Below are 57671 nucleotides of genomic sequence, written 5' to 3'. Positions count from 1 at the left end.
AATCTGCAAAAAATCGGCGACCTGCTTGGCGACTTCGATCTGGTCGCCCTGCAGGAAGCCGATGGCGGTAGCCTGCGCTCAGGCTACGTCAATCAAGTCGAACACCTGGCCCACCTCGGCGCCTTCCCCTACTGGTATCAACAACTCAATCGCAACCTCGGCCGACTGGCCCAGCACAGCAATGGCGTGCTCAGTCGCCTGAAGCCGTGGGCGATCGAAGATCATCCGCTACCCGGCCCGAAAGGTCGCGGCGCGATCCTGCTGCGCTTCGGCGAAGGTCCGGAGGCGCTGGTGGTGGTGATGATGCACCTGGCCCTCGGCGCCCGGGTGCGCAGCTTGCAACTGGCCTACATTCGCGATCTGATCGGTGGCTACAAGCACCAGATATTGATGGGCGACATGAACACCCATGCCAGTGATCTGCTACAACACTCACCGTTACGCGATCTCGGCCTGCTGGCCCCGCAGATGGAAGCGACGTTCCCCAGCTGGCGGCCGCAGCGTTGCCTGGATCATATTTTGCTCAGCCCGACCCTGACCCTGGAAAAGGTCGAAGTGCTGGCTCAACCCATTTCCGATCACCTGCCGGTCGCGGTAGAGATCCGTCTGCCGGGTTCGCTCACGGCCGATGCATTGCCCGCGATGAGTCCTGCCCCTCGCGGAACCCCTGAATGAGCGACGACGCCCAGCGCTGGAAAGAGAAGTACCTTAAAAGCATCGAACAACAGGACAAGCTCGAACGTCGCTGGGCAGCCCGGCTCGACTTGCTGCGTCGCGGTCTGGTGCGCAGCACGCTGGCCGCTGAAGGCACCGACAAAGTCGTTGATCAGTGCATGAAAGAGATGCGCGACGTGGTGCGCACCGACGACATGGACGCTGGCCTCGCTGCCCTGCTGCCGCGCCTGGAAAAAGCCGTGCTCGACTCCGAGCAGCGTCGCGAGACCCGAATCGATCAGGTCAGCACCGCGCTGACCGCACTGGTCACCCAACTGCAAGCCTTGCCGCTGCCTCGGGAAGTCGCCCAGCCCCTGAAGAAATTCGCCAAGCAACTCGACAGCCGGGTCGGTCAGGCGCGGGAAATGCCGCTGCTGCTGAGCGAACTCAGCGGTTTGCAGGGCAAGGCGTTAAGCCAGCTGGAAACACCGGCCGAGCCGGACCGTCCGGGCTTTCTGCAGCGTTTGTTTGGTAGCCGCGACAGTGAAGAGGCAACAACCGCGCCGCCGGCCCCGGATCAGCCTCAAGCGCCCGCGCCACCCAGCGCGGGACCTGCGCCAGAGCCCGTGCCCGTGCCCGTGCCCGCGCCAGTGCCGACAAAAGCAATCGAACCGGTGCCGGCAGCGCCGCTCACCGCAGAGACCATAGCGCAACCACCGGAGGCTGAGCTTCAGCAAACGCCAGCCGTGCAACCCCAGGCCGAATCGCCCGTGGTTTCATTTGTACCACCCGTGGTTGCGGTCGAGCCGATCAGCGAACCCGCTGCCGCGCCCGCACTGCCGGCAACCGAACCGGAAGTCGCGCGGCCGGCCACCCCGATCACATCACCAGCGCTGGTTGCCGCGATCAACCCCGACGAGTTGATCCACCCTGGTGACAGCCCGACACCGTTGCTGCTCGACAGCCTGCCCCTGCCCGAACCGATCGCCCAGGCCCTGGCCGCTATCGATCCGGAGCAACCCGAGCAAGACATACTGTACGCCCTGCCCGACTCGCCGGAGCCGTCCTACAGCTCGGTGGCCAAACACATTGAAGACACGCTGATCGGGCTGCTCGACGACCTGACCTTGCCCGAGCGTCATCGCCCGCAGGCCGAGGCGATGCGCGACCGTTTGAAAAATGGCCTGAACTGGTACGAACTGCTGCCGATTCTCGACGATCTTGCGACCTTGATGCTGGCCATCACCGACAGCGGCCAGCACGAGTTCGAAGCCTATCTGCAACAACTCAACGAACGCCTCGAAGCGTTCCAGAGCAATTTGCAGGCGGCCAGCGAGGGCCACGCCGACAACAGCTCGGCGGCGCGGGCGATGGACACGCAGATCCGCGAGCAAGTCGACGGCTTGCAGACCAGCATGCAGGAGGCGGCTGATCTGGATGACCTCAAGCAGGTGCTGGAGAACCATCTCGAAGGCCTGCTCGGCACCATGGATCAGCACCAGAAACAACGCGATGCCCGCGAGCAGGAAGTGGCGGCACGTCTCAAGGGTCTGGCCGAGCGCGTGGCGCACATGGAGCAGGAAGCCCTGGGCTTCCGCGAACACCTCGAAGAACAACGGCAGAAAGCCCTGATTGATCCGTTGACCGGCCTGCCCAACCGCGCCGCCTGGAGCGAACGGCTGGAACACGAGATCAAGCAGTGGCAGCAACACGGCAATACCTTGAGTCTGGCGATGCTCGACCTCGATCATTTCAAGCGCATCAACGACAACTACGGCCATCTGGCCGGCGACAAGGTACTGAAGATCATCGCCACCGTACTGCGCAAACGCCTGCGCGGTGCAGATTTCATTGCCCGCTTTGGTGGCGAAGAATTCGTTCTGCTGCTGCCGGCGACCACGCCGGCCGTGGGCGCCAAACTGCTGGAAAGCCTGCGCGCGGCGATCGAAGCCTGCCCGTTTCACTTCAAGGGTGAACGGGTGACGATCACCATTTCCATGGGCCTGGCGTCGTTCAGGACGGGAGAACACAGCGATCTGGTGCTCAAAAGAGCCGATCAGGCGCTGTACCGCGCGAAAAACGGCGGGCGCAATCGGGTCGAACTGGGCTGAGCAATTGTTCCATTTTGTTTAAATCAGCTCGTCGGCCGTCGAGACGCAAGGCAGTACGTTACACTGTTGCATTACTGTCTTGCGTGTACTGTCTTCTGCCATGAAATTTTTTGCCCTCCTCGCGTCGCTGCTCATTCTGGCCGGTTGTGCCAGCGCCCCGCGTTACGACACCAGCCATCCTTCGGCCAATCACGACAGCCGCGTGCAGTTCGTGATCGTGCATTACACCTCTGCATCGCTCGCACGTTCGCTGCAGCTGTTGACCCACGGCGAAGTCAGCAGTCACTACCTGATCGGCGACGACAAAAGCGCCACCATCTACAAACTGATGGATGAAAACCAGCGTGCATGGCATGCCGGGGAAAGTCAGTGGCAGGGCCGCACCTGGCTCAACTCCAGCTCGATCGGCATCGAAATCGTCAATCCGGGCTTCAAGGACACGCCGACCGGGCGCCGCTGGTTCCCGTACAGCGAAGCGCAGATCCAGTCACTGATCGTTCTGCTCAAGGACATCAGCCAACGCCAGGGCATCAGCCCGCGCCATATCATCGGTCACAGCGACATCGCCCCCCTGCGCAAACTCGACCCCGGCCCACTGTTCCCGTGGAAACGTCTGGCTGCCGAAGGCCTGGGCGTATGGCCCAATGAACAAGCGGTGGCCCGCCAGCAGGCGCAGTTCAGCGCCGAACTGCCGAGCATCAGCTGGTTTCAGGAACAGCTGGCGCGCGTCGGTTACGACACTCCGCAAACCGGCGAGCTGGATGTCGCGACCCGTCATGTACTCGCCGCCTTCCAGATGCACTTCCGCCCTTCACGTTTCGACGGTATGCCGGACGCACAAACAGCCGCGTTGTTGCTGGTACTCAACCAGACAAAATAATGACGCCCGCCCGACGGTCAGGGCGAAACCGTAATCAGCAGCTATAACTCATTGGTAATTCTTCGGATATTCCATGATGGTTGCTACCCGAGCGACGCTGCGTAGCTGGTTCTATCGCCCGTGGTTTTTGGCGATGATCGCGGCTGTCCTCAGCGCTGCGCTGCTGATCACTGGTGGAATGTTCTTCGCCATTCACCAGATCGAACAAAACGAGAGCCAGGAGATGAACGCTCAGGGCGAGCGTTTTCTGGCTCGTCTGGAGCAACTGTTCGGGCAATTGCGCGAAAGTCTCGACGACCTCGAGGCGCAGCCGTTACGCAGTTGCGATGACGAAATGATCGCCACCCTGCAACAGGTCACCTTCAACTATCGCTTCGTCTATGAAGCGGCCTACATGGACGGCAAGCGAATCTGCTCCAACCGGCCCCGGCAAGAAGGGTTGTCGGTCGTCCGTGCGCCGGACATCAAAGGCCCGACTTACAGCTACTGGCTCAACACAACCACCGAACCCGATGAAAACCGCGCAGCCCTGATGCTCGGGCGCGGCAATTTCCGCGTGGCCACATCCCGTGGGCATTTGACTGACATGGTCGACTTGCCACCGGACAGCAGCCTGCTGGTGGTGCTCGATCACGGCAAGCGAGCTATTCCGGTACTCGGCAAAGCCCAGGCATGGCCACCGACCGAGGCCTGGCCGCCAAAAAGCCGCGAGGCGCTGCAAGTCACCCAGTCACGGCTGATCTACCGCATGCCAACTAAAAATCCGGAATACCAGTTGGTGCTGATCACGCCACGAACCGGCATGCACATTCCCACCGTCTGGTGGTGGATGGTGCCGGTCTGCCTGCTGCTTGGAGCGTTGTCGGGGTTCCTGGTGTTTCTGCTGGTGCGCCAGCGACAGTCGCTGGACGCCGAGCTTCAGGGCGCGATTCGTCGCGGCGAACTGCAAGTGCTGTATCAGCCGATCTTCGACCTCGACAACCGCAACTGCGTGGGCGCCGAAGCCCTGCTACGCTGGCGCCGGCCGGACGGTACGTTGACCAGTCCCGACCTGTTCATCCCCATGGCGGAAAACACCGGGCAGATTCGCCAGATGACCGATTTCGTCCTGCAACGGCTGCTTGAACAACTGGGACCGGTGCTGCGCGCCAACCCGCAGCTGTACATCTCGGTCAATCTGGCTGCGTGCGACGTGATGGTGCCGCGCATCGGCCAGGTCATGGCCAAGCTGTTGACCCTGCACCGGGTCGCGGCGCGGCAGATTGCCTTTGAGGTCACCGAACGCGGGCTGATCGACGTGGTAGTCGCGCGGGAGAACCTGCAAGCCTTGCGTGATGTCGGCCACCAGGTGCTGATCGATGATTTCGGCACTGGCTATTGCAGCCTCGCCTATCTGCAGACGCTGCCGGTGGATTGCCTGAAAATCGACAAGGCCTTCATCGATGCCCTCGGCCATGACGCCGCCAGCAGTGGCGTTGCTCCGCACATCATTCACATGGCGCAGGCACTGGATCTGAAGGTGATCGCCGAGGGCATCGAGCACGAAGCACAAGCGGTGTTTCTCAGCAGTGAGGGGGTCAAGTTCGGTCAGGGCTGGCTGTTCGCCCAGGCACTGAGCGCGGTGCAGTTCATCGAACTGATCACCCGTGGACGGCGCCTCGCCGGGCGCCGGCTGGACGACGAAGCCTAGACCGCCAGCGCCATGTAGAACTGCGTGCCCTGCCCCGGCCGCGAATACACGCCCATCCGCCCGCCATGCAACTGCACAATTTCCTTGCACAGTGCCAAGCCAAGGCCGGCGCCGCCCTTCTTGCGCCCGACCTGCACGAACGGTTCGAAAATCCGTCCCTGCTGACCGTAGGCAATGCCTTCGCCGTTGTCTTCGACGCTGATGATCACCCGCTCGCCATGCCGACGCGCTTGCAGGCGGATCTGCCCGTCGCGGGCGGTATGACGCAGGGCGTTGTCGATCAGGTTGTCGAGCACCCGTTCAAGTTGCGCCTGATCGGCCTGCAGACGCGGCAACGGCCCCTGCACTTCGACGTTCAAGGCAATGCCCTTGGCCGCCGCCGAATCGGCGAAACGCGATTGCGCCTGCTCCAGCAAATCTTCGATGGAACACGGCGCCAGGGTGAGTTTCTGCAAACCGTTCTGATAGCGCGAGAAGTTGAGCAAGTCGTTGATCAACTGCATCAGGCGCTGCATCTCTTCGTTGACCGTGTCGAGCAGGTCCGCCTCGCGTGACTCCGGGGGAAACTTCGCCCGCTCGCGAAACAGGCCGAACGCCATGTGCATGCCGGTGACCGGCGTGCGCAGCTCATGGGAGGCGCGCAGCACGAACTCACTGCGTACCCGTTCGAAGGCGCGCTGCTCGGTGACGTCGTGCAGCACCATCACCGCGCCAAGAATATGCCCCTGGGTGTGGCTGACCGGAGTCAGGCTATAGGTCAACAAGCGTGATTCGCCATCGACCTCGATGCTCAAATCCTCCGGAGCGCGCTCAAGGGTGCCGCCGCGCAGCACCAGTTGCAGCTGCGCGTCGAGCTCCGGGCGCTCAAGCGCAGTGCCCAGGCCCTGCCCCAAGCGGTCACTGTCCCAGCCCAACTGGCGCTGGGCCACCGGATTGAGGTGCTCCAGATGCCCTTCGCGGTCGATCATCAGCAAGCCGTCGTCGATGCTGTCGAGCACCGCCTGCAAGCGCTGCTGACCGGCCAGCAGCTCGTCGATATTGGTCGCCTGATGCTCGCGCAGCGCCTCGGCCATGAGGCCGAAGCGCTTGGTCAGCTGATTCATTTCCATCGCCGAGGAAATCGGCAGCGTGACTTCGAAATTGCCCTGGCCGATGTTGTCCGCCGCTTGCGCCAGCGCCTCGATCGGCGCGCCGAAGCGCCGGGCAATCGCATGGGCAGTGACAAACCCGATGATCAACACCGCCAGCCCTACCAGTCCGAGCAAGCCTGAGACCAGCAGCGCCCGCTCCCGGGCGTCATGCTGTACCGCGTTGATGTTGTCCAGCGCATGCTTGTGTTCGGCGATCAGACCGTTGCGCAAGGTGTTGAAGCGCTCTCTGAGTTCGCTGTTGCCACTGAGCACGTTGCCGGGGTCACGCGACTGCTCGAACGCCTGGAGAAAACTCAGGTAATCGGCTTTGGCTTGAGTAAACCCGTACTGTCGGCCATCGCCGTCTGCCTCCTGCGAAATGCCTTCATCGAGTAATTGCAGGTAATGCTGCTTTGACGCCTCGAAGGCCGCGGGATCGGGCTTTTCAGCCAGCATCAGTACCAGTTGGTCGCCGAGGGTCTGGCGCAATTTGAGCCCCAGATCCAGGGTCACGAAGTTGCTGCGGATCGTCGCTTCTTGAGTACCGGCCATCTGCATCACGCTGACCAGCCCGAGCAACAGCCCGAGCAAGGCAACCGTAATCAGCGCAGAAATACTCAGGAACAAGCGAGTGCGCAACTTCATCGCCAGCTTCATCGTCGGGCGCTCACAGGTTGTACTGCTTGCGTTTGCGATACAGGGTCGACGCATCGATGCCCAGGGTTTTCGCCGCCTGATCGAGGGTGCCTGCCGTCGCCAGCACCGCGCCGATGTGGGCTTTTTCCAGCTCATCGAGACTCAGCGCCGCGCCGACCCGTGGTGCGTTGTTCGCCGGTTGCTCGGCCATGCCCAGGTGGCTGATTTCCACGCGTTCCTGCGGGCAGATGATGCTCGCCCGCTCCACCACGTTACGCAGCTCCCGGATGTTGCCCGGCCAGCGATAACCCAGCAGCGCCTCCCGCGCCTCGTCACTGAAGCCCCGGGCCGGACGCGCGTACTCTTTGACGAAGCGCGCGAGGAAACGGTCAGCCAGGGTCAGAATGTCTTCGGCACGCTCGCGCAGTGGCGGCAGATGCAGGGTGATCACGTTGAGGCGATAGAGCAGGTCTTCACGGAAGCGCCCGTCGCGCACCATGTCCTCGAGGTTGAGGTTGGTCGCCGCGAGAATCCGCACATCGGCGCGGCGGGTCACCGGATCCCCTACCCGCTCGTATTCCTTGTCCTGAATAAAACGCAGCAATTTGGGTTGCAATGTCAGCGGAAAATCGCCGATCTCGTCGAGAAACAGCGTACCGCCGTCAGCCTGATTGACTCGACCAAGCGTGCTTTCGCTGGCGCCGGTAAACGCACCGCGACTGTGACCGAACAGCTCGCTTTCCATCAGCTCGGCAGTCAACGACGGGCAGTTGATGGTCACGCAGGATTTCTTTTCGCGCTTGCTCCAGCCGTGAATGGCCCGGGCCAGTTCGCCCTTACCCGTGCCGGATTCGCCGAGGATAAGGATGTTGGCGTCGGTACCGGCGACCTGACGTGCTGTTTCCAGCACGACTTTCATCGCCGGGCTGTGGGAGTCGAGGCCGTCCTTGGGTTTGCGGATCTCGCCTTCGAGCGCTTCCAGGCGCGCCGAGAGCTGGCGCACCTCCAGCTGCTTGGCGGTGGCCAGACGCAACTGGTCGGGGCTGCACGGTTTGACCAGATAGTCGGCGGCGCCCGCCTGGATCGCGTCCACGGCGGTATCGACTGCCGAGTGCGCGGTGACGATCACCACCCGCATCCACGGCGCCTGAACGCGCATCTGCGCCAGTACATCGAGACCGTTGTCTTCACCCAGACGCAAATCAAGGAAGCACAGGTCGAACACCTGACGTTGCAACAATGCCTCAGCCTGGGCCGCGCTGTTGGCGGTGGCCACCGTATAACCTTCGTCTTCGAGGCAGTAACGAAAGGTTCGCAGGATGGCGGACTCGTCGTCCACCAGCAGAATGCGGCCTTGATGCTCAGTGGCAGATTCCATTTTTCCTACGCTCCATAGTGATTGATCTTGGGTTAGTCCCGGAAAAATCGGGCAAGTTGCATGGTTGATTCTGAACGATGCGAGCCATAGGAGGGTAGCTCTCTCCTGCCTTAACGGCCAATCCATTGATTTTGTTGAGTTTTTAAACAATCACCGATTTGCAGGGGGTTCCCTGCGTACTTTTCTGACATCCGGGACGTGCTCTCAATTCAATAAGAATGAAATCTCCTACGAAATAATCGTGCATTCCGCACGACCGTAGACGACCCATCGTGCAGGATGCGTCCGTCGCTGAATTTTCATCACTTATAACTCATTGATTTTATTGAATATTTTTCAAATAAAAAACTGGCATGCAGCCTGCAATAACTCATTCAGCCCGGGCAGATTCCACTGCCCCCACCGAATAAGAGTGAGGAACCCAGGATGACTCGCCAACGTGCCGCCCAAGTGCGTATCTCGCCACTGCATATTCAGCAAGGCCTGTTTGGCGTACTTGCGCTGTTGATCACACTGATCGCTTGCCAGCAATACCTGAGCTGGGAAAACAGCCAGAAGCCTGAGCCACTGATCTCGATTCAACACAGCACGCAGACGCACTTCAGCGCCGTCAGCAGCAGTCAGGCCGAAAGCGCCTCGATGCGCATGATGGATGTCGATCAGCCACAGCCGCTGGATCAACTGCCACGTGAAGAGCGCTGGGTTTTCTGACGAACCGAAGAATTCGGGCGCATCGCGCCGGAACACGCAATATCCCTAAATAGAGAAGTAAGGAGAATCACCATGTTGAGCTGGGCAATTACATTCTTGATCATTGCCATCATCGCCGCCGTACTGGGCTTCGGTGGTATCGCGGGCACCGCCACGGGTATCGCCAAGATTCTCTTTGTCGTGTTCCTGGTGATGTTCATCGCTTCCTTCTTCTTTGGCCGTCGCGGCCGAGGTTAACGATGATTGCTTTAAAGACACTGGCAGCCGCCCTGCTTCTGGGCGGTAGTGCCATGGCGATGGCGGCCAATGATGGCCAGGCGCGGGTCAACGAGCTGCTCAGCTCCGACCCGCAATACCGCGAAACCTGGCAAGGCGTTGTGAAGCACGAAGAACGCCTGCCGGAATGGGTGATGAACCTGTCCGGCACGCCAGACCAGCAGATGAATGCCGTGACTGAAGATGGCGACAAGTATCTGGTCGGGCCGCTCTGCGAATCCGCAGACAAGTGCCTCAACCACCGCTTGATCGTAGCTTTCAGCTTCGACAAGAAAGATGCGTACGCCATGCTCGTCGATGTGCCCGAAGGATTGCCGGCCGACAAGTCGCCCACGCGACATGCCACCTACCGCTTCCTTGGCAAACCGAATCAGGGCATGCAGAACCTGTTGATGGAAACGCTGAAGAAAGATCCGAACTGGTACTGATTCGAACATGAGGGCAGCGCCCCGCTGCCCTTTATTGCGCCTGCCCGAGGAAGGCCGGCGCATGACCAGGGGGCCGGGACGTTCTGACTGTTACAGGGTCGGAGTGACCTACGGGTACAGGGAGTGCCTGCGTGAGGGCCGGGTCAGGGTAAAAGCTGCGACGCAGGTTCGCCGACCCACAGCGGTTCGACGGACTTGCGCTGAGCTTTGTCCGATGCAAAACATTGATCTAGAGCGTCCTGCTCGTCTTTTAATGCCTCACACTGCGCGCGAAAACATTTCGCGGTGTTTCCTGGCGACCGTATATCGAGAAAGAGTCCCTTTAAACAGTGGGAGATCTAGTCTGCAAATGTAGGCTTTTTCCTAAATTTTCCGACGAATTCACTCGTTCAAAAAATAACCAACCTCGGCTGTAATGGCCGGTTCACGGCACTTATGCCGGCTGAAATGTCGTAATCGAACCGGTTGGGACGCCAGTTTCATTTAAAAAAGCTCATGCCGATTCGGCATAGGGTAGGCGTTTACGGCATTAGACGGCGCAACCTTGCATCGGAATAGTTGCGCCTTTTTTCGCCTGCCGAAGAGCCGTAAACACGCGCTTCGGGGCACCTTATACGGAGGCAGATGCACAGACTTTTCCGCTGAAAGAGCGTTCCAGTTCCTGCATGTGCCTGAGTCAAACGCAAGTAAGGGTAAAGATAATGAAGAAGGCAAAACTCAGCCTCGCCTGGCAGATCCTCATCGGTCTGGTATTAGGGATTGCAATCGGAGCGTTGCTCAACCACTTCAGTGCCGAGAAAGCCTGGTGGATCAGCAACGTCCTGCAACCGGCAGGCGATATCTTTATCCGTCTGATCAAGATGATCGTGATCCCGATCGTCATCTCTTCCCTGATCGTCGGCATTGCTGGCGTGGGCGACGCCAAGAAGCTCGGGCGTATCGGCCTGAAGACCATCATCTACTTCGAAGTCGTCACCACCATCGCGATCATCGTCGGTCTGGTGCTGGCCAACGTGTTCCACCCGGGCGCCGGCATCGACATGAGCACCCTGGGCACAGTGGATATCTCCAAGTACCAGGCGACCGCCGCCGAAGTGCAGCATGAACACGCGTTCATCGAGACCATCCTCAACCTGATCCCGTCGAACATCTTCGCGGCCATGGCCCGCGGCGAGATGCTGCCGATCATCTTCTTCTCCGTGCTGTTCGGTCTCGGTCTGTCGAGTCTGCAGTCGGACCTGCGCGAGCCGCTGGTGAAGATGTTCCAGGGCGTCTCGGAAAGCATGTTCAAAGTCACCCACATGATCATGAACTACGCCCCGATCGGCGTGTTCGCCCTGATCGCAGTGACCGTGGCCAACTTCGGCTTCGCCTCGCTGCTGCCGCTGGCCAAACTGGTGATCCTGGTTTACGTCGCCATCGCTTTCTTCGCCTTCGTGGTGCTGGGCCTGATCGCCAAGCTGTTCGGCTTCTCGGTGATCAAGCTGATGCGCATCTTCAAGGATGAGCTGGTCCTGGCTTACTCCACTGCCTCCTCGGAAACCGTGCTGCCACGCGTCATCGAGAAGATGGAAGCCTACGGCGCACCGAAAGCCATCTGCTCCTTCGTGGTACCGACCGGCTACTCGTTCAACCTCGACGGTTCGACCCTGTACCAGTCGATCGCCGCAATCTTCATTGCCCAGCTGTACGGCATCGACCTGTCGATCAGCCAGCAACTGCTGCTGGTGCTGACCCTGATGGTCACCTCCAAAGGCATCGCCGGCGTACCGGGCGTGTCCTTCGTGGTGCTGCTGGCGACTCTGGGCAGCGTGGGTATCCCACTGGAAGGCCTGGCGTTCATCGCCGGTGTCGACCGCATCATGGACATGGCGCGTACCGCACTGAACGTGATTGGCAACGCCCTGGCAGTCCTGGTTATCGCGCGCTGGGAAGGCATGTACGACGACGCCAAGGGTGAGCGCTACTGGAACTCCCTGCCGCACTGGCGCAGCAAGGAAAAACTGCCGGCTGGCGAGATCTCCAAGCCGTAATGCAAACCCCTGTGGGAGCGAGCTTGCTCGCGAAGAGGCCGGCACATCCAACAATTATGTTGATTGACACACCGCCTTCGCGAGCAAGCTCGCTCCCACAGTGACTGATGCAAGCCTTACCGACAAACCCCGGAGCAATCCGGGGTTTGTCGTTTCTGGCGACCCCGCTATCATTCGCCGCATCTTCCGGGGGATTTGACTGATGCTTAATGGCCTGTGGCTTGGCTTCTTCGTCGTGGCAGCAATATCTGCGCTGGTGCAGTGGCTGGTCGGTGGCAACGCCGGGATTTTCGCGGCGATGGTGGAAAGCATTTTCGCCATGGCCAAACTCTCGGTCGAGGTCATGGTGCTGCTGTTCGGCACGCTGACCCTGTGGCTGGGCTTTCTGCGCATCGCCGAGAAGGCCGGGATCGTCGAATGGCTGGCCAAGGTGCTCGGCCCGCTGTTTCTGCGGCTGATGCCGGAAGTCCCGGCCGGTCATCCGGCACTCGGCCTGATCACCTTGAACTTCGCCGCCAACGGTCTGGGGCTGGACAACGCCGCCACGCCGATCGGCCTCAAGGCGATGAAAGCGCTGCAAGAGCTCAACCCCAGCACGACCATCGCCAGCAACGCGCAGATCCTGTTCCTGGTGCTCAACGCCTCGTCGCTGACCCTGCTGCCGGTGACGATCTTCATGTACCGCGCCCAGCAAGGCGCGCCGGACCCGACCCTGGTGTTTCTGCCGATCCTGCTGGCGACCAGTTGCTCGACCATCGTCGGCTTCCTCTCGGTGGCGTTCATGCAGCGCCTGCGTATCTGGGATCCGGTGGTGCTGGCCTATCTGATTCCCGGCGCACTGATCCTCGGCGGCTTCATGGCGCTGCTGGCGACGATGTCGGCCACGGCGCTGGCCGGACTGTCGTCGATCCTTGGCAACCTGACGCTGTTCGGCCTGATCATGCTGTTCCTGGTGATCGGCGCGTTACGCAAGGTCAAGGTTTACGAGGCGTTCGTCGAGGGCGCGAAGGAGGGCTTCGACGTCGCCAAGAACCTGCTGCCGTATCTGGTGGCGATGCTCTGCGCGATTGGCGTGCTGCGCGCTTCCGGGGCGCTGGACTTCGGCCTCGACGGCATTCGGCATCTGGTGCAGTGGGCCGGTTGGGACACGCGTTTTGTCGATGCGTTACCGACCGCGATGGTCAAACCATTTTCCGGCAGCGCCGCACGGGCGATGCTGATCGAGACCATGAAAACCTCCGGCGTCGACAGCTTCCCGGCACTGGTCGCGGCGACAATTCAGGGCAGCACCGAGACAACCTTCTATGTGCTGGCAGTGTATTTCGGTGCGGTGGGGATTCAGCGGGCGCGGCATGCGGTGGGCTGTGCGTTGCTGGCGGAACTGGCTGGCGTGCTCGGCGCGATTGGCGTCTGCTACTGGTTCTTCGGTTAACCCCAAGAGCTTCGGGCAACCAATTTCTCTGTGGCGAGGGAGCTTGCTCCCGCCGGGGCGCGAAGCGGCCCTGAAAGATGGGGCTGCTACGCAGCCCAGCGGGAGCAAGCTCCCTCGCCACAAAAGCAATTTTGATAGATCAGGGTCTCTGAGGTGCGAGCTTCTGGCCTTGGTCGACGGCCCACGCGACGACCTCAGCCGTCAGCCGATCACTGGCCTGTCCAAACCCCGCCACCACCGCCGGCACCTGCACATCGTTCAACGGCTGACGCTCTTCGAAGCGGCGGCTTGCGAGGATCTTCTGGTCATAGCCGCGCACCAGCAGCGCATCGACGCGCACCACGACGCTGGCCTGATTGCCCTGATACTCGGTCTGAAACGCCTGCAAATTGCCGCCCAGTTCCAGATCCGCGGCGAAGTTGCTGTCATCGGTACTGAGCAGCGTCACCCGACCATCCCGGGCAAAACCATCCAGCAGCCGATTACGCACCAGCACCGGCGCCGGATCGCTCCAGCGCGAGGCCTTGTAGCTGCTGATCACATCACCCTGTGGAATCACCGCGATGTTCGGCCGGTTCAGCGCTTCGCTGGCCTGCAACTTGTTCAGGCGCAGCGACCAGTGCTGGGTCGCCGCTGAGCTGGCCGAGGCGGGCGCTTGCGCGGCGGGCAGGCGATAGACGTCCGAAGGCTCGGCCTTGGGCAGGATCGAGCACGCCGAGAGCAGGGAGAAACTGGCGAGGAGAGCGAAGTGAGTCAGCTTCATGGGGTGAATTCCTTGTTCTTGTCACTGCCCAGCAGGTAGCCGCTGGGGTTGGCCTCAAGGCGTTGCGAAATGCCGCGCAGCGAAGTCAGGGTTTCGCGCAGTTCGCGGATCGCCGGGGCCAGGCCATTGAGGCCCTGCAAGCCGTTGTCGAGGGAGTTCTGGTTCTTGCTGAGCAAGCCGTTGATGGTGGCGCTGCTTTGCTCCAGCGACTTCATCGCCTGCTCGGCACTGCCCAGCGCCTGCTTGCCCTGATCGTTGAGCAGGCCGTTGGCGTTGCGCATCAACGCCGAGGTTTGCTCGAGCATGCTGCCGGCCTGCTTGCCGACGCTTGCCAGTTGCTGCATGGCCTGGCGCAGGTCGCCGCGCTGATCGTTGATCGAACCGGTGGTTTGCTCCAGGTGCGCCAGGGTGTTGCTGACGCGCTCGACGTTCTCCGGGGAAAACATCTGGTTGGCATTGTTCAGCAGGGCGGTGATGCCGGTCATCAGGTCGTTGCTGTCGTTGAGCAGCCGGGAAATGGGCGAGGGCGCCGCGACGATGGTCGGCAATTCGCCATCATGTCCGCGCAGTTTCGGGCTCTCCGGGGTGCCGCCGCTGAGCTGGATGATCGAAGTGCCGGTGATCCCGGCCAGCGCCAGTTTGGCCTGGGTGTCTTCCTTGACCGGGGTGTCCCCGCCCAGACGAATCCGCGCCAGCACCCGGCGCGGGTCTTTCGGGTCGAGACGCAGGCTGACCACGTCACCGACCTTGATCCCGCTGTACTGCACCGGGCTGCCCTTGGACAGGCCGCTGACCGCCTCGTTGAAGACCACTTCGTAATCCTTGAACTCGCTGTCGACGCTGGACTTGGCCAGCCACAGGCCGAAGAGCAGGGCGCCTGCCACGACAATCACTGAGAACAGGCCGATCAACACATGATGGGCTCGGGTTTCCATGTCAGACCTCGTTGAGCAATTTGGCGGCGTCCAGCGCCGAGCGGCCGCGCGGGCCGTGGAAGTATTCGTGAATCCACGCGTCGTTGGTTTCCGAGACCACATCGATCGGGCCGGCCACCAGCACTTTCTTCTGCGCCAGCACTGCCACGCGGTCGGTGATGGTGTAGAGCGTGTCGAGGTCGTGGGTCACCAGAAACACGCTCAGACCCAGCGCATCACGCAGGGTCAGGATCAGTTGATCGAACGCCGCCGCGCCAATCGGGTCGAGGCCGGCGGTGGGTTCGTCGAGAAACAGGATGTCCGGATCCAGCGCCAGAGCCCGGGCCAGCGCGGCGCGCTTGATCATCCCGCCGGACAACGACGCCGGGTATTTGTCCGCCGCCGACAACGGCAGCCCGGCCAGCGCCAGCTTCACCGCCGCCAGGTGCTCGGCGTCGTTGCGGCTCAGGCCGGCGTGTTCGATCAGCGGCAGGGCGACGTTTTCGGTGACGGTCAGCGAGGAGAACAGCGCGCCTTTCTGGAACAGCACGCCGAAACGTCGCTCAACCAGCGAACGCTCATGCTCGGACAGGCTAGGCAGGTTCTGGCCGAACACCTTCACGTTGCCTTCGCTGGGCCGGCGCAAACCGACAATGCTGCGCAGCAGCACCGATTTACCGCTGCCGGAACCGCCAACCACGGCGAGGATTTCGCCTTTGTACAAATCCAGATCAAGGTTCTCGTGCACGCTCTGGCTGCCAAAGCGATTGCACAGGCCACGGACTTCGATCACCGCCTCCGAGGGCGCGCGGGGTAGACGACTCACCAGCCCATCTCCATGAAGAACAGCGCAGCCACCGCATCGAGCACGATCACCACGAAAATCGACTGCACCACGGCAGACGTGGTGTGCGCGCCGACCGATTCGGCGCTGCCGCTGACCTTGAAGCCTTCCAGGCAACCGATCGTGGCGATCAGGAAAGCAAAGATCGGCGCCTTCACCAAGCCGACCAGAAAGTGCTGAATGCCGATGTCGCTTTGCAGCAGCGAGAGGAACATCGCCGGCGAAATCCCCAGTGACACCGCGCACACCACACCACCGCCGATGATCCCGCAGAGCATCGCCAGAAACGTCAGCATCGGCAGCGCCACCAGCATCGCCAATACCCGCGGCACCACCAGCAGCTCCATCGGATCGAGGCCGAGGGTACGGATCGCGTCGATCTCTTCATTGGCCTTCATCGAACCGATCTGCGCGGTGAACGCACTGGCGGTGCGGCCGGCCATCAGGATCGCCGTGAGCAGCACACCGAACTCACGCAGGAAGGAGAAGCCCACCAGATCCACGGTGAATATCGTCGCTCCGAAACTGGCGAGCACCGTGGCGCCGAGAAACGCCACCACCGCACCGACCAGAAAGGTCAGCAGCGCCACGATCGGCGCGGCGTCGAGACCGGTCTGTTCGATGTGGGCGACGACGGGGGTGATGCGCCAACGCTTGGGGCGCAGCAGATTGCGGGCGATGGTTTCGAGGATCAGGCCGATGAAACCCAGCACTTGCAGGGTGTCCTGCCAGACCGTTTCCACCGCGCGCCCGATGCGGGTGAGCAGTTGCACGCTGACGCTGACTTCCGGCTCCTTGATCGGCACGCAGAAATCGGTCAGCGAGCGATACACCGTTTGCAGCAGTGCGCGGTCAGCCTGGGAAATCGTGCAGTCAGGGTGTTCGGCGGATCTGCCGAGGCGTTCGGAACCGAGCAGTTCTACCAGCAGGGATGCGCCAGCGGTGTCGAGGGCGCCGAGGCTGTTGAGGTCGACCACGGTATTGGCGTCGTACTGGCCGCGGAGTTTTTCGGTCAGGTGCTTGAGGTCGGCGTAATGGGCAAGCGTCCAGTCCCCGGAAACCCGCAGACGGGCAGGGCTGATCGAGGTGTCCAGCTGGGCATTACCGCTCATTGAGCTGCTGATCATAAGCTCCGTGCTTGTTCGGCTAAATACGCTGGCATACGTAATAGCACGAACCGGATTACTTTTCTTTGATCGCTGTGCTGTCGGTCACTTCGAAACGCAGCACGCCGATCACCTGACCGTCCTCGGTCAGCACCCGCACCTGCCACTTGCCCGCCGAGTTGCCGGGGAAGTTCTGCTTGTGCGTCCACGCCCGATAGCCTTCCTTGCGCCCGCCGTGGATGTCGAGGGCGATGCGGTCGACTTCCTGACCATTGAACTGCCACACATGGTAGATCCGCTCATCCAGCCCGCGCGGCGCATTGATCGCGGTGTAGGCGTAGAGACCGCCGTTGCGGATCTGCTCGGCGCTGACCTGTTCGAGGCTGTCGCCCGGGGTGCGATCCTGCAACTGAGTGCTGATCGCCACGTCGGTCATCCACAGCGTCGCCGGCGGCACCCACGAGCGCAGGGTCCAGCCGACCGCGCCGATGCCGACGGTAATGCACAGAATGGCCAGCGCGTTGCGCACCGTGCGGATCGGGAAGATCGACGCCAGGCTCGGGAATGACAGCACCACCGCCGTACCCAGCGCCCATTTGAAACTCTGCGCGGTGGTCAGGTGCATGATCACCGGCAGCGCGGTGAGCAGGGCGGCGAACAGGGTCAGGGTGTGCAGCGCGAGAAACGCCCAGCGCCGTGGCGCCAGCCATTTGTAATAGAGCGGATCGACAATCGAGATCAACGCGGCGATGCACAACAGCCCGGTGAAGATCAGTTGGCCGCTGTTCCAGGTGGTGGTGATGAAGAAGAACGGCAGGACGAAAAACAGGCTTTCCTGATGGATCATCTGCGTTGCGTAACGCAGCAGCGGCTGGGGGATTTCCCGCTTGAAGATGCGCGTGAACAGGCCGGTCAGAGTGTTTTCCAGCATCAGCCAGATCCAGCTGAGCAGCATGATGATGGTGATCCAGCTCGCCAGCCCCTGCTGGCGGTCGACCAGAATGAAACTGCCGACCCCGGAGATGAAACCGCCAAGCGCAATCACCCCGGGATAGCGCTTCATCAGCTCGAGAATACGCTGGATCAGGAGGGGGATTTTCTGCATGTGGGCGGTTCACGACTGAATAGGAAAAAACCTCGACAGAGTACCGTCCGCCGGGCGACGTGGCGAGGCTCCCGGTCAGTAAAGCCTCTTATTTCTGTGGCGAGGGAGCTTGCTCCCGCTCGACTGCGCAGCAGTCGCAAAACCTGAGTGCGCGGTGTTCCTGAAACACCTAGTCGTCGGTTTTGGGTCTGCTTCGCAGCCCAGCGGGAGCAAGCTCCCTCGCCACAGGATTTCTTCATCCTTCGGCTTTGTGGTTTTCCCGGCGATGCAAGCGCCAACCAATCAGCACCAGCAAGACCACACCCAGACCACCGGCAATCAGCCACAACACCTGATCATCACTAAGCAACGGCTTCTCGATCCGCAGATATCCCGGTTGCAACAGCAACTCGCGCATGGCCTTGTTTGCCGTTTCCAGGGTCACGCCTTGCAGCTCGCGGGCCGGGTTGGCAAAGCGCCCGTCCTCGTAATCGCCCAGCGCGCTCCAGTAGTAATCCGCCATGGCACTGTTGCCCTGTACCGCCCAGGCCTGATGGGCGATGGCGGCTTGTTTGATCCGGGCGAAGGTGTCCGGGTCGAGGCCGTTTTTCAGCAGATCGGCCTTGAGGTCTTCCAGCACCTGTTGGGCTTCGGCGAGGTCATCGCGATCCACATCGGCGTTGAGGCTCATGAAACCGACCCCGCCAAACACTTCGCGCTCGGCCCACGGCCCGTAGGACAAGCCATGGTTCAGGCGGATCTGCCGGTACAGCGCCCAGTCGAGGTAGTCCTTGAGGATGTCGAAGGTCTCGTCATATTGATCGTCGAGCATCGGCTCCGGCACCAGCCAGTGCAACTTGGCGCCGTCGCCGATGAAGCCGCGGGTGAGGGTGCGTTCATGGGCAGCGCTGGTGCGGATGTCCGGCAGCTCACGGTGCTCCGCCGGATCCACCGCTTCCAGCGCGCCCCAGGTGCGTTCCAGATAGGCTGGCAGCAGTTTGTCGAGCTCGCCGACGACGATCAGGGTCATGTTGTTCGGCGCGTACCAGGTCTTGCGCACCTTCTCCAGTTGCTCCTGGGTCAGATGGCCGACTTCGGCGCGTTGCGGGCATTTCAGGCCCAGTTCCACGGCCAGTTGATTGCTCGCGGTGTGGCCCAGATCCTGGCGGTCGAGGAAGCGCTGCAGGCGCGTGTAATGGCCGCCGTCCTCACGCTCGACCACACGTTTGGCGGCGTTGATCGCGTTGTCGTCGATGCGGGTCTGGGTCAAAAGGTCGAGCAGCAGGTCGAGCACCTTGCGCTGATTCTTTGCCGGGGCTTCGATGACGAACGTGGTGTCGGCGTTGCTGGTGAACGCATTCCACTCACCGCCCAGCGCCTGCATGCGCTCCTCGAGGCCGCCTTCGCCGGTGGCGTCGACGCCGCTGAACAGCAGATGCTCAAGCAGATGCGGCAGCTCTTTTTCATCGCAATCGAAATCGTCGAGACCAACGCCCACCACCAGACGAATCGCCACATGCCCGCGTTCGGTGCCGGGCTTGAGCAACAGCTGCAAACCGTTGGGCAGCGCATAGCCTTCGACCTGAAAGCGATCAACAGCGAAGGAGGGCAGGGAACCGAGCAACAGACAGGCGAACAACAGGCAACGCATAACAGGCTTCCATACGGCTGATTTGGAGATCCGTGTCGCTATTCAGGCCGGCATTCGCGAGCAAGCTCGCTCCCACAGGGGAATGCATTTCAAATGTGGGAGCGAGCTTGCTCGCGAAGGTCTTAAGGCTGAATCAATGTTACTGACTGGCCCGAGCCCCAGACGTTCAAGGCGAATGCGTAATGTCTACCATATCGTCCGACTCCAGCGCCCCGGTGTCCGAGGTTTCCAGCACCACATAAGCACTGCTGCAAAACAGCGAATTCAAGCGTTTCATATCCGCAATCAACTCCAGATGCAGGGAGCTGGTTTCCAGACTCTGCACGATCTTGCGTTGCAAACGGCTGACATGCGCATGGGCCAAACGGCGTTCCTGTGCGCGGAAACGACGTTTCTCGCGTAACAGTTGCCGAGCACTTTCCTTGTCGCCGCTGAGGAACACCGACAGGCCCAGGCGCAGGTTGGCGATCAGTTGCTGATGCAACCCGGCCAGCTCTTCCAGACCGTCCTCGGAGAACGAGCGACGCTGCGAAGTCTTCTGCTGCTGCACCTTGCGCAGCATGCGTTCGATCAGGTCGCTGGCCAGTTTCAGATTGATCGCCAGCTCGATGGTCTCCGCCCAACGCCGACTGTCCTGCTCGCCGAGGTCCTCGCGGGGCATTTGCGCCAGATACAGCTTGATCGCGCTGTACAGCGCTTCGACGTCATCGGTCAGACGGCGCATTTCCTGGGTGATGGCGGTCTGCTTGCCGCGCAGCACATCGAGCATCGCGTCGAGCATGTTGTCGATCAGGTCGCCCATGCGCAGGGTCTCGCGGGCGGCATTGGCCAGCGCCAGGCTCGGGGTGACCAGCGCCGTTGCATCGAGATGCCGCGGCTTGGCGGTGCCGTTGACCTCCGCACGCTCCGGCAGCAGCCAGGCACACAGGCGTGCCATCGGCGAGACGCTGGGCAGCAGGATCAGGCAGCGCGCGGTGTTGTAGAGCAGGTGGAAGCCGATGACCATTTCCTGCGGGCTGAAATCCAGGCCGTCCATCCAGTGCACCAGCGGATCGAGCACCGGGATGATCAGCAGCAGGCCGATCAGCTTGTACAACAGACTGCCCAGCGCCACTTGCCGGCCCGCCGAGTTCTGCATGCTGGTGCTCATGAACGCCAGCACGCCGCTGCCGATGTTGGCGCCGATCACCAGACCAATCGCGACCGGCAGGCTGATCACGCTGGCGCCAGCGAGCGTTGCGGTCAGCAGCACGGCAGCGAGGCTGGAATAGGAAATCATCGCGAACAACGCGCCGACCAGGGCGTCGAGCAGAATGTCGCCGGTCAGCGAGGCAAAAATCACCTTCACCCCTTGGGCATGGGTGATCGGCGCAGCGGCCTCGACGATCAATTGCAGCGCGAGAATGATCAGTCCCAGGCCAATCGCCACCCGGCCCATCTGCCCGAGCCGCGTCTGTTTGCGCGACAGAAAGAAAATCACCCCGAGGAAAATCAGCAGCGGCGACAGCCACGACAGATCGAACGTCAGCACCCGCGCCATCAGCGCGGTACCGACGTCGGCGCCGAGCATGGTCGCCAGCGCCGGGGTCAGCGCCATCAGGCCCTGGCCGACGAAGGAGGTCACGAGCATGGCGGTGGCGTTGCTGCTCTGCACCATCGCGGTCACGACGATGCCGGCCACGAAAGCAAGCCAGCGTTTGGACATGTTCTGGCCGATCACATGGCGCAGATTGGTGCCGTACACCCGCAGGATGCCGGTTCGGACGATGTGCGTGCCCCAGATCAGCAGGGCCACGGCAGAAAGCAAATTGAGCAGGGTGAGCATGCAGACCCCCTGTAATGGCAGCGCCCCAGAGGGGCAAGTTGACGGTACCGCGCGGTTTCTACGTTTTTGATACTTAAGCTGTAGTTGGCTAACGGACTGGGCGCCAGCATTGCACAGCTAAAGTGCGGATTGAAACAAAAGTGTCATGAAAACGGGTTTATTCACCTCATCTGAAATCAACGCGGTCCCCTGTAGGAGTGAGCCTGCTCGCGATAGGTCCATCAACTTCAACATCGTTGTTTACTGACGGACCGGCGATCGCGAGCAGGCTCACTCCTACAGGTATTACGGCTGCCCCGGATTCTTCAGTACCCCTGAACAACTGTGGGAGCGAGCTTGCTCGCGAAAGCGGTGGATCAGCCAACATTGTTGTCGACTGACACTCCGTCTTCGCGAGCAGGCTCGCTCCCTCAGGGGTGTTGCGTGATTCAGGACTTCCGGATTACTGCCCCGGAACGTCCTTGCGCAGTTTCACCGGATCTTGCTGCTGTTTCTTCCTGGCCATCGCGCCGCGCAGTTTGATGTTGATCGCTTCCACCGCCAGCGAGAACGCCATGGCGAAGTAGACGTAGCCTTTCGGTACGTGCACGTCGAACGATTCGGCGATCAGCACGGTACCGACCACCAGCAGGAACGACAGCGCCAGCATCTTCAGCGACGGGTGCTTGTCGATGAACTCGCTGATCTTGCCCGAGGCCGCCATCATCACCAGCACGGCGACGACGATTGCCGCGACCATCACCGGCACATGGGAAACCATGCCGACAGCGGTGATCACCGAGTCCAGCGAGAACACGATGTCGATGATCGCGATCTGGATGATCGTGTAGAGGAAGTTGCCGCCCTTGCCCGAAGGCTCGTCGCCGCTTTCGTCTTCGCCTTCCAGCGCGTGGTACATCTCTTGCGAGCTCTTCCACAGCAGGAACAGGCCACCGAAGAACAGGATCAGGTCACGCCCGGAAATGCCTTGGCCGAACACCACGAACAGGTCGGCGGTGAGGCGCATGACCCAGGTGATCGACAGCAGCAACAGGATCCGCGTGATCATCGCCAGGCCCAGGCCGAAGATGCGCGTGCGCTGCTGCATGTGCTTGGGCATGCGGCTGACCAGGATCGAAATCATGATGATGTTATCGATGCCCAGAACGATTTCCAGGGCGGTCAGGGTAAAGAAGGCAACCCAGATTTCGGGGTTGGTCAGCCAATCCATGTGTATTCCTTTGAGCGAGTGTTAAACCAGAACGCCAGCAAGCAGCTGGCGTCATGGTGAGTGAATGCCGTTACAACGTGCTGAACAGCGGGAAAGTCCCCAGCAGCAAGGCGGCCACCAGTATGCACAGGCACACCAGCACTGCCCACTTCAGGGTGAAACGTTGGTGATCACCGAACTCGATACCGGCCAGCGCCACCAGCAGGTAGGTCGACGGCACCAGCGGGCTGAGCAAGTGGACGGGCTGACCGACGATCGAGGCACGGGCCATTTCCACTGCGGTGATGCCGTAATGGCTGGCCGCTTCGGAGAGCACCGGCAACACGCCGTAGTAGAACGCGTCGTTCGACATGAAGAACGTGAACGGCATGCTCACCAGCGCCGTGATCACCGCCAGGTACGGGCCGAGGAAGTCCGGAATCACTGCCAGCAGACTTTTCGACATGGCGTCGACCATGCCGGTTCCGGACAGGATACCGGTGAAGATACCCGCAGCGAAAATCAGACTGACCACCGACAGCACGCTGCCGGCGTGGGCCGCAACGCGGTCCTTCTGCATTTGCAGGCACGGGTAGTTGACGATCATCGCAATGCTGAACGCCACCATAAACAACACCGGCAGCGGCAGCAGGCCGGCGATCAGGGTGCACATCAGCGCCAGGGTCAGCAGGCCGTTGAACCAGATCAGCTTCGGACGGCGGGCATCGGGGAATTGCGACACGCTGATTTCACTGTGATCGATTTCGTCGCCGATCAGGTGCAGCTCGCCCAGACGCGCACGCTCACGTTTGCCGTAGAAGTAAGCAATGATCAGGATCGCCACCACACCGGCGGCCATGGCCGGGATCATCGGCACGAAGATGTCCGACGGGTCGACATGCAGCGCACTGGCGGCACGCGCGGTCGGGCCACCCCACGGGGTCATGTTCATCACGCCACCGGCGAGGATGATCAGACCGGCCATGATCCGCGGGCTCATGCCGATGCGGCTGTACAGCGGCAGCATGGCGGCCACGCAGATCATGTAAGTGGTCGCGCCGTCACCATCGAGGGAAACGACGAGCGCCAGCACGGCGGTACCGACCGAAACTTTCAGCGGGTCGCCCTTGACCAGTTTGAGGATCTTGCGCACGGCCGGGTCGAACAGGCCGGAGTCGATCATCAGGGCGAAGTACAGAATGGCGAACATCAGCATCACGCCAGTCGGCGCAAGCTTGGTAATACCTTCGAGCATCATCGGGCCGATCTTCGGCGCGAAACCACCGAACAGGGCGAACAGGATCGGGATGATGATCAGGGCGATCAGCGCAGACAGGCGCTTGGTCATGATCAGGAACATGAACGTGATGACCATGGCAAAGCCAAGGAAAGTCAGCATGGGAATACTCCAGGCGTAGCGCGGCTAATTGAGTGAGCGGATCGGAGGGGATCAGCGCAGAACGGGAAGCACGAGACGTACGGGCGGAGTGACAGCGAAGAGGCGGGCTACAGAGGACATCAGAATCACCATTGTTGTTGTTAATTGGGCCTGACGTGCGAGCGATCACACGCGCTGGCCAACCGGTCTGTTGCCGGTAGTGGCGGCGATCCTAATCGGGCAACCTTTCAGCTACCTTTCGCGGATGAAAGGTCTGACGAGAGGCGCGGCCACTTTCATGCAACTGGAAGCAGATACAACGATGAACGTCGTAAGACCTTTCTGTAGTTTCTGAGGGAGCGTCTTCACCCGCTGTATGGAAGGGAAACGCAATGCTAGGCTTGCGCCACTGCAATGTTTGAGAGGAGCTCCAACCAATGCTTAATAGCGTTGAATTAGATAATTTCGGCCCGCTACAAAAAATCCGCTGGGGCAAGCTCTCAAACTTGAATCTGATTATCGGAGCAAACAGCAGCGGCAAGACGTTTTTGCTCAAAGCGCTTTACTGCACGATGCGCACGCTCGAAGAGTACCAGCGTGGAAATGAACAACGTTCCGCCGCGGAGATACTGGCAGACAAACTTTACTGGACGTTTCAGGCAGACAAGATTGGCGACCTGGTAACAAAAAGTGCAGACGGTCCGTTGATGTGCAAGGTCAACGTTGACTCTCGAGCGTTTCGGTACGGATTCGGCAAAGACACGACAAAGAACATTGCCACGTTAGAAAATCACGTCCCTCCACGAGGCAGCAACTCAATATTTCTTCCTCCCAAGGAAGTACTTTCCCTGCAACACATTATTCTGAAAAGCCGTGACATCGATAAAGACTTCGGTTTCGACGACACCTATTACGATCTGGCGAAAGCACTCCGCCTCCTACCGACGAAAGGAAAAAATCACGCTCATTTCGCAAAGGCCAGGGAGAATCTGGAGGAGATGTTCGGCGGCAAGGTGGAATTCGACAGCAGTACAAATCGCTGGCAATTCAAAAAAGGCAATCAGAAGTTCCAGATTGGCTCTACTGCTGAGGGCATCAAGAAAATTGCCATTCTCGACACCTTGCTGGGCAATCGATTCCTGACCAAAGATTCCATGGTATTCATCGACGAACCCGAGTCGGCCTTGCATCCGGTAGCCATCACCAGGCTCGTCGATATCATTGTGTCTCTGGCCGCAAGCGGGATTCAGTTTTTCATTGCCAGCCACTCGTATTTCGTCATTAAAGCGCTGTATCTCGCGGCGCAAAAACAGAACATGTCTATCCCTGTTCTCTCGTCAATTGACGGCGAATGGCTCGGTGATGATCTTCTCAAAGGTATGCCGGACAACCCCATCGTCGATGAGTCCATTCGTCTTTATGAAGAGGAAGTGGAGCTGGCTCTGGGATGACTATTTCAATCGAAGAATCAGGGATGATTTTCGGGCCGTTTTCAGAGGATCAGCTTTTTCCGATCGAAAACAGTCCACTGTCCAAAAAAATAGGAAACGGCATCAAGGTCACTGAGTTTGTTCTACTTCGCGATCTTCAGGACAAACCTCAGGAAGTCTGGTTTGTAGAGGCAAAATCAAGTGCTCCTCGGCAGACCGAAGTATTCGTAGAAGAGATCAGGCAAAAATTCACCAACTCAGTGCAATTGACGCTTGCGGCCTGCCTTAGGCGGCACCCTCACAGTGATGAACACCTTCCAGCGGGTTTCTTGAATCTTGATCTCTCAAACTGCGCCATAAAATGCATTCTGGTCATAAACCAATTTCCAAAGGAATGGATGATCGGACTACGTGACGCGCTGAATAAGGCAATGAGCTCTTTAGCGAAGACTCTCGGGCTAAAACCGGGCTCAGTCGTCGTCATTAATGACGAAATGGCACGGGCCAGGAATCTGATAAGTTAACTAAGAGGGCAGGCGATGACTTTATCGCACAGCGGTGGCTGCCATTGCGGACATATCCGCTATCGGTTCAGCGGGCCATTGCAGGACATCGCCCACTGCCACTGCTCGATCTGCCGCAAGGTCAGCGGCGGGATCGTCACCACATGGATCACACTGCCAGCGGCCAACTTCCAGTGGCTGGCCGGGACGCCTTCGCGCTATGACTCGTCGGGCAGTTGCGCGCGGTATTTCTGTCCGCACTGTGGCGCGCAGCTGGCGCTGGTGACATTGCTCAGTCCCGAGAGCATCGATGTGACCATCGCCACGCTGGATCACCCGGAGCGGGCGCCGGCCGAGCGGCACATCTGGACGGACAGACAATTGCCCTGGCTGCATCTGGACGAGCATCTGCCGGGCGAGCCTGAAGAAACGCTTTGATCAGAAAATAGACAGATCCAGCGGACGCATCGCCCCCATCCAGATCGCATGCTCGGTGTGATCGAGCAAGTCATCGCCGGTATCCGGGTGCAGAAACACCACCAACCCATTGCGATTGAGCGCCAGCCACGGCAACAGATCGCCGATCAACTGCGGGCCGAAAGCCAACTGGCAGCTCCAGTCCGGGTGTGGGCCGACCGGACGCTCATGCATCCGGCCCATCTGCACTGGAAACAACTGCGCGGCCTGTTCGCACAAGGCCCGGGCCTGAGCAATCGTGCGGGCGTCGTAATAAATATGGGCGTGGTAGCCCTTGATCGTGTGCATTTGAAAGCCTCTGAATCGAATTCGAACCCTCGCCGTTTCCTGTAGGTCACACGCCATATGACAGGAACAGGAGCTCAGCCATGAAAAATGCCGAAACCCCGACGGTGAAAGTGGTGCTCTATGGTGCCATGGCCAGCCTCGGCGGTGCGTTGATGGCTGAATTGCTGCGACGGCAGCACGAAGTCATCGCGATTCTCGACGATTTGAACGTACTCGCGCCACGTCCCGGCCTGCGCACCAAAAGCGGCGATCTGTTTGACGCCGAGCGGGTAAAGCAGAGCGTAGCGGGCAGCTCGGCGGTGATCTGTCTGCTCGATGCGCCGGGCCTGCCGTTCAACAGCGACCATGTAGAAAGATCCGTAGTGCTGGGGCCGGTGGAACAGGTTTTGGCGGTCGATGCGTTGGTCGACGGCCTGCAGGCGGCCAACATTTCACGGCTGTTTCTGGTCGGCAATTTTGCGGTCCTCGACGAGCCGGAACTGGACGACGCACTGCAACGCCACGCCGCCGAAGAAATCCGCGAAGCCCTGCAAAGCAGCCCGCTGCAGTGGACACTGGTGAATGCGCCGCACGGGGTGGCGGGGCTGACCATTGAGCATTTCAGTCAGGTGGGCGGCAATCTGGAGCCGGGGCTGGCGGAGCCGCTGGAACGGCTGAACCGTGTCGCGGTGGGGATTGCCGATGAGCTGCGGTTGAATCTGCATGTGGGGCAGCATGTGAATTTTGTGGCGACGTCAGATACGTAAAAAGATCGCAGCCTTCGGCAGTTCCTATATTTGAAACGCGATTCCCCTGTAGGAGCTGCCGCAGGCTGCGATCTTTTGCTGTTCACACCGCAATCGAAGGTAACCCCAATCCAGTCAGAGATTCGGCACTGCTCGCCTGTTCCGCCATCAACCAATCGACAAACTGCTGAATCAACGCGCCCCGACGTTTGCGCTGCGGCAGCACCACGTAATAACCGAGGCGCGACAACGTGGTCTCGGCGATTGGCCGACAGAGCAAGCCTTGGCTCAACAAGTTATCCACAAGGTGGCGCCAGCCGATGGCCACGCCCTGACCGCCAATCGCCGCTTGAATCAGCAACGTGTAATTGTCGAAACGCAATTGGCCCGGCGCGGGTGGCGTGCTGATACCCAGTTCGCGAAACAGCCCGCTCCAGTCAAACCAGTTGCTGCTGTTCTCCCCGCGCAAGTGCAGCAGCGGCAATTCCAGCAAAGCCTGAGCAGGCAAGGGCAGGGAGCGTCCCTTGAGCAGTTGCGGACTGCACACTGGAAACACTTCTTCGCTGAACAGCCAATGGCTCTCGCCCTGCTTGAAACGCCCGTCGCCAAACAAGATCGCGACATCGATGTCGGTGCGCAGCATGTTGTGGTTGCGCTCGCTGGTGACCAGGCTGACGTCGACATTCGGATTGGCTTCGTGGAAGCGATGCAGGCGCGGCATCAGCCAGTACGCCGCAAACGCGAAGTCGGTGGCGACCTGCAATACCTCATGCTGTTGCTGCGCGCTGATCGCGCTCAAGCCTGCGTCGATGTTCTGCAAACCGAGCTGAACCTGCTCGAACAGGATTGTCCCGCCCTCGGTCAGTTCGATCCCGCGGTAGATCCGGTCAAACAGTCGTGCGCCCAGCTGTTCTTCCAGACGCTTGATCTGCTGGCTGATCGCTGGCTGCGTGGTGCCCAGCTCCACCGCCGCCGCGGTAAAGCTGCGGTGACGGGCCGCCGCCTCAAAGGCGCGCAACAGGTCGAGGGACAGATTGCCGAGGGCTTCATACATAAGCTGTGCTTATCCTAGTCATTGTCCGGCGCGGGCTTTACCGGACAGAGCATGGACTCCATGCTCGATCGCAGCAATGTCGCATAAATATTCACTATGGAATGCCGCGATCACATGAAGCGCAAGAACATTCTTTTCATCATGGCCGATCAAATGGCCGCGCCAATGTTGCCGATCTACGGCCCGTCGCCGATCAAACTGCCGAACCTTTCGCGCCTCGCCGCTCAGGGCGTGGTGTTCGACGCCGCTTATTGCAACAGTCCGCTGTGCGCGCCGTCGCGCTTCACCCTGGTCAGTGGCCAGCTGCCGAGCAAGATCGGCGCCTACGACAACGCTGCCGATTTCCCCGCCGACATTCCGACCTACGCCCATTACCTGCGCCGCCTCGGCTACCGCACCGCGCTGTCAGGCAAGATGCATTTCTGCGGCCCGGATCAATTGCACGGCTACGAAGAGCGCCTGACTAGCGACATCTACCCGGCCGATTACGGCTGGGCGGTGAACTGGGACGAGCCAGACGTGCGCCCGAGCTGGTATCACAACATGTCGTCGGTGCTGCAGGCCGGGCCGTGCGTGCGCACCAACCAGCTCGACTTCGATGAAGAGGTGGTGTTCAAGGCCCAGCAATACCTGTTCGATCACATTCGCGAGGACGGCGATCAGCCGTTCTGCCTGACCGTTTCGATGACTCACCCACACGACCCGTACACGATTCCCAAGGCGTTCTGGGATTTGTATGACGATGGCGACATCCCGTTGCCGAGCACTCCGGATCAACATTCCCTCGATCCACACTCACAGCGCCTGCTCAAGGTCTACGACCTGTGGGACAAACCGCTGCCTGTGGATAAAATTCGCGACGCGCGTCGCGCCTATTTCGGCGCGTGCAGCTATATCGACGCAAACGTCGGCAAACTCCTGCAAACCCTCGAAGATACCGGGCTGATCGACGACACCATCATCGTCTTCTCCGGCGACCACGGTGACATGCTTGGCGAGAAAGGCCTCTGGTACAAAATGCACTGGTTCGAGATGGCCGCGCGGGTGCCGCTGTTGATCAGTGCGCCGGGGCAGTTCGCTGCCGGCCGGGTCAGCGCTGCGGTGTCCACCGCTGATCTGTTGCCGACCTTCGTAGAACTGGCCGGCGGCAGCCTGGAGCCGAACTTGCCGCTTGACGGCCGCTCGCTGCTGGCGCACCTGCAAGGGCAGGGCGGGCATGACGAGGTGTTCGGCGAGTACATGGCGGAGGGCACGGTCAGCCCGCTGATGATGATCCGTCGCGGCGCCTACAAATTTATCTACAGTGAAAGCGACCCGTGCCTACTCTTCGATGTGCACAACGATCCGCGTGAACTCGAAGAACTCAGCCAGTCACCGCAACATCGCCAGCTGTTCGACGACTTTCTCGCCGAGGCGCGGGCCAAGTGGGACATCCCGGCGATTCACCGCGAGGTGCTCGCCAGCCAGCGCCGCCGACGTTTTGTCGCCGACGCCCTGACCATCGGCAAGCTGAAGAGCTGGGATCACCAGCCGCTGGTGGACGCCAGTCAGCAGTACATGCGCAACCACATCGACCTCGACGATCTGGAACGCAAGGCCCGTTATCCACAACCCTGCCAAAATCAATAATGTAAGGGGAAGTCCATGCGCAAGTTATCCACAGCACTGACGATTGGCCTGCTGGCTCTGGGCAGTGCTTCGGCATTCGCCGAGCAAAGCTGCGAAACGGTGAAAATGGCCGACCCGGGCTGGAGCGACATCGCCGCGACCAACGCCATCGCCGGGTTTCTGCTGGACGGCATGGGCTACAAGGCCAAGGTCGACACCCTCGCGGTGCCAATCACCTTCGGCGGCTTGAAGGACGGTCAGGTGGATGTCTTTCTCGGCAACTGGATGCCGGCGCAGCAGGGCTTCTACGACAAGTTCGTCGCCACCGGTGACGTCACGCAACTGGCGAAGAACCTCGACGGCACCGAGTTCACCCTCGCCGTCCCGGATTACGTGTGGGACGCCGGTGTGCATGACTTTGCCGACCTGAACAAATACGCCGACAAGTTCGACAAGAAGATCTACGGCATCGGTTCCGGGGCGCCCGCGAACATTTCGCTGCAGGAAATCATCAAGAAGAACGACTTCGACCTCGGCCAGTGGAAGTTGATCGAATCCAGCGAACAGGCGATGCTCGCCGAAGTCTCGCGGGCGGTGAAGAAACAGAAATTCGTCACCTTCCTCGGCTGGACCCCGCACCCGATGAACGTGCAGTTGAAGATGCATTACCTCAAGGGCGGCGAGAAGTATTTCGGCGACACCGGCAGCGTCTATACCCTCACGCGCAAGGGTTATGCCGAGGCCTGTCCGAATGTGGGCAAGTTGCTGACCAACCTGGCGTTCACCCAGGACATGGAGAACAGCATCATGGCTGAGGTGGTGAACAAGAAAGTCAGCAATGCCGATGCGGTGAAGGCATGGATCAAAGCCAATCCGGCGGTTCTGGACAAGTGGCTGGAGGGGGTGAAGACCGTGGATGGCAAGGATGCGTTGCCTGCGGTGAAGGCCAAGCTCTAACGCTGTTTGTTGTGGCGAGGGAGCTTGCTCCCGCTGGAGTGCGAAGCACTCCCAATCGGGCTGACTGGGTTTTCGCAGATAAACCGAGCAGTCTGGTTTGCGACTGCTTCGCAGCCGGGCGGGAGCAAGCTCCCTCGCCACAGTGATTGGCGCGTCCTGATAACCTTGCATAAACCCACACCCCACGAGGACCCATGGCCCTGCCCAGTCGCCATTCACTTTTCCCCTTCCTGACCTGGCTGCCCCGGCAAACCCGCGCCAGCGTCGGCCGGGATCTGGTCGTTGGCCTGAGCGGTGCCATTCTCGCGCTGCCACAGTCGATCGCCTACGCGCTGATCGCCGGCCTGCCGCCGGAATACGGCCTCTATGCCGCGATCATCCCGGTGCTGATCGCCTGCCTGTGGGGTTCCTCGTGGCATCTGATCTGCGGCCCGACTGCAGCGATTTCGATTGTGCTGTATGCCAGCGTCAGTCCCTTGGCCGTGCCCGCGTCCCAGGACTACATCACTCTGATTCTGCTGCTGAGCTTTCTGGCGGGGATTTTTCAGTGGCTGCTCGGCCTGCTGCGCTTCGGCGCGCTGGTGAATTTCGTCTCGCATTCGGTGGTGCTCGGCTTCACCCTCGGCGCAGCGGTGGTGATTGCCATCGGCCAGTTGCCGAATCTGCTGGGGCTGGATCTGCCGGCCAAAGCCACGGCCCTGGACAGCCTGATAGATCTGCTGCAGCACCTGCAGGCTGTGGATAAACCTTCATTGGTATTGGGCGTGGCCACGGTGGTGGTCGGTTTCGTGCTCAGACAATTGCTGCCGCGCTGGCCGACCCTGTTGATAACGCTGGTGCTCGGCAGCCTGCTGGTGTGGCTGTGGCCGACGATGTTCGGCCACGTGCATCGGGTCAGCGCCTTTGTCGGGCGCTTGCCGCCGTTCAGCGCGTTACCGCTGGATCTGGATCTGGTGCTGCGCTTGCTGCCGAGCGCCGTGGCGGTGGGCATGCTCGGGCTGGTGACGAGTCTGTCGATTGCCCGTTCGATTGCCGCGCGCTCCCAGCAGTTGCTCGATGCCAATCAGGAAGTCCGTGCGCAGGGTCTATCGAACATCGTCGGGGCGTTCTTTTCCGGTTCGTTGTCCGCCGGCTCGTTCACCCGCTCAGGTCTGAGCTACGAGGCCGGTGCCTGTTCGCCGCTGGCCGGGGTGTTTTCGGCGATCTGGGTCGCGCTGTTCGCGATTTTCGGCGCCGGGCTGATTTCACACATTCCCATTCCGGCGATGGCCGGAAGCATTCTGCTGATCGCCTGGGGGCTGGTGGATCATCGCGGGATTCGTTCGCTGCTGCGGGTCAGCCGCGCCGAGTTCGTGGTCATGGCCCTGACCTGCCTCGCCACGCTATTGCTGGAATTGCAGACGGCAATCTACGCCGGGGTGCTGGCGTCGCTGTTCTTCTACCTCAAGCGCACCTCGCAACCACGGGTACAGCACTGGCGCGAGGGTGAGGAGGATGTGTTGCGGGTTGGCGGCTCGATCTTCTTCGGCGCCAGCCATTACCTGCAAGTGCGCCTGCAACGGCTGCACGGCACGCGGGTGGTGATCGAGGCGCAGCAGATCAACTTCATCGATTATTCGGGGGTGGAAATGCTGCATCAGGAGGCGCGGCGCCTGCTGCGTCAGGATCGCAGCCTGACCCTGCGCCGGGCGCGGCCGCAGGTGGTGGAGGAGTTGAGAAAGCTGGAAGGGCCGGAGAAATGCCCGATCCGGTTTGAGGATTGATCCAGAATCGGCGGTGCGGCCATTCGCGAGCAAGCCCGCTCCCACATTTGATCGCATTCCAATGTGGGAGCGGGCTTGCTCGCGAAGCTTTTAAAGGGCCAACTGGCGGCGTAGTTCGGCGAGCACCGGCGCCGTATCCGGACGCACCCCGCGCCACAGGAAAAATGCCTCGGCAGCCTGTTCAGCCAGCATCCCCAGACCATCCATCGACACCGCCGCGCCATGCTCGCTGGCCCAGCGGCAGAACGCGGTCGGTTCCTTGCCGTACATCATGTCGTAGCACAGGGTCTGGCCCGGTTCGATCAGGCTCGGCGCAATCGGCGGTACATCGCCGGTCAGACTGGCGGAGGTGGCGTTGATGATCACGTCCACCGGCTCCTGCAACCAGTCGAAACCACTGGCCGACACCGGCCCCAGGTCACCGAACAACTCTGCCAGCAGCTCGGCCTTGTCCACCGTGCGATTGGCGATGATCACCGATGCCGGCTTCTCGGCCAGCAACGGCTCCAGCGCGCCACGCACCGCGCCGCCAGCGCCGAGCAGCAGGATGCGCTTGCCGGTCAGGCTGAACCCGGCATTCACCGTCAGGTCGCGCACCAGTCCGGCGCCGTCGGTGTTGTCACCGAGCAACGAGCCGTCGGCCAGTTTGCTCAGGGTGTTCACCGCACCAGCGCGTTGCGCACGGGCGGTCAGGCTGTTCGCCAGGCGAAAGGCTTCTTCCTTGAACGGCACAGTGACGTTGGCGCCGCGACCGTCCTGGAAAAACGCCATGGCGCAGCCAGTAAAGTCGTCGAGTGGCGCCAGCAGGGTGCTGTAGTCAAGGCGCTGGCCGGTCTGCTCGGCGAACAGTTTGTGAATCATCGGCGACTTGCTGTGGCCGATCGGGTTACCGAAAACGACGTAACGATCCATCAGCAGTCCTCAGGCCTCGGCCAGCCAGTCGCGGTCTTGCAGGAAGTAGTCGGTCAGGCGCGCTTCTTCACTGCCGGGCTCGGCCTTGAAGTCATAGGCCCAGCGCACTTGCGGCGGCAGCGACATGAGGATCGACTCGGTACGCCCGCCCGATTGCAGACCGAACAGCGTGCCACGGTCGTAGACCAGGTTGAACTCGACGTAGCGGCCACGGCGGAATTCCTGGAATTCACGCTGTTTCGCGGTGAACGCATCGTTCTTGCGGCGTTGCACGATGGGCAGGTACGCATCGATGTAAGCGTCACCGATGGCGCGCATGAAGGCGAAACTGGTGTCGAAGTCCCACTCGTTCAGGTCATCGAAAAACAGGCCGCCGATGCCGCGCGGTTCGTGGCGATGCTTGATGTGGAAATAGGTGTCGCACCACGCCTTGTAGCGCGGGTAGACGTCCGCACCGAACGGCGCGCAGGCCTGTTCGGCGACGCGGTGCCAGTGGATGCAGTCTTCTTCGTTGCCGTAATACGGAGTCAGGTCGAAGCCACCGCCGAACCACCAGACCGGCTCTTCACCTTCTTTCTCGGCGATGAAAAAGCGCACGTTGGCGTGGGACGTCGGCACATGCGGGTTGTGCGGATGGATCACCAGCGACACGCCGAGGGCTTCGAAACCGCGACCGGCCAGTTCCGGACGGTGGGCGCTGGCCGACGGTGGCAGGCCGCTGCCGAACACGTGGGAAAAGTTGACGCCGCCCTTTTCGATCACCGTACCGTTCTCGATCACGCGAGTACGACCGCCACCGCCGGCAGGCCGGGTCCAGGCGTCTTCGACGAAGCGCGTGCCGCCGTCTTCGGTTTCCAGCGCGGCGCAGATGCGGTCTTGCAGGTCGAGCAGATAGGCCTTTACGGCGTCGGTGCGGGTCGTCATGGCTTCACCTTGAATCAGGGGCATCACTACGCGGGCGCCCCGCAGGCAGGGGGCGGCGCAAATGGGCGCGTAGCATAACACCGCAGACCCGAGCGCCGCAGTTGACGAAGATCAAGCAGGGGAGTTGGATAGGGGCCTCGCAAAACGACCCAAGGAGTAGGCAGATGGCAAAGCGTATCCAGTTCCGCGCCCACGGCGGACCCGAAGTACTCGAGTATGTCGATTACCAGCCCGCCGCCCCCGGCCCGCAACAGGTGCGAGTGGCCAACAAAGCCATTGGCCTGAACTTCATCGACACCTATTTCCGCAGCGGTCTCTATGCGCCACCGGCGCTGCCATCGGGTCTGGGCGCTGAAGGCGCGGGTATCGTCGATGCCGTGGGCAGTGAAGTCACCCGGTTCAAGGTCGGTGATCGCGTGGCGTACGGCAGCGGCCCATTGGGTGCCTACAGCGAGTTGCACGTGCTGCCCGAGGCCAACCTGGTGAAACTGCCGGACGAGATCAGCTTCGAAACCGCCGCCGGGGTCATGCTCAAGGGCCTGACCGTGCAGTACCTGCTGCGCCAGACCTATGAACTCAAGGGTGGCGAAACCATTCTGTTCCACGCCGCTGCGGGGGGTGTCGGTTCGCTGGCCTGCCAATGGGCCAAGGCACTGGGCGTGAAACTGATCGGCACGGTCAGCTCGAAGGAAAAAGCCGAACTGGCCAAGGCCAACGGCGCCTGGGCAACCATCGATTACAGTCACGAAAACGTGGCAGAGCGGGTGCTGGAGCTGACCGACGGCAAGAAAGTCCCGGTGGTGTACGACGGCGTCGGCAAGGACACCTGGCTGACCTCGCTCGACAGCGTCTCGCCGCGCGGGCTGGTGGTGAGTTTCGGCAATGCCTCCGGTGCGGTGGACGGGGTGAACCTGGGGATTCTTTCGGCCAAGGGCTCGCTGTACGTGACCCGGCCGACCCTGGCGACCTACGCCAACAACGCCGAGAACCTGCAGCGCATGGCCGACGAGTTGTTCGAGATGATCATCAGCGGCAAGATCAAGGTGGACATCAGCCAGCGTTATCCACTGGCTGACGCGGCAAAGGCGCAGACCGAACTGTCGGCGCGGCGCACCACCGGCTCGACCATCCTGCTGCCCTGATCAACCTTCGGCATCTTGCCAGCCAGGGTTGCAACCCCATGGCTGGCAAGATAGTTCGAGCGCGTTCAGCACCTCGGCAGAGGACACTCCAACGGTTTTTGCACCAGGTGGCCAACCGTCGCGTGATCGGGCTGTTGAACCGCCGCGAGGATTTGTCGCCACTCGGCTGACAACACCCAATAATCGCCGCGTGCGCGCTGGTCGATATGCAGCGCATTGGAGGCGATCGGCATCAGGCCGAAACGCTGATAAAAGCGCAATTGTTGCGATCTGCACAACGCGGTCACCCCCTGATAGCCGCGTTTTATCGCCCACTCGGTAGCGGCCGCCAACAGACCGTTGATCGCAATGGGCAGTTGATTGGGCGTGTACGAGATCAAGCGGCTGAATTCGACATGGCGCGACAGCGCCACCGTGGGCGAAACATGTTGCTGCGCCAGCGATACCCATTCGAACGGCGCCGGAGTCGCCCTCAATACTGCCAACAGTTGATCGTGCCGATACAGCAGAAAGTGGGTACTTCGCGACTTTATCGCCAGTCTGGTTTCGAGCATCCGCGCCCGTGAAGTCAGCATGTAATGCTGCAGCCGGAGTCGAAATTGCCGATCGACAAACCGGTCGAACTCCTGAGTATCCGCCCCCGCTTCAAGCATCACGATACGGCAACCCTCATGGTGACTCTTTAACGTCACCTGAAGCGCCTGCAGATAATCCGTGAGTTGCAAATTCGTAGTGTCCATTCTTTCTCCGCAGACCTTAACTTATCGAAGTATTTCGAGTGCAGGGAAAGGATGGTTGCTTTTGGCAATTCCGCCACGCCAGAAAGTCTGATAATCCGGTGGGAAAACTCAATGAATCCGGGTACTTGGCGACTTTTCCGACACAGAAACGGGCGTCATTGCAGGACAAATCGCAGGTACGCGTAGTCCTCCTCGCCATCAAGGCGAAGAGGACTCACGTAAAGGTTTTCGAGCCAGGATCAGTCGGGACGAATGACCTTGCCGGTTGCCAGATCGCGAATCACGCTGGGGTTCTTGCGCCCGCCCAGTTGTCCGCCAAGGATCAGGTCGATCTGCCCACGGAAATACTGCTCGACGCGCAACCGCGTGCGCGCCGCCGGCCGCCCCTGCGGGTTGGCCGAGGTGGAGATCAGCGGCCCGACCATCGAGCACAGATCCCGCACCTGCGGATGATCGCTGACTCGCAGCGCCACCGTGTCATGCACGCCCGTCACCCACTCCGGCAGCAGGTTTTGATGCGGCACCAGCCAGGTGTTCGGCCCCGGCCAGGTACTGGCCATGCGGTCGAGCCACTCTTGCGGGAAGTCTTCGAACAGGAAGTCGAACTGGCGAATGTTGTCGGCGACCAGGATCAGGCCCTTGTCCACCGAACGGTTCTTGATCGCCAGCAGACGATCCACTGCCTCTTCGTTCCACGGGTCGCAACCCAGCCCCCAGACGGCTTCGGTTGGATAGGCAATCACCGCCCCGGCGCGAATCTCTCGTGCGGCTTGCTGCACACGCCAACTGTTAACCATGAAAAAACTCTCCGCAAACAGGTTTTGCGCAGTTTACCGATCTTCCCTGTAAAACCTAGCGTGTCCTGGCCTGCCAGCGACCGTTTTCACACACTGCCCGGCCTTCCATTTCCAGCTCGGTGAGTGCCGCGAGAACTTTGGGCAACGCCCAGCCGCTGCTGTCGACCAACGCTTCGCTGGTGTGCGGCGCCGCGTGCAGCAGGCGCAGCAAGGGGTGCCCGGCATCCGGCGTCTCTGTGGATAACGGCACATGCTGCCAGCCGCGCAGGGCTTCGAGGATGTGTTCGATGGTTTCGACCAGCACCGCACCGTCGCGGATCAACTGGTGACAGCCGCGTGCGCCAGGGTGATGGATCGAGCCCGGAATCGCGTACACCTCGCGGCCCTGCTCTGCCGCCAGCCTGGCAGTGATCAGCGAACCGCTGGCAACACTCGCTTCGACCACCAGCACACCGAGGGACAAACCGCTGATGATCCGGTTGCGTCTGGGGAAGTTGCTCGCCGTCGGACCAGCGTCCAGTGGAAACTCCGAAAGCACCGCGCTACCCGAGGCAATCATCGCTTCGGCCAGTCGGCGATTGCGCTGTGGATAAAACTTTTCCAGGCCGGTGCCGAGCACGCCGACGGTTTGCCCGCCGACGTCCAGCGCCGCCTGATGGGCAGCTGCATCGATGCCCAGCGCCAAGCCACTGGTGATGACAAAACCGGCCCCGGCGAGGCTGCGGGAAAATGCTGCAGCGGTGTCCATTCCCGGGCGTGAAGCACTGCGACTGCCGACCATCGCCAGTTGCGGTTTTTCCAGAATCAGCGGGTCGCCCGCAACAAACAACAGCGGTGGCGGGTCAGGGATCTGCGCCAGCAGCGCCGGATAATCCGCCTGGTCCAACAGCAATAGGTGCTGGCCGGGCCGCTCTAGCCAGCGCAATGCATGGCTCGCGCCGTCGCGCACTTCGGGGCTGCGCCGGGCCTCGGCTGACGCAGCCGGCAACCCCAGCGCACGCCAGGCACTGGCCGGCGCGCTCAGGGCTTTTGAAGCCGAGCCGAAGGCTTCAAGCAGTTTGGCAAAGCGTTTCGGACCGATTTCCGGCAAGCGGTGCAGGCGCAAACGCGCTTCCAGTTCCGCAGGGGAAACCGGCGTACAGGCAGACAGCATCGTGGATCATCCTTGATCGTTATTAGTCCCGAACCATTCGGAACAAGCTGTGGATAACTCTGTTGGTAACTTGTGAAGCCAGCTAAGGATTTCGTACCTTGTCGAGCACCGCCAGCGAGCGCGATGCGTTGAGTACCAGGCCATAACTGATTTTTTCGTAGGTGCGGAACACCATCAGCAGACCGGCGCGTTCGTCGGGGATTTTCAACGGCTGGCCGGTTACCCGGTCACGTACGGTTTCCCCGGTTTTCATCACTGCCAGAACGTTGCCTTCGACCAGGCCGTCGCGCTGGCCCTTGTTCAGGGTGACCACGTCCATCACGCCGATCTGCGTGACGCCGCGCGGCACGTCGATGATCACGCCGTTGATGTTGGTGCTCGGGGCGCTGGGCATGAAGGTCGAATTGATCGAGCGCTCTTCGCCGCTGAACAAACGGTCGCCGAGGCGCACTTCCTGCGTGGTGCGTTGCAGGGCGAGGGTGGCGACATCGCCTTCGGTGGCAACGATTTCGCCGCCGCCAACGTCATCGGCATTGATCCCCAGGAACTCCTTGGTCTGCGGGTCGGTGTAGACCTTGCCCTGGCGGAAGATGCCGTACACCGGCTGACTGGGGTCGAAATGGCCACGGGCATAAATCCGGTCACCGGTGCCGGAAAGCACCCGCTCGGCATCGCCGGCGACAATGTACGGCGCCTTGTCGAAGTCCTCGACCTTGTCGACGATGCGGTTGCTCAGCAGAAAGGCGTTGATCGATTTCAGCGGAATGCTCGGGATCGCCTCGGCCACCGGGCTGGTGCGGATGCGTGGCGACAGTTTGATGGTGCCGCGCGACTCGCCGCGATTGACGGTCAGTCGAGGCTGGCCATCGACATAACTCAGCGTCAGCGTGTCGCCGGGATAGATCAGGTTGGGGTTTTCAATTTGCGGGTTGGCCCGCCACAGCTGTGGCCATTGCCAGGGCTCGCGCAGGTATTTGCCGGAAATGTCCCAGAGTGTGTCTCCCGAAACCACCGTGTATTGCTGTGGAAAACCATCCCTGAGTTGCACTTGCCCTTGCGCCACGCCGGCCGAGACCAGAAGCAGCAGGGCGAGTAGTGTTTTCCTCATGCAGCGAATCCCTTTATCATGTGCGTTCGCGTGAACCGTCAGAGCCCCCGTGGCTCGCTACTGCAAATTGCATTAGCTACGCTTCACAACGGTAGCCTGCATCTTCGGACCTGCCAGGCCATCGACCCGACTTTACTCAATACGTGCAGCAATCAGCCTATGGCCATTTTAAACATCCTCGAATTCCCGGACCCGCGTCTGCGTACTATCGCCAAGCCTGTGGCTGTAGTGGACGACGAAGTGCGTCAGTTGGTCGATGACATGTTTGAAACAATGTATGAAGCGCCGGGCATCGGCCTCGCCGCGACCCAGGTCAACGTGCACAAACGTATCGTCGTGATGGACCTTTCCGAAGACCGCACTGAACCCCGGGTGTTCATCAACCCCGAGTTCGAATCGCTGACCGACGAGATGGATCAGTACCAGGAAGGCTGCCTCTCGGTGCCGGGTTTCTACGAAAACGTCGACCGCCCGCAGAAGGTCAAGATCAAGGCGCTGGACCGCGACGGCCAGCCTTACGAACTGATCGCCGAAGGCCTGCTCGCGGTGTGCATCCAGCACGAATGCGACCACCTCAACGGCAAGTTGTTCGTCGATTACCTGTCCACGCTCAAACGCGACCGGATCAAGAAGAAACTGGAAAAGCTGCATCGCCAGAACGCTTGATGCCCTCCTTCAAAGGCTTGCTGCGGCAAGCCTTTTTCTTTTTATGAGACGCCCTTCATGACTGAGCCACTGCGCATCGTTTTTGCCGGTACCCCGGAATTTGCCGCCGAACACCTCAAGGCCCTGCTGAACAGCCCTTACGAGATCGTTGCGGTCTACACCCAACCGGATCGTCCGGCCGGTCGCGGGCAAAAACTGATGCCGAGCCCGGTCAAACAGTTGGCCCTGGAAAATAATATCCAGGTGTTGCAGCCGCCGACCCTGCGCAACGCTGACGCTCAAGCCGAGCTGGCCGCGCTGAAACCGGACTTGATGGTGGTGGTCGCCTACGGCCTGATCCTGCCGCAAGCGGTGCTGGATATTCCGCGTCTGGGCTGCATCAACAGCCACGCCTCCCTGCTGCCACGCTGGCGCGGTGCGGCGCCGATCCAGCGCGCCGTGGAACACGGTGATGCCGAAAGCGGCGTGACCGTGATGCGCATGGAAGCCGGCCTCGACACCGGGCCGATGCTGCTCAAGGTCGTGACCCCGATCAGCGCCGACGACACGGGCGGCACGCTGCACGACCGTCTCGCCGAAATGGGCCCGCCCGCCGTGGTCCAGGCGATTGCCGGCCTGGCCGCCGGAACCCTCGAAGGCGAAGTGCAGAACGACGAACTCGCCACCTACGCCCACAAACTGAACAAGGACGAAGCGCGCCTCGACTGGAGCCGTCCGGCGGTTGAGCTGGAGCGTCTGGTACGCGCCTTCAATCCATGGCCGATTACCCACAGCACCCTCAACGGTGAAGCGCTGAAAGTACTGGCCGCGACCCTGGCTGACGGCAAAGGCGCGCCGGGTGCAATCCTCAGCGCCAGCAAGGACGGCCTGATCGTCGCGTGCGGTGAGCAGGCGTTGTGCCTGACCCGTCTGCAACTGCCCGGCGGCAAGGCGCTGAACTTCAGCGACCTGTTCAACAGCCGTCGCGAGAAATTCGCCGTCGGTACCGTGCTCGGCGCCGTGGTGGACGCGCAATGAACCCGCGTCTGGCTGCCGCCAAGGCACTCGCTGCCGTCCTCAGCGGCAAGGCTTCGTTGAACAGCTCCCTGCCGACGCAACTGGACAAGGTCGAAGACCGTGATCGCGGCTTCACCCAGGATCTGGCGTTCGGCACCGCGCGCTGGCAGCCACGGCTGTCGGCGCTGGCAGAAAGACTTCTGCAGAAGCCGTTCAAGGCTGCCGACGCCGATGTCGAGGCGCTGCTGCTGGTCGGTCTCTATCAACTGCTCTACACCCGCGTGCCGCCGCACGCGGCCATCGGCGAAACCGTCGGTTGCGCCGACAAGCTGAAAAAGCCGTGGGCCAAGGGTCTGCTCAACGCCGTGCTGCGTAATGCCCAGCGCGAAAGCGAGACGATTTTTACCGAACTGGAGCGCGATCCGGTGGTGCGCACCGCCCACCCGCGCTGGCTGCAAAAATCCCTGAAAGCCTTCTGGCCGGAGCAATGGGAAGCGATCTGCGCCGCGAACAACGCGCACCCGCCGATGATCCTGCGGGTCAACCGCCGGCATCACAGCCGCGACGCCTACCTCGGCTTGCTCAGCGACGCCGGCATCGTTGCCACGCCCTGCGTCTATAGCCGCGACGGCATCGTCCTTGAGGCCGCTGCCGATGTGCGCAGCCTGCCGGGGTTTGCCGAAGGCTGGATCAGTGTGCAGGACGAAGCCGCGCAACTGGCCGCCGATCTGCTCGATCTGGCCCCGGGCCAGCGAGTGCTCGACGCCTGCTGCGCCCCCGGCGGCAAGACCTGCCACATCCTTGAAGCCGAACCGGCGCTGGCCGGCGTGGTGGCGGTGGATCTGGAAGCCAAACGTCTGGTGCGGGTGAAGGAGAACCTTGAACGGCTGGGCCTGAGCGCCGAACTGATCGCTGCCGACGGTCGCGATACCGCCGCGTGGTGGGACGGCAAACCGTTCCAGCGCATCCTGCTCGACGCGCCATGCTCGGCCACCGGCGTGATCCGCCGCCATCCGGACATCAAGCTGACCCGTCAGGCCGACGATATCGCCGCCCTCGCGCTGCTGCAAGGCGAGCTCCTCGACGCCCTGTGGAAAACCCTCGAAGTCGGCGGCATCCTGCTCTACGCCACTTGCTCGACCTTGCCCACCGAGAACACCGAAGTCATTGCCGCGTTCCTTGAGCGCACGCCCGGTGCCCGCGAGCTGGATCTGGCCACCACGGCCGGGATCAAACAGCCCCATGGTCGCCAATTGCTGGCCCAGCAGGGCGGGCATGACGGGTTCTACTACGCCAAGCTGATCAAGATCGCTGCCGCGCGCGGCTAAACGGATTCAATGGAGTGACTGGATGAAAATCATCATCCTCGGTGCGGGGCAGGTCGGCGGTTCGCTGGCTGAACACCTGGCGAGCGAAGCCAACGACATCACCGTGGTCGACACCGACGGCGAGCGCCTGCGCGACCTCGGCGACCGCCTCGACATCCGCACCATTCAGGGCCGCGGCTCGCTGCCTTCGGTGCTGCGCCAGGCCGGCGCCGACGATGCCGACATGCTGGTGGCGGTGACCAACAGCGACGAGACCAACATGGTCGCCTGCCAGGTCGCCCACACGCTGTTCCACACCCCGACCAAAATCGCCCGGGTGCGCGAAGCGTCCTACCTCAATCGCGAAGAACAGCTGTTCCAGAACGAAGCGATTCCGGTCGACGTGCTGATCAGCCCCGAGCAGGTGGTGACCAACTACATCAAGCGCCTGATCCAGCATCCAGGCGCGCTGCAAGTGATCGACTTCGCCGAAGGCCAGGCGCAACTGGTGGCGGTGCGCGCCTATTACGGCGGGCCGCTGGTGGGCCAACAGCTGCGCCAGCTGCGCGAACACATGCCGAATGTCGAGACGCGTGTCGCGGCGATTTTCCGTCGCGACCGGCCGATCCTGCCGCAAGGCGACACGGTGATCGAGGCCGATGACGAAGTCTTTTTCATCGCCGCCCGTGAGAATATTCGCGCGGTGATGAGCGAAATGCGCCGCCTCGACGAAACCTACAAGCGCATCGTGATTGCCGGTGGCGGGCAGATCGGCGAGCGTCTGGCCGAGGCCATCGAAAGCCGTTATCAGGTGAAGATCATCGAGATGAACCCGGCACGCTGCCGCTACCTCTCGGATACCCTCGACAGCACCGTGGTGCTGCAGGGCAGCGCGTCGGACCGTGATCTGCTGCTGGAAGAGAACATCGCCGACGCCGACATCTTCCTTGCGCTGACCAACGATGACGAAGCCAACATCATGTCGTCGTTGCTGGCCAAACGCCTGGGCGCGAAGAAGGTGATGACGATCATCAACAACCCGGCGTACGTCGACCTGATCCAGGGCGGCGATATCGACATCGCCATCAGCCCGCAACTGGCGACCATCGGCACCTTGCTGGCCCACGTACGGCGTGGCGATATCGTCAGCGTGCACTCACTGCGCCGGGGCGCGGCGGAAGCCATCGAGGCGATTGCCCACGGTGATGCGAAGTCGAGCAAGGTCATCGGCCGACCGATCGAAAAAATCGGCCTGCCACCGGGCAGCACGATTGGCGCGATCATCCGCAACGAAGAAGTGATCATCGCCCACGACGATACGGTGATCGAAACCGGTGACCATGTGATTCTGTTCCTTGTGGATAAAAAGCATATCCGCGATGTGGAGAAGTTGTTTCATGTGGGTCTCAGCTTCTTCTGATCCGGATTACTGGGTGATCAGACTGGCCCCATCGCGAGCAGGCTCACTCCTACAGGGGAACGCATTCCAAATGTGGGAGCGGGCTTGCTCGCGAAAGCGGTGTAACTGACACCGATCAACACCTGACACTCCACAGAAAAGGACTCTGCCCATGCTCGAATCCCTGGAAAAAATGCTCGCCAAGGGTGTGGATAACTCACTGCTGCGCTTCGGCCTCGGCAAGGGTTATCTGGATTTGGGGGAGAACGCCAAAGCCGCCGAACATTTCCAGCGCTGTGTCGGTTTCGACCCGAAATACTCGGCGGCGTGGAAGCTATTGGGCAAGGCGCAACTCGCACTCGGCGATCACGCCGCCGCAAGGCAGGCATGGGAACAAGGTCTGGACGCCGCCCGCGCCCATGGCGACAAGCAGGCCGAGAAGGAGATGGCGGTGTTTCTGAAGAAGCTCGACCGTCAGGCGCAATAAGCTAGAGATAGCGCAGGCCGATGCCCTCGGCATCCACCGTCACCACTTCCATTCGCACCCGTGGCGCGCCGGTGGGCAAGCCCTGCACTTGCCCGTAAACCACAGCGCCCTTGGGCAGCGAAGCCAGGCGCGGATGCTGGACGTAGACCCCCGTAGTGGACAGATTGCGCGTCTGCCCGAGGCATTCGCCGAAGCTGTCGTGGGTGATCTTGATGCGGAAAGATTTGCAGTGTTCGGACATCTTTATGCGCCCTTGAATGAACGAGGCTGTGGATAAGCCGCAGAAGCAGGATCAACTGATCGCCGCCTGCGGCAGCTTCTACAGGTTATCCACAGAGTGTGCCAACTTGCTCAGTACCAGCGCGCTTCGCCCGGCGGCCGCTTTTTGAAACGCTTCATGCTCCACATGTACTGGCTCGGATATGCCGCGACATAGCGCTCGACCACCTTGCTCATGGCCGCGCAGGATTCCTCGGTATCGGTGCTGTACATGGCTTCTGGCGCCGCTTCGAGGATCACTTTGTAGCCGGAACCGTCCGGCAGACGCAGGGCATGCAGGAACACGCCGACCGCTTTGCCGCCGGCGAGCATGTTCGGCACGAATTTGCTGGTCAGCGCCTGGGTGGCGAAGAACGGCACGAAGATCCCGGCGGATTCGGCCGGTTCCGGGTCAGCCGGAATGCCCACTGCACCACCTTTGCGCACTTCCTTGATGACGCTGAGGATGCCTTCCTTGGTGGAAGCGGCGACTTTGTTGCCCAGTTGCACGCGTTGTTTGCGCAGCAGCTCATCCACCGCTTTGAGCTTCGGCGGACGGTAGAAAATGATCGGTTTGCACTGGCTGCAATAGAAGTGGTTGAGCACTTCCCAGTTGCCCAGGTGGCTGGTGATGCCGACCACGCCTTTGCCCGAGGCCAGCGCCTCCTTGAGGATGTCGAGGCCTTCGACTTCACGCACCAGATCGATGGAGCGCTGGGCCGGCCAGATCCAGGCGCAGGCGCTTTCGGTCAGGGACTTGCCGATGTCTTTGAGGCTCTGGCCGACCAGGCGCTCGCGCTCGGCCGGGTCCATCTGTGGAAAACATTTGGAAAGGTTGATCCGCACCACGTCGCGGGAGCGGTTGGGGGTTTTCCACATGATCCAGCCGATCGCCGAACCCACGGCCTGCACGGCCCGCCATGGCAGCAGGGCAAACAGCCGCAGAGCGCCTACCAGCAAGGCGCCTTTAAACTTTTCCACAGGTCACTCCTGATTTTGTGCTGTGCGCGAGGCGGCCATTCTAACCGCCGTTGACCAGCTGCGCGTAGCGGTCGCAGTCCTGAGTGTGATCCATGACCATGCCCGAGGCCTGCATCAGCGCATAGCAAATGGTCGGGCCGACGAAGGTGAATCCGGCCTTTTTCAGGGCTTTGCTCATCGCCACGGCTTCGGGGGTGATGGCCGGGACTTCGCTGCGATCCTTGAAATGATTGATGACCGGTTTGTCACCGACAAACGACCAGAGGAAGGCCACCGGATCTTCCAGCGCCAGCCAGGCCTGGGCGTTGCGCCGGGCGGCATTGAGTTTGAGGCGGTTGCGGATGATCCCCGGATCAAGCATCAACTCAGCGATTTCGGCGTCGCTCATCTGCGCCACGCGCTGCACGTCGAAGCCGTACAACACCTCGCGGTAGCGCTCGCGTTTGCGCAGCACAGTGATCCAGGAAAGGCCGGCCTGGAACCCTTCGAGTAAAAGCAACTCGAACAAACCCTGCGCATCGCGTAGCGGCGTGCCCCACTCCTGATCGTGATAAGCCATGTACAGCGGATCTTCGGTACACCAAAAGCAGCGTGGCATAAGGCTCCAGGGGGTGGAGGTGCGACTGAATCGGGTATACTCCCGCTCTTTAAATCGCAGCCCAAGAAACAGGTGAATTTCGTGAGCCAGCCTACGCCAGCCGTGCGTACCTTCCAAGACTTGATCCTCGCGCTCCAGCAATACTGGGCCGAGCAAGGTTGTGTGGTACTTCAGCCCTACGATATGGAAGTAGGCGCCGGCACTTTCCACACCGCGACCTTCCTGCGCGCCATCGGCCCGGAAACCTGGAACGCCGCGTACGTGCAGCCAAGCCGCCGTCCGACTGACGGCCGCTACGGGGAAAACCCGAACCGTCTGCAGCACTACTACCAGTTCCAGGTCGTCCTGAAGCCGAACCCGGACAACTTCCAGGAACTGTACCTGGGCTCGCTCAAGCATGTCGGCCTGGACCCGTTGGTCCACGACATCCGCTTCGTCGAAGACAACTGGGAATCGCCGACCCTCGGCGCCTGGGGTCTGGGCTGGGAAGTCTGGCTCAACGGCATGGAAGTGACCCAGTTCACTTACTTCCAGCAGGCCGGCGGCATCGAATGCTACCCGGTGACCGGCGAGATCACTTACGGTCTTGAGCGTCTGGCCATGTACCTGCAGGGCGTGGATTCGGTCTACGACCTGGTCTGGGCCGACGGTCCGTTCGGCAAGGTGACCTACGGCGACGTGTTCCACCAGAACGAAGTGGAACAGTCCACCTACAACTTCGAACACGCCAACGTCGACAAACTGTTCGAACTGTTCGACTTCTATGAAAGCGAAGCCAAGCGCCTGATCGAACTCGACCAGCCGCTGCCGTTGCCGAGCTACGAAATGGTCCTGAAGGCCTCGCACACCTTCAACCTGCTGGACGCACGCCGGGCAATCTCGGTGACCGCGCGTCAGCAATACATCCTGCGCGTACGCACCCTGGCGCGTTCCGTTGCGCAAGCCTACCTGCTGGCCCGCGCCAAGCTCGGCTTCCCGATGGCGACCCCGGACCTGCGTGACGAAGTACTGGCCAAGCTGGAGGCTGCACAATGAGTGCTCAAGATTTTCTGGTTGAACTGGGCACCGAAGAACTGCCACCCAAAGCCCTGAACACCCTGGCTGAAGCGTTCCTCGCCGGTATCGACAAGGGCCTGCAAGCTGCCGGCCTGAGCTACGAAAGCAAAACCGTCTACGCCGCACCGCGTCGTCTGGCCGTGCTGATCACGGCGCTGGCCACCCAGCAACCGGATCGCAGCATCAACCTCGACGGCCCGCCGCGTCAGGCGGCGTTCGACGCTGAAGGCAACCCGACTCAGGCAGCCCTGGGCTTTGCCAAGAAGTGCGGCGTCGAGCTGAGCGAAATCGACCAGAGCGGTCCGAAACTGCGCTACAGCCAGAACATCGCCGGCAAGCCGACCGCGAGCCTGCTGCCGACCATCGTCGAAGATTCGCTGAACGACCTGCCGATCCCGAAACGCATGCGTTGGGGTGCGCGCAAGGAAGAGTTCGTGCGTCCGACCCAGTGGCTGGTGATGCTGCTCGGTGACCAGGTCATCGACTGCACCATCCTCGCGCAAAAGGCTGGCCGCGACTCCCGTGGTCACCGTTTCCATCACCCGGAAAGCGTGCGCATCGGTTCGCCGTCGAGCTATCTGGCCGACCTGCGTGCCGCTTATGTCCTGGCCGATGCCAACGAGCGTCGCGAGATCATCAGCAAGCGCACCGAAGAACTGGCAACCCGTCAGGAAGGCACCGCGATCGTGCCACCGGCGCTGCTCGATGAAGTGACCGCGCTAGTCGAATGGCCGGTGCCGCTGGTGTGCTCGTTCGAGGAACGCTTCCTCGACGTGCCGCAGGAAGCACTGATCACCACCATGCAGGACAACCAGAAGTATTTCTGCCTGCTGGATGCCGACGGCAAGTTGCTGCCACGGTTCATCACCGTCGCCAACATCGAAAGCAAGGATCCGCAGCAGATCATCGCCGGTAACGAGAAAGTGGTTCGCCCACGCCTGACCGACGCCGAGTTCTTCTTCAAGCAAGACAAGAAGCAGAAACTCGAAGACTTCAACCTGCGCCTGCAGAACGTGGTGTTCCAGGAAAAACTCGGCAGCGTCTACGACAAGGCCGAGCGCGTGTCGAAACTGGCGGCGTACATCGCCGCACGTATCGGCGGCAACGCTTCGTGGGCGGCCCGTGCCGGCTTGCTGTCGAAGTGCGACCTGGCCACCGAAATGGTCGGCGAGTTCCCGGAGATGCAAGGTGTCGCCGGTTACTACTACGCGCTCAATGACGGCGAGCCGGAAGACGTCGCGCTGGCGCTGAACGAGCAGTACATGCCACGCGGTGCCGGTGCTGAACTGCCGGCGACCCTGACCGGTGCGGCCGTCGCAATCGCCGACAAGCTCGACACTCTGGTCGGCATCTTCGGTATCGGCATGCTGCCAACCGGCAGCAAAGACCCGTATGCCCTGCGCCGTGCGGCACTCGGCGTGCTGCGTATCCTGATCGAGAAACAGCTGGATCTGGACCTGAACGACGCCGTGGCCTTCGCCGTGAATGCGTTCGGTGCCAAGGTCAAGGCTGCCGGCCTGGCCGACTCGGTACAGGAATTCATCTTCGACCGTCTGCGCGCGCGTTACGAAGACGAAGGCGTCGATGTCGCCACCTACCTGTCGGTACGTGCGCTGAAGCCGGGTTCGGCGCTGGACTTCGACCAGCGTGTGCAAGCGGTTCAGGCCTTCCGCAAACTGCCGGAAGCGGCAGCGCTGGCGGCAGTGAACAAGCGTGTATCGAACCTGTTGAGCAAGGTTGAAGGCTCGGTGCCGACCGTGGTCGAAGCCAAATACTTCGACAACGCCAACGAGTTCTCGCTGTACTCGGCGATCCAGCAAGCGGATCAGGCGGTGCAGCCAATGGCCGCAGCGCGTCAGTACAACGAATCGCTGGCACGTCTGGCTGCATTGCGTGAGCCGGTAGACGCGTTCTTCGACGCCGTCATGGTCAATGCCGAAGACGCCAAGGTCCGGGCCAACCGCTACGCGCTGCTGGCGCGCCTGCGTGGTCTGTTCCTCGGGGTTGCCGACATTTCGCTGCTGGGTTGAGGGACTGCTGTTGAAACTGCTGATTCTCGATCGGGACGGAGTGATCAATTACGACTCCGACGCTTATATCAAGTCGGTGGAGGAGTGGATTCCTTTGCCCGGCTCGATCGCAGCGATTGCGCAGTTGAGCAAGGCCGGCTGGACGGTGGCGGTGGCCACCAACCAGTCGGGCATTGCTCGCGGCTATTACGACCTCGCCACCCTCGATGCCATGCACGCGCGCCTGCGCGAGCTGGTGGCGGAGCAGGGCGGTGAAGTCGGGCTGATCGTGTACTGCCCGCATGGCCCGGATGAGGGTTGCGATTGCCGCAAACCGAAACCGGGGATGTTGAAAACCATCGCCGAGCATTACAACGTGGCGCTGACGAATGTCTGGTTCGTCGGCGACAGCCTTGGTGACCTGGAGGCCGCCAAAGCCGTCGATTCACAGCCCGTTTTGGTAAAGACCGGGAAAGGCGAAAAAACTCTGGGCAAGACCCTTCCGGTCGGCACCCTGATTTTTGACGATCTGGCGGCGATTGCCGCAGAACTTATCCACAACTAGAGTGCTTCTGAAGTTCCTGACCAGGGATTGATCGGGAGTGCGCTTGAACAGTCGGGCATCGCCCGTAACGGTAAACGTCGCCATGTCGATACTGCAGGCCATCAGAATCTTCCTCTTTTACCTGCTGCTGGGCACCACTGCCTTGCTGTGGTGCAGCCTGAGCTTTTTTATCGCGCCCTTTCTGCCGTTCAAGGCGCGCTATCGTTTCATCAACGTGTACTGGTGCCGTTGCGCCTTGTGGTTGACCAAGGTGTTTCTCGGCATTCGTTACGAGATCAAAGGCGCGGAAAACGTGCCGGACCGGCCCTGCGTGATTCAGTCGAACCACCAGAGCACTTGGGAGACGTTCTTTCTCTCCGCTTATTTCTCGCCCTTGAGCCAGGTGCTCAAGCGTGAATTGCTGTACGTGCCGTTCTTCGGCTGGGCCATGGCCATGCTGCGGCCGATCGCGATTGACCGCGACAACCCGAAAGCGGCGCTCAAGCAAGTGGCCGCCAAAGGCGATGAACTGCTCAAGGATAACGTCTGGGTATTGATCTTCCCTGAAGGCACCCGCGTTCCTTACGGCACCGTCGGCAAATTCTCCCGCAGTGGCAGCGCGTTGGCAGTGAATGCGGCGCTTCCGGTACTGCCGATTGCACACAATGCCGGCAAATTCTGGCCGAAAATCGGCTGGGGCAAACAGTCGGGCGTGATCACCGTGGTCATCGGCGAGCCGATGTATGCCGAAGGCACTGGCCCGCGCGCCATCGCCGATCTGAACGACCGGGTACAAGCCTGGAACGAACGGACTCAGCGCGAAATGGGTTCGCTTCCGCCGGCACCGCAGGCGCCTGCAGCCAGTGATCAGATGGCTGTCTGAGATTTTGTGGATAACCTGTGTACGGTTTTGCTGAAAAGGCCTGAATCTTTAATTTAAGTGACTGATTTACTTATATATTTCTCAAGCTCATAAAGCACCGTAAAAGGTGCATAAGTTTTTTTCGGAAGTAAAAAAACCGGCTGATATAGCCGGTTTTTTTGTGCCTGTTCACTCCGCGATCAGCGGTAACTGCAGCCGGAACGTGGTGCCTTGATCGACGATGCTGTGGCACTCGATGCTGCCGCCATGATGATCGACCACTGCCTTGACCATCGACAGCCCCAAACCCACGCCATCGATACCTTGCGCCGATGAAAAGCGTCGGTACTGCATGAACAGATCCGGCAATTCCTCGGCGGCGATGCCTTTGCCCTGATCGCTGAGTTCACAGCGCAACCAGTCGCCCTGACAACTGACACTCAACTCGATCGTTGTGTCGGCCGGGCTGTACTTGATCGCGTTTTCCAACAGGTTGAACAAGGCGCGGGTCAGCAGGCCTTGATCAGCGTTGATCAGACGCTCCTGGGATTGTTCGTCCATCGTGTGCAGCAGTTTGATGCTTTTCTGCTGGGCGATGGGCAACGCCTGATCCAGCACGTCCAGCACCAGCATCGCGAACAGGCTGGGCTGAAACTGGTAAGCCTCGGATTCCGCCCGCGCCAGCAACACGAAGCCATCGGTCAATTCCAGCGCGCGGCGGACCTGGCGCTCGATCTGCTCGAACAGCGGTGAATCCGCTCCGGCCTGATGGCGATGCACATCGAGCAGAGCAAGGATCGCCGAATGCGGGGCGCGCAGGTCGTGGGACAGAAAACGCAGCAGTACGCCGCGCTGTTCTTCAGCGGCGCGTTCGGCACTCAGGTCGGTGAGGCTCAGCAGCCAGCCAATGGGAGTATCGCCGTCCACCGGCAGCAATGCCGCCCGCTCCAGCCGCAGGCTGCGTTCCTTGTGATCGCGAAACTCCAACAGTGCCAGGGTGGACAATGCCGGGCGCGGTTCTGTGGACAACTCCGGGTAACCGAGACGGGCCAGTTGCTCGAGAACGTCGCCACCCACCAGCGGGTGATCGAACAATACCCGAGCCTTGCGATTACCCAAGAGGATCTGCCCCTTGGGATCGCTGATCAGCGTCGCCACCGGCAGGTACTCCAGACCGTCGGCAATGAAGCGCCGGGTATCGCGGGTGCGGCTCATGGCTTGCTCCAGCGCCATGATCTGGCCCTGCAACTGGTCGGCGCTGGTGAATTGCGCGCGGCGCCGTTCCGGAAATACTTTCGGCTCGCGGTCCAGCCGCGCCAGCTCCCAGCCAAAGTACGTCAGCACCACGCTCAGACGCCGCCAGTTCCAGATCAGGTAACCGAACAACATGCCGAGCGCCGATGGGGTCGGTGACCACCAGTGCCGGACTTCCGCCAGGCCGACGCTGGCCAGCAACACGCACGCCACCCCGCCCAATGTTACCCAGATCGCCCAGCGCGGGCGCCACAGCAGCAAGCCGAGGACACACGCCACCAGCCCCACCGAGAGCAATGCGCTCAGGCCTGGCGACGTGTCGTGCAGATTGATCTGGGCGCGATACGACAACAAGGCAGTCAGCGGCAACAACACTAGACTTATCCACAACCACTCACGGACCAGCCGCCGAAACAGGCGTTGGACCTGACTCGGCTCGCGGCTTTCACGCCGACGCGGGCTATTCATGACAAACAGGGCAGGTGACAGTGAATGGTTTCATGGGTCACAGGTCTGAGGAGGTAGATCCGAAGAATCATAGCGGACGACGACCGATGGTGGATTGCTTACTTTCACCGCACAGGCCTAGCCGTTATGGTGGCCGGCCACTGCCCAAGCAACAAGGAGCCCACGCGTATGCGCGTTGCGATACTGGACGATGAACCCGCCGAACTGCGTCGGGTCGAGCAAACCCTGCAGCAGATGGCTGCGGCGGGAGACCAGCCCTGGTCGCTGCACAGCTTTGAGCGAGGCGAGGACCTGCTGCGCCAGTTGCGCCGGGACACCTTCGACCTGCTGATCCTCGACTGGCAACTGCCCGACCTGACGGGCCTGGCGCTGCTGCGCTGGACCCGTCAGCACATGGAGTCGCCACCCGCCGCGATCATGCTGACCAGCCGCGACGGCGAAAGCGATATCGTCCAGGCGCTGAACGCCGGTGCCGACGATTACGTGAGCAAACCGTTCCGTCCCAACGAGTTGAAAGCCCGAGTCGCCGCCGTACTGCGCCGGCATAGTCAGCAACGCAGTACCGCTGCCGAAGTCCTGACCTTCAATGACCTGACATTCGACGATGCCGAACTGAGCGTCACCCGCGAGGGCAAGGCAGTCATCATGACCGAGCGTGAATACCGCCTGGCGCGCTGCCTGTTCAGTAACCTGGGTCGGCCGTTGTCGCGCGAGTACCTATACGAACGCTTCTGGCCTCATGAAGAAGTGGCGTCGTCACGGCCACTGGATACGCACATCTATCGCCTGCGCAACAAACTGGGGCTGACGGCGGATCGGGGTTGGCAGTTGCTGACCATTTATGGGTATGGCTATCGATTGGAAAGCGTAACGCCAGCTCAGGAATAAAGACCACCGCATCTTAGCCTTCGGCAGCCCGACAAGAGATCAATGAAGCGTCAGCCCTAAAAGCCCGATTGCCAGTTCACGCTCATCATCGCCCATACCCAATTCACGAGGGCTGATGGCGAGGGGAAGATTGAACTTGAGACGCATGAAGCCTTCGCGCGCTATCGACGCTCGTACTTCGGCCGGGAGCGTAATGTCGAATGTGTTGGAAGCGGTGGTCAGGCTGGCGCCAAGGACCTGGATATCATTAATACGGATCTCCATTGCCTGGCGTGGGTAGGCCTGGGTCACGAAGGTATTGGTTTCGAGCGACACAGCGCTCACATCAGCGCTGGGTCTGAGTATCACTTCAGCCTCTTTACCGACTGAACCGGTGCCCCATGCTTCGGAGTCCCACCAGCCTTTGGCAAGCGCGGTACTCCCCGTACTTCCTTCCGTGAACTGGATTCTCTCGCCGAGCCTGACCGCGGGGATCAGCTCGCGCAAATCGGCTTCAGGAAATTGTGGGCACTCGGAACAGCGTTTCCAACCCGGTGCGAGCACCTGAAAACCGTCGACTTTTATCAGCGAATCGGTACTTCGATCGATGGTGAATGCCGCTTGAAGCGTTGAACGCTGATCGAGAACGTAGAGGGAGTCAGCCTCGAAACGTCCTGATGCAATGACCTTGGCTGCCGCGCTCTGCGCGGACTGCAGAGACGCAGAATTCACTCTTCCCAGATAAACCGCGTCCGTTGCGAGATGATATTTACCCGCGTAATCGGCAAGTTCTATCCAATGGGTCGAATAGCTTTGTGGCTTGATCCATCGCACCTTTTGATAGTGCGACGCTGCGATGCTCCAGAAAGGATCAACCAATGGGGTTTTCCATTGCGCGCTGGGGGAGGCCATCAGTTTGCTGCGAATGGTTTCCCAGCCCGCACGGGTATCGACCACCTGCAGCACGAGTGCTGTCGCGAATAACAGGACCGCAGTACGAGACCTGTAACCACGCACAATCACAAACAACACCGCAAAGATCGTCGCGTACATGACGGGCCAGATCATCCGGCCAGCTGCGCGGAAAACACCGGCTTTCGCGATGATGAATTCCGGTAGCCAATAGTGGAGTTCGAAGGGACCAATGCCGACATTATTGGAAAACGCATAGATCATCAGCCCGAACAGGGCGAGCAATAACACCCAACGCGGACGAATAACAGAAAGGAACTGACTGCGACCCGACACCAGCAACGGCAGCGCGCAAACGGTTAGAAAAAGCACCCCCAGCCCTGGAAAAGCCAGCCCATCGATATCGCCCGGTACGCCGGGCAAATCACCCAGTACGTAGGACCATCCGGCAGAGTCGAAGAAGGTCAGCACATTGGCGCGCAACAATCCAAACCCGATTAAACCGAGTCCAGCACTGTCGACACTGAAATAGCCTGCCTGCCAGCAACAGAAACCCGTCAGCACCAGGATGCCGGCCAGTTCGGCAAAGGCTTTCCCCGGCGTCAGCTGGCGTTTGATGGTTCTCGCCAGCAGATCCGCCAGCCAGATCAACGCGACCATCGCCAGCAGATAGGCATGCACCAGCGCCGATGCAACCAACAAAGCTGCCCAGGCAAAGGATTGTTTACGGGTAGAAGGGCGCAGGGCCAGATACAAAGCGGTCAGGACCAGAAAATGCCCCGCGAGGGACAAGTGCTCGCCCATCCGAAGAATCATCGCGGGAGCGAAGAGAAAGAGCGCCGAACCGAGCAAGCGCACCATCAGGTGGTCGCTGGCCAAACCCATCAGCTTCCACGCAAACCAACTCTGGAGCACGAAACACATCAGGAACCAGAGACCGAAATATTGGAACGGTTCGGGCAATAACGCTGCGAACGGCTTGAAGAGCAACGCAAAGAGCGGGTTTGAATCCGAAAATACGATGGCGTTGCTCAGTTCCAGCCCGTACGACGGATTGAGTCCGACAGGAAATGACCAAGGCGCATTCCTGAAAAACACCCACCCCAAATAATGCGTAGCCGGATCGCCACTGCTCAGCCATGCGATGTTTTGCGGATTCAGCGCTCTGGGGCCAACGACAATCAGAAAGGCCAGCACGCCCATCAATAGAGGTAAAAGATTGACCGGCAAGCGTTTGACCAGATCCTTCATCGATAAACGTCCATTTGTCATGCGCCCGTCAATGTGCAGGCAGAAATCGAGCTGTATCGTACGTAAAAAAAAGCCCGCTTGCGCGGGCTTTCTCTTGCTTTGGCAGGCCGCCCTGAAGGGTGCCCGAGCGGTCACTGACCTGGATCAGAAGTCCAGGTTGGAAACCGCCAGCGCATTGCTCTCGATGAAGTCACGGCGAGGTTCGACCGCATCACCCATCAGGGTGTTGAAGATCTGGTCTGCGCCAATGGCGTCTTCGATGGTGACTTTCAGCATGCGGCGCACGCTTGGGTCCATGGTGGTTTCCCACAGCTGATCCGGGTTCATTTCGCCCAGACCTTTGTAGCGCTGAATGGTGTGGCGCTTGGTGCTTTCGGCCATCAGCCAGTCAAGGGCTTCCTTGAACTCGGTGACCGCTTTCTTGCGCTCGCCGCGCTGGATGTACGCGCCGTCGTCGAGCAGGGTGCTCAGTTGAGCGCCGAGGGTGACGACGGTCTTGTAGTCGTTGCTGCCGAAGAAGTCGCGGTTGAAGGTGACGTAGTTCGACAGGCCATGGGAGATCAGCTCGACCTCTGGCAGCCACACGCCACGTTCACGATCTTCACGCAGGCTGGCCTTGTAGACCAGACCCGACTTCTCGACGGTGCGCAGACGTACTTCGTACTGAGCCAGCCAGTCTTGCATCTTCGCGTGGTCGCCAAGCATTTCCAGGCTCACGGCAGGCAGGTAGATGAAGTGCTCGGTCAGTTCCTGCGGGTACAGGCGCGACAGACGTTTGAGGGTCTTCATCACCATGCGGAAGTCGTTGACCAGACGCTCGAGCGCTTCACCGGAAATGCCCGGGGCCTCTTCGTTCAGGTGCAGGCTCGCATCTTCCAGGGCCGACTGCGTCATGTACTCTTCCATGGCGTCGTCGTCTTTGATGTATTGCTCTTGCTTGCCTTTCTTGACCTTGTACAGCGGCGGCTGGGCGATGTAGATGTAGCCGCGCTCGATCAGCTCCGGCAACTGACGGAAGAAGAAGGTCAGCAGCAGGGTACGGATGTGCGAACCGTCGACGTCAGCATCGGTCATGATGATGATGTTGTGATAGCGCAGCTTGTCGATGTTGTACTCTTCGCGCCCGATACCACAGCCCAGTGCGGTGATCAGCGTGCCCACTTCCTGGGACGAGATCATCTTGTCGAAGCGTGCTTTCTCGACGTTGAGGATCTTGCCCTTCAGCGGCAGGATCGCCTGGGTCTTGCGGTTACGTCCCTGCTTGGCAGAGCCGCCCGCGGAGTCACCTTCCACGAGGTACAGTTCAGACAGCGCAGGATCTTTTTCCTGGCAGTCAGCGAGCTTGCCCGGCAGACCGGCGATGTCCAGCGCGCCTTTGCGGCGGGTCATCTCACGGGCCTTGCGCGCCGCTTCACGGGCACGGGCCGCGTCGATCATCTTGCCGACGACCAGCTTGGCTTCGTTCGGGTTTTCCAGCAGGAAGTCGGAGAAGTACTTGCCCATCTCCTGCTCGACCGCGGTCTTCACTTCGGAAGACACCAGCTTGTCTTTGGTCTGCGAGCTGAACTTCGGATCCGGCACCTTCACCGAGATGATCGCGGTCAGGCCTTCACGGGCATCGTCACCGGTGGTGGCGACTTTGTGCTTCTTCGCCAGACCTTCCTGCTCGATGTAGTTGTTCAGGTTACGCGTCAGTGCGGAACGGAAACCCACCAGGTGAGTACCGCCGTCGCGCTGTGGAATGTTGTTGGTGAAGCACAACAGGTTCTCGTTGAAGCTGTCGTTCCACTGCAGGGCGATTTCCACGCCGATGCCGTCTTCACGCTGGATGTTGAAGTGGAACACCTGGTTGACCGCAGTCTTGTTGGTGTTCAGGTATTCAACGAACGCACGCAGGCCGCCTTCATACTTGAACAGCTCTTCCTTGCCGCTGCGCTCGTCCTTGAGGACGATGCCGACACCGGAGTTGAGGAAGGACAGTTCACGAATGCGCTTGGCCAGGATGTCCCAGCTGAAGTGAATGTTCTTGAAGGTTTCGCTGGAAGCCTTGAAGTGGATCTGG

The 57671-nt window shown here is 60.8% G+C and carries 52 protein-coding genes (2 of these 52 cut by a window edge); 27 read left to right on the top strand and 25 right to left on the bottom strand.

Annotated features, from left to right (window positions below; translation table 11 throughout):
• From AC27VU_RS02980 to AC27VU_RS02965, 4 genes are all read left to right on the top strand, one after another.
• Positions 1-675, top strand: partial view of an endonuclease/exonuclease/phosphatase family protein gene (locus AC27VU_RS02980; protein WP_103483967.1) — the 3' portion only. The gene continues 204 nt to the left of window position 1, outside the view; the window shows 675 of its 879 coding nt (coding positions 205-879); its start codon lies off the left edge, out of view; it ends in the stop codon at positions 673-675.
• On the top strand, positions 672-2765 hold the full coding sequence (locus tag AC27VU_RS02975; RefSeq protein WP_488723365.1) for a GGDEF domain-containing protein: 2094 nt from the start codon (positions 672-674) through the stop codon (positions 2763-2765). Before AC27VU_RS02980 ends, AC27VU_RS02975 begins: the two co-directional genes overlap by 4 nt.
• Positions 2766-2865: 100 nt before the next feature.
• Complete coding sequence (locus tag AC27VU_RS02970; RefSeq protein WP_201136146.1) at positions 2866-3645, top strand: N-acetylmuramoyl-L-alanine amidase; 780 nt, start codon at positions 2866-2868, stop codon at positions 3643-3645.
• 76 nt (positions 3646-3721) lie between these two features.
• Positions 3722-5335: an EAL domain-containing protein gene (locus tag AC27VU_RS02965; RefSeq protein ID WP_400498932.1), complete on the top strand. Its 1614-nt coding sequence runs from the start codon at positions 3722-3724 to the stop codon at positions 5333-5335.
• Here the strand turns inward: AC27VU_RS02965 and AC27VU_RS02960 are convergent.
• Together AC27VU_RS02960 and algB are read right to left on the bottom strand one after the other, a co-directional pair.
• Positions 5332-7122: a KinB sensor domain-containing domain gene (locus AC27VU_RS02960; protein ID WP_103519950.1), complete on the bottom strand. Its 1791-nt coding sequence runs from the start codon at positions 7120-7122 to the stop codon at positions 5332-5334. The genes AC27VU_RS02965 and AC27VU_RS02960 overlap by 4 nt on opposite strands.
• A 10-nt stretch (positions 7123-7132) precedes the next feature.
• The gene (gene algB / locus AC27VU_RS02955; protein WP_003220286.1) at positions 7133-8479 is read right to left on the bottom strand and encodes a sigma-54-dependent response regulator transcription factor AlgB; all 1347 of its coding nucleotides are present in this window, start codon (positions 8477-8479) and stop codon (positions 7133-7135) included.
• Positions 8480-8905: 426 nt separating this feature from the next.
• On the opposite strand from algB, the gene AC27VU_RS02950 reads away from it, so the two are divergent.
• The 5 genes from AC27VU_RS02950 to AC27VU_RS02930 all read left to right on the top strand — a co-directional run bounded on the left by AC27VU_RS02950 (position 8906) and on the right by AC27VU_RS02930 (position 13359).
• Complete coding sequence (locus tag AC27VU_RS02950; RefSeq protein WP_047297449.1) at positions 8906-9190, top strand: hypothetical protein; 285 nt, start codon at positions 8906-8908, stop codon at positions 9188-9190.
• A gap of 72 nt (positions 9191-9262) precedes the next feature.
• Positions 9263-9427 (top strand): DUF1328 domain-containing protein, encoded by a 165-nt coding sequence (locus AC27VU_RS02945; RefSeq protein WP_003177151.1) that lies wholly within the window; start codon positions 9263-9265, stop codon positions 9425-9427.
• Between the two features lie 2 nt (positions 9428-9429).
• Positions 9430-9894: an inhibitor of vertebrate lysozyme family protein gene (locus AC27VU_RS02940; RefSeq protein WP_047597023.1), complete on the top strand. Its 465-nt coding sequence runs from the start codon at positions 9430-9432 to the stop codon at positions 9892-9894.
• A 701-nt stretch (positions 9895-10595) separates the two neighbouring features.
• On the top strand, positions 10596-11927 hold the full coding sequence (gene gltP, locus AC27VU_RS02935; RefSeq protein ID WP_003220280.1) for a glutamate/aspartate:proton symporter GltP: 1332 nt from the start codon (positions 10596-10598) through the stop codon (positions 11925-11927).
• A gap of 202 nt (positions 11928-12129) precedes the next feature.
• Positions 12130-13359 carry a nucleoside recognition domain-containing protein gene (locus AC27VU_RS02930; protein ID WP_103483973.1) on the top strand — a complete coding sequence of 410 codons (1230 nt, stop codon included), beginning with the start codon at positions 12130-12132 and terminating at the stop codon, positions 13357-13359.
• A 139-nt stretch (positions 13360-13498) separates the two neighbouring features.
• On the opposite strand, the gene AC27VU_RS02925 is transcribed toward AC27VU_RS02930, so the two are convergent.
• The 9 genes from AC27VU_RS02925 to AC27VU_RS02885 form a co-directional block, all read right to left on the bottom strand.
• Entirely contained in the window at positions 13499-14122 is a 624-nt protein-coding gene (locus AC27VU_RS02925; protein ID WP_488723364.1) for an ABC-type transport auxiliary lipoprotein family protein, read from the bottom strand.
• Entirely contained in the window at positions 14119-15057 is a 939-nt protein-coding gene (locus tag AC27VU_RS02920) for an MlaD family protein (RefSeq protein WP_103483975.1), read from the bottom strand. Before AC27VU_RS02920 ends, AC27VU_RS02925 begins: the two co-directional genes overlap by 4 nt.
• Before the next feature lies 1 nt (position 15058).
• Positions 15059-15862: an ABC transporter ATP-binding protein gene (locus AC27VU_RS02915; protein WP_103483976.1), complete on the bottom strand. Its 804-nt coding sequence runs from the start codon at positions 15860-15862 to the stop codon at positions 15059-15061.
• Complete coding sequence (locus AC27VU_RS02910; protein ID WP_045122236.1) at positions 15859-17007, bottom strand: ABC transporter permease; 1149 nt, start codon at positions 17005-17007, stop codon at positions 15859-15861. Before AC27VU_RS02910 ends, AC27VU_RS02915 begins: the two co-directional genes overlap by 4 nt.
• 55 nt (positions 17008-17062) lie before the next feature.
• Positions 17063-18091, bottom strand: a complete 1029-nt coding sequence (locus AC27VU_RS02905; protein ID WP_488723363.1) for a DUF5924 family protein — start codon at positions 18089-18091, stop codon at positions 17063-17065.
• Between the two features lie 235 nt (positions 18092-18326).
• The gene (locus tag AC27VU_RS02900) at positions 18327-19721 is read right to left on the bottom strand and encodes a M16 family metallopeptidase (RefSeq protein ID WP_488723362.1); all 1395 of its coding nucleotides are present in this window, start codon (positions 19719-19721) and stop codon (positions 18327-18329) included.
• Positions 19722-19887: 166 nt separating this feature from the next.
• Positions 19888-21546, bottom strand: coding sequence for a Na/Pi cotransporter family protein (locus AC27VU_RS02895; protein ID WP_003220268.1), 1659 nt, complete (start codon positions 21544-21546; stop codon positions 19888-19890).
• Between the two features lie 442 nt (positions 21547-21988).
• Positions 21989-22756: a TerC family protein gene (locus tag AC27VU_RS02890; RefSeq protein WP_027610258.1), complete on the bottom strand. Its 768-nt coding sequence runs from the start codon at positions 22754-22756 to the stop codon at positions 21989-21991.
• Positions 22757-22826: 70 nt separating this feature from the next.
• Positions 22827-24134 carry a CitMHS family transporter gene (locus AC27VU_RS02885; protein ID WP_007954069.1) on the bottom strand — a complete coding sequence of 436 codons (1308 nt, stop codon included), beginning with the start codon at positions 24132-24134 and terminating at the stop codon, positions 22827-22829.
• A gap of 416 nt (positions 24135-24550) precedes the next feature.
• Between AC27VU_RS02885 and AC27VU_RS02880 the strand changes: the two genes are divergently transcribed.
• Genes AC27VU_RS02880 through AC27VU_RS02870 form a run of 3 tightly spaced genes read left to right on the top strand, consistent with a single transcriptional unit; the run spans position 24551 to position 26484 of the window.
• Complete coding sequence (locus AC27VU_RS02880; RefSeq protein ID WP_201136160.1) at positions 24551-25564, top strand: AAA family ATPase; 1014 nt, start codon at positions 24551-24553, stop codon at positions 25562-25564.
• A complete protein-coding gene (locus AC27VU_RS02875; protein WP_103483982.1) occupies positions 25561-26067 on the top strand; it encodes a hypothetical protein in 507 nt (168 codons plus the stop codon). The genes AC27VU_RS02880 and AC27VU_RS02875 overlap by 4 nt, the downstream gene beginning before the upstream one ends.
• Before the next feature lie 15 nt (positions 26068-26082).
• On the top strand, positions 26083-26484 hold the full coding sequence (locus AC27VU_RS02870) for a GFA family protein (RefSeq protein ID WP_488723361.1): 402 nt from the start codon (positions 26083-26085) through the stop codon (positions 26482-26484).
• Here AC27VU_RS02870 and AC27VU_RS02865 read toward each other — a convergent pair whose 3' ends face one another.
• On the bottom strand, positions 26485-26811 hold the full coding sequence (locus AC27VU_RS02865) for a DOPA 4,5-dioxygenase family protein (RefSeq protein WP_400499005.1): 327 nt from the start codon (positions 26809-26811) through the stop codon (positions 26485-26487).
• A gap of 80 nt (positions 26812-26891) precedes the next feature.
• Here AC27VU_RS02865 and AC27VU_RS02860 point away from each other — a divergent pair, with 80 nt between their 5' ends.
• The gene (locus tag AC27VU_RS02860) at positions 26892-27557 is read left to right on the top strand and encodes an NAD(P)-dependent oxidoreductase (RefSeq protein ID WP_488723360.1); all 666 of its coding nucleotides are present in this window, start codon (positions 26892-26894) and stop codon (positions 27555-27557) included.
• Between the two features lie 82 nt (positions 27558-27639).
• Here AC27VU_RS02860 and AC27VU_RS02855 read toward each other — a convergent pair whose 3' ends face one another.
• On the bottom strand, positions 27640-28590 hold the full coding sequence (locus tag AC27VU_RS02855) for a choline sulfate utilization transcriptional regulator (protein ID WP_488723359.1): 951 nt from the start codon (positions 28588-28590) through the stop codon (positions 27640-27642).
• Between the two features lie 114 nt (positions 28591-28704).
• Here AC27VU_RS02855 and betC point away from each other — a divergent pair, with 114 nt between their 5' ends.
• From betC to AC27VU_RS02840, 3 genes are all read left to right on the top strand, one after another.
• The gene (betC, locus tag AC27VU_RS02850; RefSeq protein ID WP_488723358.1) at positions 28705-30219 is read left to right on the top strand and encodes a choline-sulfatase; all 1515 of its coding nucleotides are present in this window, start codon (positions 28705-28707) and stop codon (positions 30217-30219) included.
• 15 nt (positions 30220-30234) lie between these two features.
• A complete protein-coding gene (choX, locus tag AC27VU_RS02845) occupies positions 30235-31155 on the top strand; it encodes a choline ABC transporter substrate-binding protein (RefSeq protein ID WP_338800425.1) in 921 nt (306 codons plus the stop codon).
• Positions 31156-31349: 194 nt separating this feature from the next.
• Positions 31350-32918 (top strand): SulP family inorganic anion transporter, encoded by a 1569-nt coding sequence (locus tag AC27VU_RS02840; protein ID WP_488723357.1) that lies wholly within the window; start codon positions 31350-31352, stop codon positions 32916-32918.
• A gap of 90 nt (positions 32919-33008) precedes the next feature.
• Here AC27VU_RS02840 and aroE read toward each other — a convergent pair whose 3' ends face one another.
• A complete protein-coding gene (aroE, locus tag AC27VU_RS02835) occupies positions 33009-33830 on the bottom strand; it encodes a shikimate dehydrogenase (RefSeq protein WP_262142535.1) in 822 nt (273 codons plus the stop codon).
• Positions 33831-33839: 9 nt separating this feature from the next.
• On the bottom strand, positions 33840-34754 hold the full coding sequence (hemF, locus tag AC27VU_RS02830) for an oxygen-dependent coproporphyrinogen oxidase (RefSeq protein WP_003220249.1): 915 nt from the start codon (positions 34752-34754) through the stop codon (positions 33840-33842).
• Positions 34755-34918: 164 nt separating this feature from the next.
• Between hemF and AC27VU_RS02825 the strand changes: the two genes are divergently transcribed.
• Complete coding sequence (locus AC27VU_RS02825) at positions 34919-35896, top strand: NADPH:quinone reductase (protein ID WP_488723356.1); 978 nt, start codon at positions 34919-34921, stop codon at positions 35894-35896.
• A gap of 65 nt (positions 35897-35961) precedes the next feature.
• Here AC27VU_RS02825 and AC27VU_RS02820 read toward each other — a convergent pair whose 3' ends face one another.
• The 4 genes from AC27VU_RS02820 to AC27VU_RS02805 all read right to left on the bottom strand — a co-directional run bounded on the left by AC27VU_RS02820 (position 35962) and on the right by AC27VU_RS02805 (position 39694).
• On the bottom strand, positions 35962-36636 hold the full coding sequence (locus AC27VU_RS02820) for a hypothetical protein (protein WP_003220245.1): 675 nt from the start codon (positions 36634-36636) through the stop codon (positions 35962-35964).
• 239 nt (positions 36637-36875) lie between these two features.
• Entirely contained in the window at positions 36876-37433 is a 558-nt protein-coding gene (gene tsaC, locus AC27VU_RS02815; RefSeq protein WP_003220243.1) for an L-threonylcarbamoyladenylate synthase type 1 TsaC, read from the bottom strand.
• A 55-nt stretch (positions 37434-37488) separates the two neighbouring features.
• Positions 37489-38586 carry a DNA-processing protein DprA gene (gene dprA / locus AC27VU_RS02810; protein WP_488723355.1) on the bottom strand — a complete coding sequence of 366 codons (1098 nt, stop codon included), beginning with the start codon at positions 38584-38586 and terminating at the stop codon, positions 37489-37491.
• 82 nt (positions 38587-38668) lie between these two features.
• Positions 38669-39694, bottom strand: coding sequence for a LysM peptidoglycan-binding domain-containing protein (locus AC27VU_RS02805; RefSeq protein WP_003220240.1), 1026 nt, complete (start codon positions 39692-39694; stop codon positions 38669-38671).
• A gap of 159 nt (positions 39695-39853) precedes the next feature.
• Here AC27VU_RS02805 and def point away from each other — a divergent pair, with 159 nt between their 5' ends.
• The 5 genes from def (at position 39854) to AC27VU_RS02780 (ending at position 44549) form a co-directional block, all read left to right on the top strand.
• Positions 39854-40360 carry a peptide deformylase gene (gene def / locus AC27VU_RS02800; protein ID WP_027610272.1) on the top strand — a complete coding sequence of 169 codons (507 nt, stop codon included), beginning with the start codon at positions 39854-39856 and terminating at the stop codon, positions 40358-40360.
• Positions 40361-40417: 57 nt separating this feature from the next.
• Positions 40418-41377 carry a methionyl-tRNA formyltransferase gene (gene fmt / locus AC27VU_RS02795; RefSeq protein WP_003220236.1) on the top strand — a complete coding sequence of 320 codons (960 nt, stop codon included), beginning with the start codon at positions 40418-40420 and terminating at the stop codon, positions 41375-41377.
• Positions 41374-42684, top strand: a complete 1311-nt coding sequence (gene rsmB, locus AC27VU_RS02790; RefSeq protein WP_488723354.1) for a 16S rRNA (cytosine(967)-C(5))-methyltransferase RsmB — start codon at positions 41374-41376, stop codon at positions 42682-42684. The genes fmt and rsmB overlap by 4 nt, the downstream gene beginning before the upstream one ends.
• 22 nt (positions 42685-42706) lie before the next feature.
• Positions 42707-44083, top strand: coding sequence for a Trk system potassium transporter TrkA (gene trkA / locus AC27VU_RS02785; RefSeq protein ID WP_003220233.1), 1377 nt, complete (start codon positions 42707-42709; stop codon positions 44081-44083).
• Between the two features lie 151 nt (positions 44084-44234).
• Positions 44235-44549 carry a tetratricopeptide repeat protein gene (locus AC27VU_RS02780; protein ID WP_488723353.1) on the top strand — a complete coding sequence of 105 codons (315 nt, stop codon included), beginning with the start codon at positions 44235-44237 and terminating at the stop codon, positions 44547-44549.
• A gap of 1 nt (position 44550) precedes the next feature.
• Here the strand turns inward: AC27VU_RS02780 and AC27VU_RS02775 are convergent, their stop codons facing one another.
• The 3 genes from AC27VU_RS02775 to AC27VU_RS02765 all read right to left on the bottom strand — a co-directional run bounded on the left by AC27VU_RS02775 (position 44551) and on the right by AC27VU_RS02765 (position 46386).
• Positions 44551-44790, bottom strand: a complete 240-nt coding sequence (locus AC27VU_RS02775) for a PilZ domain-containing protein (RefSeq protein ID WP_003220229.1) — start codon at positions 44788-44790, stop codon at positions 44551-44553.
• 110 nt (positions 44791-44900) lie between these two features.
• The gene (locus AC27VU_RS02770) at positions 44901-45788 is read right to left on the bottom strand and encodes a lysophospholipid acyltransferase (RefSeq protein WP_041073613.1); all 888 of its coding nucleotides are present in this window, start codon (positions 45786-45788) and stop codon (positions 44901-44903) included.
• A 40-nt stretch (positions 45789-45828) separates the two neighbouring features.
• Positions 45829-46386, bottom strand: a complete 558-nt coding sequence (locus AC27VU_RS02765; RefSeq protein WP_003220226.1) for a DNA-3-methyladenine glycosylase I — start codon at positions 46384-46386, stop codon at positions 45829-45831.
• An 81-nt stretch (positions 46387-46467) separates the two neighbouring features.
• Here AC27VU_RS02765 and glyQ point away from each other — a divergent pair, with 81 nt between their 5' ends.
• The 4 genes from glyQ (at position 46468) to AC27VU_RS02745 (ending at position 50878) form a co-directional block, all read left to right on the top strand.
• On the top strand, positions 46468-47421 hold the full coding sequence (gene glyQ, locus AC27VU_RS02760; protein ID WP_003187265.1) for a glycine--tRNA ligase subunit alpha: 954 nt from the start codon (positions 46468-46470) through the stop codon (positions 47419-47421).
• The gene (gene glyS, locus AC27VU_RS02755; protein ID WP_262142530.1) at positions 47418-49472 is read left to right on the top strand and encodes a glycine--tRNA ligase subunit beta; all 2055 of its coding nucleotides are present in this window, start codon (positions 47418-47420) and stop codon (positions 49470-49472) included. The genes glyQ and glyS overlap by 4 nt, the downstream gene beginning before the upstream one ends.
• 4 nt (positions 49473-49476) lie before the next feature.
• Positions 49477-50016, top strand: a complete 540-nt coding sequence (gmhB, locus tag AC27VU_RS02750; RefSeq protein WP_177434763.1) for a D-glycero-beta-D-manno-heptose 1,7-bisphosphate 7-phosphatase — start codon at positions 49477-49479, stop codon at positions 50014-50016.
• 82 nt (positions 50017-50098) lie between these two features.
• The gene (locus tag AC27VU_RS02745) at positions 50099-50878 is read left to right on the top strand and encodes a lysophospholipid acyltransferase family protein (protein ID WP_400499373.1); all 780 of its coding nucleotides are present in this window, start codon (positions 50099-50101) and stop codon (positions 50876-50878) included.
• A gap of 168 nt (positions 50879-51046) precedes the next feature.
• Here AC27VU_RS02745 and AC27VU_RS02740 read toward each other — a convergent pair whose 3' ends face one another.
• Positions 51047-52579: a sensor histidine kinase gene (locus tag AC27VU_RS02740; RefSeq protein ID WP_400499372.1), complete on the bottom strand. Its 1533-nt coding sequence runs from the start codon at positions 52577-52579 to the stop codon at positions 51047-51049.
• A gap of 168 nt (positions 52580-52747) precedes the next feature.
• On the opposite strand from AC27VU_RS02740, the gene AC27VU_RS02735 reads away from it, so the two are divergent.
• Positions 52748-53467, top strand: a complete 720-nt coding sequence (locus tag AC27VU_RS02735) for a response regulator transcription factor (RefSeq protein WP_488723352.1) — start codon at positions 52748-52750, stop codon at positions 53465-53467.
• Between the two features lie 39 nt (positions 53468-53506).
• Here AC27VU_RS02735 and AC27VU_RS02730 read toward each other — a convergent pair whose 3' ends face one another.
• Positions 53507-55609, bottom strand: a complete 2103-nt coding sequence (locus AC27VU_RS02730) for a DUF6311 domain-containing protein (protein WP_488723351.1) — start codon at positions 55607-55609, stop codon at positions 53507-53509.
• 144 nt (positions 55610-55753) lie between these two features.
• Positions 55754-57671, bottom strand: the 3' portion of a protein-coding gene (gyrB, locus tag AC27VU_RS02725; protein ID WP_103484001.1) for a DNA topoisomerase (ATP-hydrolyzing) subunit B. Its footprint extends 500 nt past the window's final position; 1918 of the gene's 2418 nt are visible here — the last part of the coding sequence; the start codon falls outside the window, past its right edge — the gene reads right to left on this strand; it ends in the stop codon at positions 55754-55756.

It is taken from the genome of Pseudomonas sp. 14P5.3.2, from assembly GCF_057799175.1.
Note: the sequence above shows the minus strand (reverse complement) of the source record. Positions and strands in the feature narration are given on the sequence as shown.

Coding starts and splice junctions, on each gene's coding strand:
- AC27VU_RS02975 (WP_488723365.1), top strand. CDS start 672: ATGAGCGACGACGCCCAGCGCTGGAAAGAGAAGTACCTTAAAAGCATC.
- AC27VU_RS02970 (WP_201136146.1), top strand. CDS start 2,866: ATGAAATTTTTTGCCCTCCTCGCGTCGCTGCTCATTCTGGCCGGTTGT.
- AC27VU_RS02965 (WP_400498932.1), top strand. CDS start 3,722: ATGGTTGCTACCCGAGCGACGCTGCGTAGCTGGTTCTATCGCCCGTGG.
- AC27VU_RS02960 (WP_103519950.1), bottom strand. CDS start 7,122: ATGAAGCTGGCGATGAAGTTGCGCACTCGCTTGTTCCTGAGTATTTCT.
- algB (WP_003220286.1), bottom strand. CDS start 8,479: ATGGAATCTGCCACTGAGCATCAAGGCCGCATTCTGCTGGTGGACGAC.
- AC27VU_RS02950 (WP_047297449.1), top strand. CDS start 8,906: ATGACTCGCCAACGTGCCGCCCAAGTGCGTATCTCGCCACTGCATATT.
- AC27VU_RS02945 (WP_003177151.1), top strand. CDS start 9,263: ATGTTGAGCTGGGCAATTACATTCTTGATCATTGCCATCATCGCCGCC.
- AC27VU_RS02940 (WP_047597023.1), top strand. CDS start 9,430: ATGATTGCTTTAAAGACACTGGCAGCCGCCCTGCTTCTGGGCGGTAGT.
- gltP (WP_003220280.1), top strand. CDS start 10,596: ATGAAGAAGGCAAAACTCAGCCTCGCCTGGCAGATCCTCATCGGTCTG.
- AC27VU_RS02930 (WP_103483973.1), top strand. CDS start 12,130: ATGCTTAATGGCCTGTGGCTTGGCTTCTTCGTCGTGGCAGCAATATCT.
- AC27VU_RS02925 (WP_488723364.1), bottom strand. CDS start 14,122: ATGAAGCTGACTCACTTCGCTCTCCTCGCCAGTTTCTCCCTGCTCTCG.
- AC27VU_RS02920 (WP_103483975.1), bottom strand. CDS start 15,057: ATGGAAACCCGAGCCCATCATGTGTTGATCGGCCTGTTCTCAGTGATT.
- AC27VU_RS02910 (WP_045122236.1), bottom strand. CDS start 17,007: ATGATCAGCAGCTCAATGAGCGGTAATGCCCAGCTGGACACCTCGATC.
- AC27VU_RS02905 (WP_488723363.1), bottom strand. CDS start 18,091: ATGCAGAAAATCCCCCTCCTGATCCAGCGTATTCTCGAGCTGATGAAG.
- AC27VU_RS02900 (WP_488723362.1), bottom strand. CDS start 19,721: ATGCGTTGCCTGTTGTTCGCCTGTCTGTTGCTCGGTTCCCTGCCCTCC.
- AC27VU_RS02895 (WP_003220268.1), bottom strand. CDS start 21,546: ATGCTCACCCTGCTCAATTTGCTTTCTGCCGTGGCCCTGCTGATCTGG.
- AC27VU_RS02890 (WP_027610258.1), bottom strand. CDS start 22,756: ATGGATTGGCTGACCAACCCCGAAATCTGGGTTGCCTTCTTTACCCTG.
- AC27VU_RS02885 (WP_007954069.1), bottom strand. CDS start 24,134: ATGCTGACTTTCCTTGGCTTTGCCATGGTCATCACGTTCATGTTCCTG.
- AC27VU_RS02880 (WP_201136160.1), top strand. CDS start 24,551: ATGCTTAATAGCGTTGAATTAGATAATTTCGGCCCGCTACAAAAAATC.
- AC27VU_RS02875 (WP_103483982.1), top strand. CDS start 25,561: ATGACTATTTCAATCGAAGAATCAGGGATGATTTTCGGGCCGTTTTCA.
- AC27VU_RS02870 (WP_488723361.1), top strand. CDS start 26,083: ATGACTTTATCGCACAGCGGTGGCTGCCATTGCGGACATATCCGCTAT.
- AC27VU_RS02865 (WP_400499005.1), bottom strand. CDS start 26,811: ATGCACACGATCAAGGGCTACCACGCCCATATTTATTACGACGCCCGC.
- AC27VU_RS02860 (WP_488723360.1), top strand. CDS start 26,892: ATGAAAAATGCCGAAACCCCGACGGTGAAAGTGGTGCTCTATGGTGCC.
- AC27VU_RS02855 (WP_488723359.1), bottom strand. CDS start 28,590: ATGTATGAAGCCCTCGGCAATCTGTCCCTCGACCTGTTGCGCGCCTTT.
- betC (WP_488723358.1), top strand. CDS start 28,705: ATGAAGCGCAAGAACATTCTTTTCATCATGGCCGATCAAATGGCCGCG.
- choX (WP_338800425.1), top strand. CDS start 30,235: ATGCGCAAGTTATCCACAGCACTGACGATTGGCCTGCTGGCTCTGGGC.
- AC27VU_RS02840 (WP_488723357.1), top strand. CDS start 31,350: ATGGCCCTGCCCAGTCGCCATTCACTTTTCCCCTTCCTGACCTGGCTG.
- aroE (WP_262142535.1), bottom strand. CDS start 33,830: ATGGATCGTTACGTCGTTTTCGGTAACCCGATCGGCCACAGCAAGTCG.
- hemF (WP_003220249.1), bottom strand. CDS start 34,754: ATGACGACCCGCACCGACGCCGTAAAGGCCTATCTGCTCGACCTGCAA.
- AC27VU_RS02825 (WP_488723356.1), top strand. CDS start 34,919: ATGGCAAAGCGTATCCAGTTCCGCGCCCACGGCGGACCCGAAGTACTC.
- AC27VU_RS02820 (WP_003220245.1), bottom strand. CDS start 36,636: ATGGACACTACGAATTTGCAACTCACGGATTATCTGCAGGCGCTTCAG.
- tsaC (WP_003220243.1), bottom strand. CDS start 37,433: ATGGTTAACAGTTGGCGTGTGCAGCAAGCCGCACGAGAGATTCGCGCC.
- dprA (WP_488723355.1), bottom strand. CDS start 38,586: ATGCTGTCTGCCTGTACGCCGGTTTCCCCTGCGGAACTGGAAGCGCGT.
- AC27VU_RS02805 (WP_003220240.1), bottom strand. CDS start 39,694: ATGAGGAAAACACTACTCGCCCTGCTGCTTCTGGTCTCGGCCGGCGTG.
- def (WP_027610272.1), top strand. CDS start 39,854: ATGGCCATTTTAAACATCCTCGAATTCCCGGACCCGCGTCTGCGTACT.
- fmt (WP_003220236.1), top strand. CDS start 40,418: ATGACTGAGCCACTGCGCATCGTTTTTGCCGGTACCCCGGAATTTGCC.
- rsmB (WP_488723354.1), top strand. CDS start 41,374: ATGAACCCGCGTCTGGCTGCCGCCAAGGCACTCGCTGCCGTCCTCAGC.
- trkA (WP_003220233.1), top strand. CDS start 42,707: ATGAAAATCATCATCCTCGGTGCGGGGCAGGTCGGCGGTTCGCTGGCT.
- AC27VU_RS02780 (WP_488723353.1), top strand. CDS start 44,235: ATGCTCGAATCCCTGGAAAAAATGCTCGCCAAGGGTGTGGATAACTCA.
- AC27VU_RS02775 (WP_003220229.1), bottom strand. CDS start 44,790: ATGTCCGAACACTGCAAATCTTTCCGCATCAAGATCACCCACGACAGC.
- AC27VU_RS02765 (WP_003220226.1), bottom strand. CDS start 46,386: ATGCCACGCTGCTTTTGGTGTACCGAAGATCCGCTGTACATGGCTTAT.
- glyS (WP_262142530.1), top strand. CDS start 47,418: ATGAGTGCTCAAGATTTTCTGGTTGAACTGGGCACCGAAGAACTGCCA.
- AC27VU_RS02745 (WP_400499373.1), top strand. CDS start 50,099: ATGTCGATACTGCAGGCCATCAGAATCTTCCTCTTTTACCTGCTGCTG.
- AC27VU_RS02740 (WP_400499372.1), bottom strand. CDS start 52,579: ATGAATAGCCCGCGTCGGCGTGAAAGCCGCGAGCCGAGTCAGGTCCAA.
- AC27VU_RS02735 (WP_488723352.1), top strand. CDS start 52,748: ATGCGCGTTGCGATACTGGACGATGAACCCGCCGAACTGCGTCGGGTC.
- AC27VU_RS02730 (WP_488723351.1), bottom strand. CDS start 55,609: ATGAAGGATCTGGTCAAACGCTTGCCGGTCAATCTTTTACCTCTATTG.